The 55,563-nt window shown below is 69.8% G+C and carries 55 protein-coding genes and 1 tRNA gene (1 of these 56 only partly in view); 25 read left to right on the top strand and 31 right to left on the bottom strand.

The window, feature by feature from the left end:
* Positions 1-139 precede the first annotated feature (139 nt).
* The 4 genes from ACFYZR_RS06730 to ACFYZR_RS06745 all read right to left on the bottom strand — a co-directional run bounded on the left by ACFYZR_RS06730 (position 140) and on the right by ACFYZR_RS06745 (position 2,591).
* Positions 140-970, bottom strand: a complete 831-nt coding sequence (locus tag ACFYZR_RS06730; protein ID WP_391906079.1) for an MBL fold metallo-hydrolase — start codon at positions 968-970, stop codon at positions 140-142.
* A complete protein-coding gene (locus tag ACFYZR_RS06735) occupies positions 967-1,872 on the bottom strand; it encodes an NUDIX hydrolase (RefSeq protein ID WP_391906082.1) in 906 nt (301 codons plus the stop codon). The genes ACFYZR_RS06730 and ACFYZR_RS06735 overlap by 4 nt, the downstream gene beginning before the upstream one ends.
* A gap of 96 nt (positions 1,873-1,968) precedes the next feature.
* Positions 1,969-2,433 carry a RidA family protein gene (locus ACFYZR_RS06740; protein ID WP_391906084.1) on the bottom strand — a complete coding sequence of 155 codons (465 nt, stop codon included), beginning with the start codon at positions 2,431-2,433 and terminating at the stop codon, positions 1,969-1,971.
* Positions 2,430-2,591: a DUF4177 domain-containing protein gene (locus ACFYZR_RS06745; protein ID WP_232031662.1), complete on the bottom strand. Its 162-nt coding sequence runs from the start codon at positions 2,589-2,591 to the stop codon at positions 2,430-2,432. The genes ACFYZR_RS06740 and ACFYZR_RS06745 overlap by 4 nt, the downstream gene beginning before the upstream one ends.
* A 72-nt stretch (positions 2,592-2,663) precedes the next feature.
* Between ACFYZR_RS06745 and ACFYZR_RS06750 the strand changes: the two genes are divergently transcribed.
* Together ACFYZR_RS06750 and ACFYZR_RS06755 are read left to right on the top strand one after the other, a co-directional pair.
* Positions 2,664-3,686, top strand: a complete 1,023-nt coding sequence (locus ACFYZR_RS06750) for an ArsA family ATPase (RefSeq protein ID WP_391906087.1) — start codon at positions 2,664-2,666, stop codon at positions 3,684-3,686.
* A complete protein-coding gene (locus ACFYZR_RS06755) occupies positions 3,683-5,347 on the top strand; it encodes an ArsA family ATPase (protein WP_391906090.1) in 1,665 nt (554 codons plus the stop codon). The genes ACFYZR_RS06750 and ACFYZR_RS06755 overlap by 4 nt, the downstream gene beginning before the upstream one ends.
* A gap of 214 nt (positions 5,348-5,561) precedes the next feature.
* On the opposite strand, the gene ACFYZR_RS06760 is transcribed toward ACFYZR_RS06755, so the two are convergent.
* Positions 5,562-5,897, bottom strand: a complete 336-nt coding sequence (locus tag ACFYZR_RS06760) for a WhiB family transcriptional regulator (RefSeq protein ID WP_189455966.1) — start codon at positions 5,895-5,897, stop codon at positions 5,562-5,564.
* Between the two features lie 385 nt (positions 5,898-6,282).
* Here ACFYZR_RS06760 and ACFYZR_RS06765 point away from each other — a divergent pair, with 385 nt between their 5' ends.
* The gene (locus tag ACFYZR_RS06765; protein WP_391906093.1) at positions 6,283-8,604 is read left to right on the top strand and encodes a transglycosylase domain-containing protein; all 2,322 of its coding nucleotides are present in this window, start codon (positions 6,283-6,285) and stop codon (positions 8,602-8,604) included.
* Between the two features lie 92 nt (positions 8,605-8,696).
* Here the strand turns inward: ACFYZR_RS06765 and ACFYZR_RS06770 are convergent, their stop codons facing one another.
* Positions 8,697-9,161 carry a GatB/YqeY domain-containing protein gene (locus tag ACFYZR_RS06770; protein WP_391906096.1) on the bottom strand — a complete coding sequence of 155 codons (465 nt, stop codon included), beginning with the start codon at positions 9,159-9,161 and terminating at the stop codon, positions 8,697-8,699.
* Between the two features lie 256 nt (positions 9,162-9,417).
* Between ACFYZR_RS06770 and ACFYZR_RS06775 the strand changes: the two genes are divergently transcribed.
* From ACFYZR_RS06775 to ACFYZR_RS06785, 3 genes are all read left to right on the top strand, one after another.
* The gene (locus tag ACFYZR_RS06775) at positions 9,418-10,344 is read left to right on the top strand and encodes a metallophosphoesterase (protein ID WP_391906099.1); all 927 of its coding nucleotides are present in this window, start codon (positions 9,418-9,420) and stop codon (positions 10,342-10,344) included.
* A 37-nt stretch (positions 10,345-10,381) separates the two neighbouring features.
* Positions 10,382-11,143: a Pr6Pr family membrane protein gene (locus ACFYZR_RS06780; RefSeq protein ID WP_391906102.1), complete on the top strand. Its 762-nt coding sequence runs from the start codon at positions 10,382-10,384 to the stop codon at positions 11,141-11,143.
* A gap of 46 nt (positions 11,144-11,189) precedes the next feature.
* Positions 11,190-11,263 (top strand) — tRNA-Pro (locus tag ACFYZR_RS06785).
* A 143-nt stretch (positions 11,264-11,406) separates the two neighbouring features.
* Here ACFYZR_RS06785 and ACFYZR_RS06790 read toward each other — a convergent pair.
* The 8 genes from ACFYZR_RS06790 to ACFYZR_RS06825 form a co-directional block, all read right to left on the bottom strand.
* Positions 11,407-12,969 (bottom strand): LacI family DNA-binding transcriptional regulator, encoded by a 1,563-nt coding sequence (locus ACFYZR_RS06790; RefSeq protein ID WP_391906105.1) that lies wholly within the window; start codon positions 12,967-12,969, stop codon positions 11,407-11,409.
* A gap of 17 nt (positions 12,970-12,986) precedes the next feature.
* The gene (locus ACFYZR_RS06795; RefSeq protein ID WP_391906108.1) at positions 12,987-13,487 is read right to left on the bottom strand and encodes a helix-turn-helix domain-containing protein; all 501 of its coding nucleotides are present in this window, start codon (positions 13,485-13,487) and stop codon (positions 12,987-12,989) included.
* Entirely contained in the window at positions 13,463-13,828 is a 366-nt protein-coding gene (locus ACFYZR_RS06800) for a hypothetical protein (RefSeq protein WP_391906111.1), read from the bottom strand. The genes ACFYZR_RS06795 and ACFYZR_RS06800 overlap by 25 nt, the downstream gene beginning before the upstream one ends.
* Before the next feature lie 54 nt (positions 13,829-13,882).
* The gene (locus ACFYZR_RS06805; protein WP_391906114.1) at positions 13,883-14,128 is read right to left on the bottom strand and encodes a hypothetical protein; all 246 of its coding nucleotides are present in this window, start codon (positions 14,126-14,128) and stop codon (positions 13,883-13,885) included.
* 76 nt (positions 14,129-14,204) lie between these two features.
* A complete protein-coding gene (locus ACFYZR_RS06810; protein WP_229348337.1) occupies positions 14,205-14,399 on the bottom strand; it encodes a hypothetical protein in 195 nt (64 codons plus the stop codon).
* Between the two features lie 20 nt (positions 14,400-14,419).
* Positions 14,420-14,650 carry a hypothetical protein gene (locus ACFYZR_RS06815; RefSeq protein ID WP_391906118.1) on the bottom strand — a complete coding sequence of 77 codons (231 nt, stop codon included), beginning with the start codon at positions 14,648-14,650 and terminating at the stop codon, positions 14,420-14,422.
* Positions 14,651-14,812: 162 nt separating this feature from the next.
* Positions 14,813-16,864: a cell division protein FtsK gene (locus ACFYZR_RS06820; RefSeq protein WP_391906121.1), complete on the bottom strand. Its 2,052-nt coding sequence runs from the start codon at positions 16,862-16,864 to the stop codon at positions 14,813-14,815.
* A 91-nt stretch (positions 16,865-16,955) separates the two neighbouring features.
* The gene (locus ACFYZR_RS06825) at positions 16,956-17,330 is read right to left on the bottom strand and encodes a hypothetical protein (RefSeq protein WP_391906123.1); all 375 of its coding nucleotides are present in this window, start codon (positions 17,328-17,330) and stop codon (positions 16,956-16,958) included.
* A gap of 357 nt (positions 17,331-17,687) precedes the next feature.
* Between ACFYZR_RS06825 and ACFYZR_RS06830 the strand changes: the two genes are divergently transcribed.
* Together ACFYZR_RS06830 and ACFYZR_RS06835 are read left to right on the top strand one after the other, a co-directional pair.
* Positions 17,688-18,476, top strand: coding sequence for a GntR family transcriptional regulator (locus ACFYZR_RS06830; protein ID WP_391906127.1), 789 nt, complete (start codon positions 17,688-17,690; stop codon positions 18,474-18,476).
* Positions 18,477-18,481: 5 nt separating this feature from the next.
* A complete protein-coding gene (locus ACFYZR_RS06835) occupies positions 18,482-19,240 on the top strand; it encodes a glycosyltransferase family 2 protein (protein WP_391906129.1) in 759 nt (252 codons plus the stop codon).
* Here ACFYZR_RS06835 and ACFYZR_RS06840 read toward each other — a convergent pair.
* Positions 19,230-19,988: a GntR family transcriptional regulator gene (locus ACFYZR_RS06840; protein ID WP_391906132.1), complete on the bottom strand. Its 759-nt coding sequence runs from the start codon at positions 19,986-19,988 to the stop codon at positions 19,230-19,232. The two genes, ACFYZR_RS06835 and ACFYZR_RS06840, sit on opposite strands and share 11 nt — an antisense overlap.
* Before the next feature lie 672 nt (positions 19,989-20,660).
* On the opposite strand from ACFYZR_RS06840, the gene ACFYZR_RS06845 reads away from it, so the two are divergent.
* On the top strand, positions 20,661-21,728 hold the full coding sequence (locus ACFYZR_RS06845; protein ID WP_391906135.1) for a GntR family transcriptional regulator: 1,068 nt from the start codon (positions 20,661-20,663) through the stop codon (positions 21,726-21,728).
* Positions 21,729-21,993: 265 nt separating this feature from the next.
* Here ACFYZR_RS06845 and ACFYZR_RS06850 read toward each other — a convergent pair whose 3' ends face one another.
* On the bottom strand, positions 21,994-22,917 hold the full coding sequence (locus ACFYZR_RS06850) for an FkbM family methyltransferase (RefSeq protein WP_391906138.1): 924 nt from the start codon (positions 22,915-22,917) through the stop codon (positions 21,994-21,996).
* A gap of 223 nt (positions 22,918-23,140) precedes the next feature.
* Between ACFYZR_RS06850 and ACFYZR_RS06855 the strand changes: the two genes are divergently transcribed.
* Complete coding sequence (locus ACFYZR_RS06855) at positions 23,141-23,785, top strand: GIY-YIG nuclease family protein (RefSeq protein WP_391906141.1); 645 nt, start codon at positions 23,141-23,143, stop codon at positions 23,783-23,785.
* A gap of 296 nt (positions 23,786-24,081) precedes the next feature.
* On the opposite strand, the gene ACFYZR_RS06860 is transcribed toward ACFYZR_RS06855, so the two are convergent.
* The 3 genes from ACFYZR_RS06860 to ACFYZR_RS06870 all read right to left on the bottom strand — a co-directional run bounded on the left by ACFYZR_RS06860 (position 24,082) and on the right by ACFYZR_RS06870 (position 27,118).
* Positions 24,082-25,569, bottom strand: a complete 1,488-nt coding sequence (locus tag ACFYZR_RS06860) for a caspase domain-containing protein (protein WP_391906144.1) — start codon at positions 25,567-25,569, stop codon at positions 24,082-24,084.
* Positions 25,569-25,952, bottom strand: coding sequence for a hypothetical protein (locus ACFYZR_RS06865; RefSeq protein WP_391906147.1), 384 nt, complete (start codon positions 25,950-25,952; stop codon positions 25,569-25,571). The genes ACFYZR_RS06860 and ACFYZR_RS06865 overlap by 1 nt, the downstream gene beginning before the upstream one ends.
* 710 nt (positions 25,953-26,662) lie before the next feature.
* On the bottom strand, positions 26,663-27,118 hold the full coding sequence (locus tag ACFYZR_RS06870; RefSeq protein WP_391906149.1) for a hypothetical protein: 456 nt from the start codon (positions 27,116-27,118) through the stop codon (positions 26,663-26,665).
* A gap of 143 nt (positions 27,119-27,261) precedes the next feature.
* Between ACFYZR_RS06870 and ACFYZR_RS06875 the strand changes: the two genes are divergently transcribed.
* Entirely contained in the window at positions 27,262-28,830 is a 1,569-nt protein-coding gene (locus ACFYZR_RS06875) for a hypothetical protein (RefSeq protein ID WP_391906151.1), read from the top strand.
* Positions 28,831-28,881: 51 nt separating this feature from the next.
* Here the strand turns inward: ACFYZR_RS06875 and ACFYZR_RS06880 are convergent, their stop codons facing one another.
* The 3 genes from ACFYZR_RS06880 to ACFYZR_RS06890 are packed head-to-tail and all read right to left on the bottom strand — an operon-like array spanning position 28,882 to position 31,624.
* A complete protein-coding gene (locus ACFYZR_RS06880; RefSeq protein ID WP_391906154.1) occupies positions 28,882-29,880 on the bottom strand; it encodes an acyl-CoA thioesterase in 999 nt (332 codons plus the stop codon).
* Between the two features lie 5 nt (positions 29,881-29,885).
* On the bottom strand, positions 29,886-30,278 hold the full coding sequence (locus tag ACFYZR_RS06885; RefSeq protein ID WP_391906156.1) for a PPOX class F420-dependent oxidoreductase: 393 nt from the start codon (positions 30,276-30,278) through the stop codon (positions 29,886-29,888).
* 53 nt (positions 30,279-30,331) lie between these two features.
* The gene (locus ACFYZR_RS06890) at positions 30,332-31,624 is read right to left on the bottom strand and encodes an alpha/beta hydrolase (protein ID WP_391906159.1); all 1,293 of its coding nucleotides are present in this window, start codon (positions 31,622-31,624) and stop codon (positions 30,332-30,334) included.
* A gap of 338 nt (positions 31,625-31,962) precedes the next feature.
* Between ACFYZR_RS06890 and ACFYZR_RS06895 the strand changes: the two genes are divergently transcribed.
* Entirely contained in the window at positions 31,963-33,558 is a 1,596-nt protein-coding gene (locus ACFYZR_RS06895) for an FAD-dependent monooxygenase (RefSeq protein WP_391906162.1), read from the top strand.
* Positions 33,559-33,597: 39 nt separating this feature from the next.
* Here the strand turns inward: ACFYZR_RS06895 and ACFYZR_RS06900 are convergent, their stop codons facing one another.
* On the bottom strand, positions 33,598-34,542 hold the full coding sequence (locus ACFYZR_RS06900; RefSeq protein ID WP_391906165.1) for an NAD-dependent epimerase/dehydratase family protein: 945 nt from the start codon (positions 34,540-34,542) through the stop codon (positions 33,598-33,600).
* A gap of 6 nt (positions 34,543-34,548) precedes the next feature.
* Entirely contained in the window at positions 34,549-35,532 is a 984-nt protein-coding gene (locus tag ACFYZR_RS06905; protein WP_391906167.1) for a ScbA/BarX family gamma-butyrolactone biosynthesis protein, read from the bottom strand.
* A gap of 129 nt (positions 35,533-35,661) precedes the next feature.
* On the opposite strand from ACFYZR_RS06905, the gene ACFYZR_RS06910 reads away from it, so the two are divergent.
* Positions 35,662-36,291 carry a ScbR family autoregulator-binding transcription factor gene (locus tag ACFYZR_RS06910; protein WP_391906169.1) on the top strand — a complete coding sequence of 210 codons (630 nt, stop codon included), beginning with the start codon at positions 35,662-35,664 and terminating at the stop codon, positions 36,289-36,291.
* Positions 36,292-36,307: 16 nt separating this feature from the next.
* Here ACFYZR_RS06910 and ACFYZR_RS06915 read toward each other — a convergent pair whose 3' ends face one another.
* Positions 36,308-36,922 carry a TetR family transcriptional regulator gene (locus ACFYZR_RS06915; protein ID WP_391906172.1) on the bottom strand — a complete coding sequence of 205 codons (615 nt, stop codon included), beginning with the start codon at positions 36,920-36,922 and terminating at the stop codon, positions 36,308-36,310.
* 415 nt (positions 36,923-37,337) lie between these two features.
* On the opposite strand from ACFYZR_RS06915, the gene ACFYZR_RS06920 reads away from it, so the two are divergent.
* Positions 37,338-38,483 carry a sensor histidine kinase gene (locus tag ACFYZR_RS06920; protein ID WP_391906175.1) on the top strand — a complete coding sequence of 382 codons (1,146 nt, stop codon included), beginning with the start codon at positions 37,338-37,340 and terminating at the stop codon, positions 38,481-38,483.
* 20 nt (positions 38,484-38,503) lie between these two features.
* Positions 38,504-39,238, top strand: a complete 735-nt coding sequence (locus ACFYZR_RS06925; RefSeq protein WP_391906177.1) for a response regulator — start codon at positions 38,504-38,506, stop codon at positions 39,236-39,238.
* On the opposite strand, the gene ACFYZR_RS06930 is transcribed toward ACFYZR_RS06925, so the two are convergent.
* Genes ACFYZR_RS06930 through ACFYZR_RS06940 form a run of 3 tightly spaced genes read right to left on the bottom strand, consistent with a single transcriptional unit; the run spans position 39,224 to position 41,833 of the window.
* The gene (locus tag ACFYZR_RS06930) at positions 39,224-40,342 is read right to left on the bottom strand and encodes a beta-ketoacyl synthase N-terminal-like domain-containing protein (protein WP_391906180.1); all 1,119 of its coding nucleotides are present in this window, start codon (positions 40,340-40,342) and stop codon (positions 39,224-39,226) included. The genes ACFYZR_RS06925 and ACFYZR_RS06930 overlap by 15 nt on opposite strands.
* Positions 40,339-41,562 carry a beta-ketoacyl-[acyl-carrier-protein] synthase family protein gene (locus ACFYZR_RS06935; protein ID WP_391906183.1) on the bottom strand — a complete coding sequence of 408 codons (1,224 nt, stop codon included), beginning with the start codon at positions 41,560-41,562 and terminating at the stop codon, positions 40,339-40,341. Before ACFYZR_RS06935 ends, ACFYZR_RS06930 begins: the two co-directional genes overlap by 4 nt.
* Positions 41,555-41,833, bottom strand: coding sequence for an acyl carrier protein (locus ACFYZR_RS06940; protein ID WP_391906186.1), 279 nt, complete (start codon positions 41,831-41,833; stop codon positions 41,555-41,557). The genes ACFYZR_RS06935 and ACFYZR_RS06940 overlap by 8 nt, the downstream gene beginning before the upstream one ends.
* A 333-nt stretch (positions 41,834-42,166) precedes the next feature.
* On the opposite strand from ACFYZR_RS06940, the gene ACFYZR_RS06945 reads away from it, so the two are divergent.
* On the top strand, positions 42,167-43,192 hold the full coding sequence (locus ACFYZR_RS06945) for a ketoacyl-ACP synthase III family protein (RefSeq protein WP_391906189.1): 1,026 nt from the start codon (positions 42,167-42,169) through the stop codon (positions 43,190-43,192).
* A 72-nt stretch (positions 43,193-43,264) separates the two neighbouring features.
* Here ACFYZR_RS06945 and ACFYZR_RS06950 read toward each other — a convergent pair whose 3' ends face one another.
* On the bottom strand, positions 43,265-43,483 hold the full coding sequence (locus ACFYZR_RS06950; protein ID WP_391906191.1) for an acyl-CoA carboxylase epsilon subunit: 219 nt from the start codon (positions 43,481-43,483) through the stop codon (positions 43,265-43,267).
* Positions 43,484-43,509: 26 nt separating this feature from the next.
* A complete protein-coding gene (locus ACFYZR_RS06955; protein WP_391906194.1) occupies positions 43,510-45,120 on the bottom strand; it encodes an acyl-CoA carboxylase subunit beta in 1,611 nt (536 codons plus the stop codon).
* Between the two features lie 237 nt (positions 45,121-45,357).
* Here ACFYZR_RS06955 and ACFYZR_RS06960 point away from each other — a divergent pair, with 237 nt between their 5' ends.
* The 4 genes from ACFYZR_RS06960 (at position 45,358) to ACFYZR_RS06975 (ending at position 48,408) form a co-directional block, all read left to right on the top strand.
* Positions 45,358-46,389, top strand: a complete 1,032-nt coding sequence (locus tag ACFYZR_RS06960; RefSeq protein WP_391906197.1) for a ScbA/BarX family gamma-butyrolactone biosynthesis protein — start codon at positions 45,358-45,360, stop codon at positions 46,387-46,389.
* Entirely contained in the window at positions 46,386-47,057 is a 672-nt protein-coding gene (locus ACFYZR_RS06965; protein ID WP_391906200.1) for an HAD-IA family hydrolase, read from the top strand. The genes ACFYZR_RS06960 and ACFYZR_RS06965 overlap by 4 nt, the downstream gene beginning before the upstream one ends.
* Positions 47,058-47,069: 12 nt before the next feature.
* Complete coding sequence (gene fabG, locus ACFYZR_RS06970) at positions 47,070-47,774, top strand: 3-oxoacyl-ACP reductase FabG (RefSeq protein ID WP_391906203.1); 705 nt, start codon at positions 47,070-47,072, stop codon at positions 47,772-47,774.
* A gap of 184 nt (positions 47,775-47,958) precedes the next feature.
* The gene (locus tag ACFYZR_RS06975; RefSeq protein ID WP_391906205.1) at positions 47,959-48,408 is read left to right on the top strand and encodes an ester cyclase; all 450 of its coding nucleotides are present in this window, start codon (positions 47,959-47,961) and stop codon (positions 48,406-48,408) included.
* Between the two features lie 90 nt (positions 48,409-48,498).
* On the opposite strand, the gene ACFYZR_RS06980 is transcribed toward ACFYZR_RS06975, so the two are convergent.
* Positions 48,499-49,080: a TetR/AcrR family transcriptional regulator gene (locus ACFYZR_RS06980; protein WP_391906208.1), complete on the bottom strand. Its 582-nt coding sequence runs from the start codon at positions 49,078-49,080 to the stop codon at positions 48,499-48,501.
* 169 nt (positions 49,081-49,249) lie between these two features.
* On the opposite strand from ACFYZR_RS06980, the gene ACFYZR_RS06985 reads away from it, so the two are divergent.
* The 5 genes from ACFYZR_RS06985 to ACFYZR_RS07005 form a co-directional block, all read left to right on the top strand.
* On the top strand, positions 49,250-50,533 hold the full coding sequence (locus ACFYZR_RS06985; protein WP_391906211.1) for an alpha/beta hydrolase: 1,284 nt from the start codon (positions 49,250-49,252) through the stop codon (positions 50,531-50,533).
* Between the two features lie 86 nt (positions 50,534-50,619).
* Positions 50,620-52,212, top strand: a complete 1,593-nt coding sequence (locus ACFYZR_RS06990; RefSeq protein WP_391906213.1) for an MFS transporter — start codon at positions 50,620-50,622, stop codon at positions 52,210-52,212.
* Positions 52,213-52,334: 122 nt separating this feature from the next.
* Positions 52,335-53,099, top strand: a complete 765-nt coding sequence (locus ACFYZR_RS06995; protein WP_391906216.1) for a 4'-phosphopantetheinyl transferase — start codon at positions 52,335-52,337, stop codon at positions 53,097-53,099.
* Between the two features lie 103 nt (positions 53,100-53,202).
* Positions 53,203-54,048: a BTAD domain-containing putative transcriptional regulator gene (locus tag ACFYZR_RS07000; protein ID WP_391906218.1), complete on the top strand. Its 846-nt coding sequence runs from the start codon at positions 53,203-53,205 to the stop codon at positions 54,046-54,048.
* A 64-nt stretch (positions 54,049-54,112) separates the two neighbouring features.
* Positions 54,113-55,563, top strand: the 5' portion of a protein-coding gene (locus ACFYZR_RS07005) for an acetyl/propionyl/methylcrotonyl-CoA carboxylase subunit alpha (protein ID WP_391906221.1). Its footprint extends 307 nt past the window's final position; 1,451 of the gene's 1,758 nt are visible here — the first part of the coding sequence; it begins with the start codon at positions 54,113-54,115; its stop codon lies off the right edge, out of view.

The raw sequence follows: 55,563 nt of genomic DNA on the forward strand, positions 1-55,563 counted from the left end.
GGGGGCCCGCGCGCGGTTAGCGGGCGGGCGGGGGGGCCCCCCCCCGGGCGCCCGGCGGCCGGGGGGGGGGGGGGGGGGGGGTGGGGGGCGCCCCGCGCCCCCCCCCCGGCCCCCCGCCTCGCTGTTTTCCGGACCCCCGTCAGATCAGCCCGTGCTCGTCCAGGTAGTCCAGCTGCGCCCGCACCGAGAGCTCGGCCGCCGGCCACAGCGCACGGTCGACGTCCGCGTAGACGGCCGCGACGACCTCCTCCGCCGTGCGGTGACCGTTCTCGACGGCCGTCTCCACCTGAGCCAGCCGCTTGGCCCGGTGCGCGAGGTAGTACTCGACGACGCCCTGGGTGTCGTCCAGGACCGGGCCGTGCCCCGGCAGCGCCGTCCGCACACCCTCGTCGACCGCGAGCGAGCGCAGCCGCCGCAGCGAGTCGAGGTAGTCGCCGAGCCGGCCGTCGGGGTGCGCCACGATCGTCGTGCCCCGGCCCAGCACCGTGTCACCCGTGAGGACGGCGTCGTCCGCCGGCAGATGGAAGCAGAGGGAGTCGGCCGTGTGGCCGGGCGTGGAGATCACATGCAGCTCCAGCCCGCCCGTCGTGATGACGTCGCCCACGCCGAGCCCCTCGCCGCCCAGCCGCAGCGCCGGGTCCAGGGCCCGCACCTTGGTGCCCGTCAGCTCCGCGAACCGGGCCGCGCCGCCGGAGTGGTCGGCGTGGCCGTGCGTCAGCAGCGTCAGGGCGACGCGCAGCCCCGCCGCCCCGGCCACCTCGACGACCCTCCGCAGATGGGCCTCGTCCGCCGGACCCGGGTCGACCACGACGGCCAGGTCCGAACCGGGCTCGGCCAGGATCCATGTGTTGGTGCCGTCCAGCGTCATCGCGGACGGGTTGGGCGCGAGCACGCAGGTCGCCCGGGCGGTCGCGGGGCCGCCGATGGCGCCGGGGCGCGGCCGTCCGGGCAGATCGGTCGTGTGCGTCATGCGTCGGCTCCCGAAGATCCAGGGACGATGTGCCCGGTGTCATGTTTGGCGGCGACGTGTTTGGTGAACTCGTCGTGGCCCGGCCAGCTCAGCACGATCTCTTCCCCGACGAGCCGCGCCCGCGCCAGTACGGGCGTGAGATCCCGGTCACCCGAGGCCGCCAGCACCTCGTCGACGGTGCCGTAGGGGCCCAGCGAGCGCAGCGTGGAAATGGTCGGCGGCATCATCATCAGCTCGCCCCGGTCGTAGCCCGCCGCCGCATCGGCGGGGGCGGTCCAGACGACGCGGTCGGCCTCCGTGGAGGCGTTGCGGGTGCGCTGCCCTTCGGGGAGCGCGGCGACGAAGAACCACGTGTCGTAGCGGCGCCGCTCGAACTCCGGGGTGATCCAGCGCGCCCACGCCCCGAGCAGATCGCTGCGCAGGACCAGGCCACGCCGTTCGAGGAACTCGGCGAACGACAACTCACGGCTGACCAGCGCCGCCCGTTCGGCCTCCCAGTCCTCCCCCGTGGTGTCCGCGACGACCGTGTCCGGGGCGGGGCCGGCCAGCAGCACGCCCGCCTCCTCGAAGGTCTCCCGGACGGCGGCGCAGACGATCGCCTGTGCCCCGGCGGCGTCGGTCCCCAGCCGCCGGGCCCACTCCTCGGGGGCCGGACCGGCCCAGGGCACGTCGCGCTCGTCACGCGGGTCGACGGAGCCCCCCGGATACGCGTACGCGCCTCCGGCGAAAGCCATGGAGGCGCGTCGGCGCAGCATGTGAACGGCGAGCCCGCCCTCCCGGGCGCGCAGCAACAGGACGGTGGCGGCACGGCGCGGCGCCACGGGCCGGAGCTCGCCCCGGGTGAGCGCTCTGATCCGGTCCGGCCACTCCGGCGGGTACCACTGGCCGTTCGAAGTCGACATGGCCGGATGCTATGCGCTCACGCCCGGATGTTCGAGAGGGGCGATCAGCCCCGGACCTCGACCCAGTCCCGGACTCGGCTCAGCCCCGGACTCGGCTCAGCCCCGGACCTCGACGAGGAACTCGACCTCGACGGGGGCGTCCAGCGGCAGCACCGCCACGCCCACGGCCGAACGGGCGTGCACGCCCTTCTCGCCCAGGATCTCGCCCAGCAGCTCGCTGGCGCCGTTGAGGACGCCCGGCTGGCCGGTGAAGTCCGGCGCGGAGGCCACGAAGCCGACCACCTTGACCACGCGGACGATCTTGTCCAGGTCGCCGATGACGGACTTCACGGCGGCCAGGCCGTTGAGCGCGCAGCGCGCCGCCAGCTCCTTGGCCTGCTCGGGGCTGACCTCGGCACCGACCTTGCCGGTCACGGGGATGGCCCCGTCGACCATCGGCAGCTGGCCGGCGGTGTGGACGTAGGAGCCGCTGCGCACGGCCGGCTGGTACGTGGCCAGCGGCGGCACGACGTCGGGCAGGGTCAGCCCGAGCTCGGCGATCCGGGCCTCGACCGTGCTCACGCCTTCTCCCGCTTGAGGTAGGCCACGAGCTGCTCGGGGTTGTTCGGCCCCGGCACGACCTGGACCAGCTCCCAGCCGTCCTCGCCCCAGGTGTCCAGAATCTGCTTGGTCGCGTGCACGAGCAGCGGCACGGTGGCGTATTCCCACTTCTTGGTCATGGGCCCGACTGTAATGCCTGATACCGACGGCCTCGTGCGTAGCCCGCGCGGCGACTGGTTAGGCTCCGCATCATGAGCAGGCTCCATGTCGTCAGCGGCAAGGGCGGTACCGGGAAGACCACGGTGGCCGCGGCCCTCGCACTCGCCCTCGCGGCCGAGGGGAAGCGGGCGCTGCTGGTAGAGGTCGAAGGCAGACAGGGCATCGCACAGCTCTTCGAGGCGGAGGCGCTGCCCTACGAGGAACGGAAGATCGCCGTCGCGCCGGGCGGGGGCGAGGTGTACGCGCTCGCCATCGACGCCGAACGGGCGCTCCTGGACTACCTCCAGATGTTCTACAAGCTCGGCAGCGCCGGCCGGGCACTGAAGAAGATCGGCGCGATCGACTTCGCGACGACCATCGCTCCGGGCCTGCGGGACGTCCTGCTCACCGGCAAGGCGTGCGAGGCGGTGCGCCGGAAGGACCGCACGGGCCGGTTCGTCTACGACTACGTGGTCATGGACGCGCCGCCCACCGGGCGGGTCACGCGCTTCCTCAACGTCAACGACGAGGTCGCCGGGCTGGCCCGGATCGGGCCGATCCACAATCAGGCGCAGGCCGTGATGCGCGTCCTCAAGTCCCCGGAGACGGCGGTGCACTTCGTGACACTGCTGGAGGAGATGCCGGTCCAGGAGACCGCGGACGGCATCGCGGAGCTGCGGGCGGCTGGGCTGCCGGTCGGCGGCGTGGTGATCAACATGGTGCGGCCCGAGATCCTCGACGAGGCGGCCGTGGAGGCCGCCGCCAACGGCAGGCGCCCGGAGGTCGCACGCGCCCTCGCGCACGCCTTGGAGCGCACGGGCTCCGGTGGCGCACGGCGCGCGGGGCTCGCCGAACCGCTCGTCGACCCGCTGTTGCGGCAGGCGCGCGAGCACACCGAGCGGCTGGCCCTCGAGCACCGGGGGCGTGCGGACGTGGCGCGGCTGGGCCTGCCCACGTACGAACTCGAGCTGCTCGGCGACGGGGTGGACCTGGCGGGGCTGTACCGCATGGCGCGCGAGCTGAGGAAGCAGTTCGCGCGGGGAGAGGCGAGCGAGCGACAGGGAGTCAGCGGGTGAGTGTGGAACCGGCGGCGGAGCCGCTCGGCATAGACCCGATCCTGGACGACCCGCGCACCCGCATCGTGGTGTGCTGCGGCTCCGGGGGCGTCGGCAAGACCACGACCGCGGCGGCCCTGGGCCTGCGCGCGGCCGAGCGCGGCCGGAGGGTCGTCGTCCTCACCATCGACCCGGCCCGCCGGCTGGCGCAGTCGATGGGGATCGACGCGCTCGACAACGTCCCCCGCCGGGTGGCCGGGATCGACGGCTCCGCCGGCGGTGAACTGCACGCCATGATGCTCGACATGAAGCGGACCTTCGACGAGATAGTCGAGGCGCACGCCGACGGGGAGCGCGCGCGGGCGATCCTGGAGAACCCCTTCTACCAGTCCCTGTCGGCCGGTTTCGCGGGCACGCAGGAGTACATGGCCATGGAGAAGCTCGGCCAGCTCCGCGCCCGGGACGAGTGGGACCTCATCGTCGTCGACACCCCGCCGAGCCGTTCGGCGCTGGACTTCCTGGACGCGCCGGGCCGGCTGGGCTCGTTCCTGGACGGCAAGTTCATCAAGGTGCTGATGGCACCGGCGAAGATCGGCGGCCGGGCCGGGATGAAGTTCCTGGGCGTGGGCATGTCGGTGATGAGCGGACCCCTGAACAAACTGATGGGTGCCCAACTCCTGCGGGACGTACAGACCTTCGTCGCCGCGATGGACACCATGTTCGGCGGATTCCGTACCCGTGCCGATGCCACCTACCGGCTGCTCCAGGCTCCGGGTACGGCCTTCCTGGTCGTCGCCGCGCCCGAACGGGACGCGCTGCGGGAGGCCGCCTACTTCGTCGAGCGGCTGGCGGCGGAGCGGATGCCGCTGGCCGGGCTGGTGCTGAACCGGGTGCACGGCAGCGGTGCGGCGGGGCTCTCGGCGGAGCGCGCCCTCGCCGCGGCGGAGGCCCTCGCGAACGGAACGGCGGACGGGACGACGGGCGGGACGACGGCCGGAGCGGCGGACGCCACCGGCGGCCAGGCGGGAGGACCCTCGGGAGGGGCTCCGGAATACGCAGAAAATCTTGACGGCGACGGCATTGTGGATCGTGGCAGCGGGCAGGCTGGCTCACGTAACGCCGGCGACCCTGGCACCCTCACTCCCACGGACACGTCCTCTCCCGAGAGCGGCTTCCCCCAGCCCGCCGCGTCCGCAGGAGCGACCGCCTCGGTGGCCGCCTCAGCGCCGACGACCTCCGCGTCGGAGGCGCGACCCGCTGGGGAAGCCGACCCCGCCGCGGATGCCGACGCGGCCACGGCTTCCTCCACGGATCCGGATGCCTCTACGGGCACGGGTTCCGTCATGTCGTCCATGTCGTCGGCGTCGTCCGTGGCATCCCCGGCGCGGATCGCCGCCGGGCTGCTGCGGCTGCACGCCGAGCGGATGCAGGTGCTCGCGCGCGAGCGGCGTACCCGCGACCGCTTCACCGCGCTGCACCCGGAGGTCCCGGTGGCGGAGGTCGCCGCGCTGCCCGGCGATGTGCACGACCTGGCGGGGCTACGGGCGATCGGCGACCGCCTCGCGAACCAGACGGACGATCAGACGAGCGATCAGACGGACGGCGGCGCGGAGGATGCCGGTGCCGTGGAGAACGCCGAGGGCGTCGAGGGCGCCGAAGAGGGCGCGTCCGTATCGCGCTGAGGCAGCAGCTGAGGCAGTAGCCGAGGCAATGCAAACGCGGGGGCGCGGGCGCGTCGAAGGCCGTACCGCACACGGGCGGCCGCGCCCACCCGGGCGTCGTACCGCCACCGTCGTACGCGGTGGGCATGGGGGCACCCGCCAGGCATCCTGGCCGGCCCGTGGGCTGCTGGCCTACCGGCTACCGGCCTACAGCGGTGCGTCCGCCCGCCGCCCGCTAGCCGACAGCCGCGTACTCGTCGTACTCCGGCTCGCCCAGCGGCAGGATGCCGGCGCCCCGCTCGTACTCCGTGCGAGCGGTCTCCAGGAGCCTGCGCCACGACGTGACCGTGGGGCGGCGCCGCAGCAGGGCCCGCCGCTCGCGCTCCGTCATGCCTCCCCAGACGCCGAACTCGACGCGGTTGTCCAGCGCGTCGGCCAGGCACTCGGTGCGCACCGGGCAGCCGGTGCAGACCGCCTTCGCCCTGTTCTGCGCTGCGCCCTGAACGAATAGTTCATCCGGATCGGTCGTGCGGCAGGCGGCCTGCGCACTCCAGTCGGTTACCCAGCCCATGCTGGCGCCGTCCTCTCCCGAATCGAGGCTCCCCCACGGCGGCAGCGGCATATTCACCGTTGCCAGTTGAGGACGTTACGGAAGGCGGACAGGGGGCAACACCCCCTTCGGGCCCAATCTTGAATGGCCCGAACGGACTATGCGTATGCGGCAGATCACCCAACGGAGTGACCCGACGACATCACGGACCATTCCCTCCATAGAGGGGCGATCCACCCACCCCTCGACGGACAACGAGGGACGTAGGCGGCAATACAGACACCTCTCATCACTCACAAGAGTGAGAGTGCAGGTGATGCGGGGGAGCATCGCCGTGACTGGCGTGAAACAGCGTAGGCGAACACACCTGCGTCTGTCCGCCGAATGAGAACGTAGGCTTCCCCCCATGGCTATGAAGCGCTCGGACGAGGGCCCCTCCAGGGCCCGACAGGCCGCGAAGTTCCTCAGTGTCAGCGTCCTTTCGGGAGTGGTGCTGGCAGGTCTGGCCCTACCGGGCATCGGCGCTTTCGGCCTGGTGGCCAAGGGCACGGTCGAGGGGTTCGACGAGATCCCCGCCAACCTCAAGACGCCGCCGCTCAGCCAGCGCACCACCATCCTCGACGCCGAGGGCGGCGAGATAGCCAAGGTCTACTCCCGCGACCGCACGGTGGTGCCGCTGAACGACATCTCGCCCTACATGCGCCAGGCGCTCGTCGACATCGAGGACGCGCGCTACTACCAGCACGGCGCGATCGACCTCAAGGGCGTGCTCCGGGCGGCCAACAAGAACGCCCAGTCCGGCGGCGTCTCCGAGGGTGCCTCGACCCTCACCCAGCAGTACGTCAAGAACGTCTTCGTCGAGGAGGCGGGCGACGACCCCGAGAAGGTCGCCGTGGCCACGCAGCAGACGATCGGCCGCAAGGTCAAGGAGCTGAAGTTCGCCATCCAGGTCGAGAAGGAACTCGGCAAGGACCGCATCCTCAACAACTATCTGAACATCACTTTCTTCGGTCAGCAGGCCTACGGGGTCGAGGCCGCCTCCCAGCGCTACTTCAGCAAGCACGCCAAGGACCTCACCCTGGGCGAGTCCGCGCTGCTGGCCGGCGTCGTCCAGTCGCCCAGCCGCTACGACCCGGTCTACGCCCCCAAGGAGGCGACCAAGCGGCGGAACACCGTGCTGGCGCGCATGGCCGAGCTGAAGCACATCACCCCGGCCCAGGCGGCCGCCGAGCAGGCCAAGCCGCTCGAACTGAAGGTCAGCCGGCCCAAGAGCGGCTGCATCACCGCCGTCAACGGCGCGGGCTTCTTCTGCGACTACGTCCGCGAGACCTTCCTCAACGACCCGGTCTTCGGCAAGACGAAGGAGGCCCGGGCCAAGCGCTGGAACGAGGGCGGTCTGGTCATCCGCACCACCCTCGACCCGCAGACGCAGAAGTCCGTGCAGAAGTCGATCACCGATCACGTCTACCAGAGCGACTCGGTGGCCACCGCCGTGTCGATCGTCCAGCCCGGCACGGGCAAGATCCTCGGCATGGGCCAGTCGCGTCCTTACGGCTTCGGCGACCACATGACGCAGATCAACCTCTCCGCCGACAAGGCCATGGGCGGCTCGAACTACGGCTTCCAGGTCGGCTCGACGTTCAAGCCGATCCTCGCGGCGGCCGCGCTCGAGCAGGGCGTGTCGCCGTACAAGACGTACTCCTCGCCGTTCCGGATGCCGTATCCGGACGAGGTGGAGACGTGCGGCAAGACGTGGAAGAACAGCGGCGGCGAGATGGTCCAGAACGAGAACCGCAGCGAGGTCGGCCCGTACGGGATGAAGGAGGCGACCGCTAAATCGGTCAACACCTACTTCATCCAGATGATCGAGGACACCGGCGTCTGCCCGGTGATCAAGATGGCGGACAAGCTGGGCATCAAGCCCGCCGGCGGCGGCAAGTTCGAGCAGGTGCCGTCGATCGCGCTCGGCACCGAGGGCCTCTCCCCCCTCACCATGGCCTCCGCCTACGCGACGTTCGCCAACCACGGCACGTACTGCACCCCCGTCATCGTCGAGTCGGCCACCGGCCCCGACGGCAAGAACCTGCGGGTCCCCAAGACGAAGTGCTCGCGGGCGATGTCCGAGCAGACCGCCGACACCGTCAACACCCTGCTCCAGGGAGTGGTCGAGGACGGCACCGGCAAGGAGGCCGGCCTCAGCGGCCGGGACAGCGCGGGCAAGACGGGTACGACGGACGAGCGCCGGGCGGCCTGGTTCGTCGGCTACACCCCGAACATGGCCGGCGCCGTGTGGGTCGGCGGCCCCGGCGCCAAGGGCGTCGAGATGGAGAACATCACCATCGGCGGCGTCTACCACGACAAGGTCTACGGCGCCGACACCCCCGGCCCCATCTGGCGCGACGCCATGACGGGCGCGCTCGAGGGCAAGGACGCGCCGACCTTCGGCACCGTCCCGATGCCGGGCACCGACAAGGGCACCGGCACCGGCACCGGCTCCGGCGGTGACGACAAGCGCGGCAACGGCCACGGCGGCCGCAAGCCGGGCACGAACGGCAAGCCCGGTGGCGGGAAGCCGGGCGCGGGCGGCAAGCCCGGCACCGAGCCGGGTGCCCAGCCGGGCGGTCAGCCCGGCGACACCACCGGCGGCGGCAAGCCGGACACGCCGACGGCACCCGGTGGGGTGGTCCAGGGCGTGATCGGCGGCCCGGGGGACGAGCAGCAGCGGTAGAGAGAGCTGTAGAGAGCTAGAGAGACGGACGCGACAAGGGGGCGCCCCGACCGTGACGGTCGGGGCGCCCCCTTGTACGTACGCGGCCCGGATCAGCCGACGAGCAGGCTCTTCACCGCGGCGGCCACGCGGCCGCCCTCGGCGCGGTCCCCCACCTTCGGCTTCACGATCTTCATCACGGCGCCCATGGCCTTCGGCCCCTCGGCGCCGGCCGCCTTCGCCTCGGCCACGGCGTCCGCGACGATCGCGGTGAGCTCCTCGTCCGACAGCTGCTGCGGCAGGTAGCCGGCGAGCACCTCGCCCTCGGCGCGCTCACGCTCGGCGGAGTCGGCCCGTCCGCCCTTGTCGAAGGCCTCGGCGGCCTCGCGGCGCTTCTTCGCCTCGCGCACGATGACCTTCAGCACCTCGTCGTCGGAGAGCTCACGGGCCACCTTGCCGGAGGTCTCCTCGTAGGCGACGGCGGACAGGGTGAGACGGAGCGTGGAGGCGGTCAGCTCGTCGCGCGCCTTGATGGCGGCCGTGAGGTCGTCGTGGAGCTTGGACTTCAGCGTGGTCATGCCGCAATCTTCGCATCCCACCCGCTCAGGCGCCCCGCATTAACCGCCGGACGGCCTCCGGCTCGGACGACACGCCACCACCGGACCGACCGGACCGACCGACTGTGCGACGTTAACTCCCTTTTGAGTTCTCTCATGAACTCCCTTATGGCCCCCTTATAGGCCCCCTTATGAACTCCCACGAACTCCCATGAACTCCCTTGCCCGCCCGGGACCGTGGCGGGCACACCCCCGGCCGTCTGCGACGATGGACGACATGCGTGCGCGATACGGAGTACCCCTGGGAATCACGGCGATCGGCGCGGCGGGCCTCGCCTACGCCGCCGGCTTCGAAGTCCGTTCCTTCCGGCTGCGACGGGTCACCGTCCCCGTCCTGCCGCAGGGCATGCGGCCGCTGCGGGTGCTCCAGGTGTCCGACATCCACATGGTCGGCGGCCAGCGCAAGAAGCAGCGCTGGCTCCAGTCGCTCGCCGGGCTGCGCCCCGACTTCGTGATCAACACCGGGGACAACCTCTCCGACCCGCAGGGCGTGCCCGAGACCCTCGACGCGCTCGGCCCGCTGATGAGCTTCCCCGGCGCGTACGTCTTCGGCTCCAACGACTACTACGGCCCGAAGCTGCGCAACCCCGCCCGCTACCTCCTCGAGCGGACCACCGGGCGGCACGGCCTCAACGGCAACGCCCCGGTCGTCGGCGCGATCCACAACCCCTGGGAGGAGCTGCGCGACGCCTTCGACGCGGCGGGCTGGCTCAACCTCACCAACACCCGGGGCTCCCTCAAGATCGACGGGATGGAGATCGCCCTCACCGGCCTCGACGACCCGCACATCAAGCGCGACCGCTACGACCGGGTGGCCGGCGGCCCGGAGGAGGGCGCCGACTTCTCGATGGGCGTCGTCCACGCCCCGTACCTGCGCGTCCTGGACGCCTTCACGGCCGACCGCTACCCGCTGATCCTCGCCGGGCACACCCACGGCGGCCAGCTGTGCATCCCCTTCTACGGCGCGCTGGTCACCAACTGCGACATCGACCCCGAGCGGGTGAAGGGCCTGTCCACCCACCGCGCGGGCGGCCACCAGTCGTACCTCCACGTCTCCGCGGGCTGCGGCACCAACCGCTACACCCCGGTCCGCTTCGCCTGCCCGCCCGAGGCCACGCTGCTCACCCTCGTCCCCCGCGACTGACCGGGGGGCGTTCCGGGCCCACACGTACGGTGGGGGGATGACCGACCCGACATCCCCCACCACCGCGCGGACCGGCCTGCCCGATACGGAGGCCGTTCCGGCGTCCGCGGCGGCCCCGGCGGACCGCCGCCCCGTCGCGGCGGCCTTCCGCGCGCTCACCGCCCTGGCGGCACTCACCGGCATCGCCCTGGACACGATCGAGTCCGACGACCTCAGCCGGCTCTTCAGCTACTTCACGATCCAGTCCAACATCCTGCTGGCGATCGTCTGCGCCTGGTCCGCCCACCGCGCCTGGACCGGACGCCCGGCCCTCTCCCCGCGGATCACGGGCGGCGCGCTGCTCTACATCTCCATCACGGGTCTCGTCTTCCACTTCGTGCTGTCGAACGACTCCAGCGGCTTCGCCATGACCAGCGAGCGCACGCCCCTGGAATCGATCGCCAACCACCTCCTCCACACCGCGACCCCCCTCGCGGCCGCCCTCGACTGGCTCGTCCTCACCGCCCCCGGCGGCTTCCTCCTCCGCCACGCCGGCCAGTGGCTGGTCTACCCCTTCCTCTACCTCCCCTTCGCCCTGATCCGCGGCGCCCTCCTCGACCCGGGCACGGACGGCCGCTACCCGTACCCCTTCCTGGACGTCGATCTCCACGGCTACACCGGCATCCTCGGCAACACCGTCGTCTTCGGTCTGGCCTTCTACGGCCTGGCCCTCGCCCTCGTCCTCCTCGACCGCGTACGCCCCCACGTGCGGGTCCTCGGGAACCGGATTTCACCTACAGGCTCCAGTCGGCTAAAGTAGTCCTCGTTGCTCCGGAGCCCGGGAAAAACGGGAAACGGTCGCACATCGGGGTGTAGCGCAGCTTGGCAGCGCGCTTCGTTCGGGACGAAGAGGTCGTGGGTTCAAATCCCGCCACCCCGACAGGTGAATAACCAGCTCAGGCCCGGTCTTCTCGCAGAGAAGACCGGGCCTGAGTCGTTTGCTGGAACGCCGCAAGGACTGCGAGGAGCAGACGAGGAGCAAACGAGGAGTGGATCTTGGAAAGCGGAATCCCCGGGATCCCGCTACCGGCGACCCCTCAGCAGCGCATCGAGGGCCCGGACAGGTGACGTAGGACACATCGCCCGCCGCATCTCCAGCGCCGCTTCCCAGATCCCGGTGAGCCCCACCATCAGCTCCCGTCGCATCGCCGGATCGATGTGGTCGTACCGAGCCTGTACCGAACCGTCCAGGTGACCGAGACGCTCGTCCATCAACTTCGGAGGCGTCCGGAGAAGCCTCATGATCTTCTTGTTGGTGTGCCGGAGCCCATGCGGGGTCAGCCCCTTCGCGATCGGCACCCAGCACGCCTCAGCCCGGTCGGAGGTGTTCCTCCCCCGCGCCGGCACCCCCGGCCACGGCTCCGCCAGCAGCGGCACCGGACGCGCCTCCTGCGGGGCCTTCTTCGGATACCAGCCGGTGACAGCCGGCTGAAACAGCCAGGTGGCGAACCCCGACCTCCGCCAGTGAGCCGCGTGATCCGCAGGCACGCCAGCGCGGACGTAGCCGAGCTCCGCGATGGCTGCCTGGACTCTGAGCCGCGTCTCCTCCTTCACGGCTCCGGGACGGTTCAGCACGTTCGACACCGTGCCGGTGGAGACGTCGGCGCGACGAGCGACGTCGACCAGCTTCACGCCGCATCGGCGGGACGCGCCGTTGGGCGCCCCGTAGCCGCGGAAGATGTAGGTGCGTCCGTGGCACTCGCAGGGCTTCGGGTCCGTGCGAATGATGTGGTCGTTCACCAAGGACGACAGGAACCGCGGATTATCGATGGTTCGGTACGAGTCATCCTTGGGCGGGCAGCGGTCCAGCTCTCCCGTGTCCAGCTCGTACAACTGCCATTCAATCCGGACGCTGTTCGTCCGCCAGTATTCCTTCTCCAGGCCGACGAGCTCGCCCCACCGCACTCCCGTGTAGCCCTTGGTGACCGTCCCGACGAACTCGTCATCCCGACCGGACAGGATGGATGCTCGTTCGCCGATGAGCAGAATGCCGAGGGCGTCGGTCGTCACCTTCTCTGGAGCACGATCACGCGACCGCCCCGCACGCCTGCCACGACCGCGGCGTCGCGCGGCCGGGTTGGATCCGATGAGCTCTTCATCGACGGCGTCGCCAAGGATGAGGTGCAGCGTCCCACGCCACGTCTTCACGCTGCTGGCCGCGTACAGCGACCGCTCTTTCCGCGCCCATGCCTCGACGTTCTGTCGGCTGATCTCGTCGAACGTCTTGTCCCCGAACTCAGGAAGAAGGTGTTCCTCGATGTGCCGCCTGTAGTTCTGCATCGTCGACGGGGCGAGGTCCTGCTCGCTGTACCACTGGTTCACGTACTCGCCGAAGGTCAATGGTGCAGTCTCAGCAACCGTGGACACCTCGACTGCGGGCTGAGTCGGCGGCGGAGCCGCGATGGCAGCGACAGCGTCCTGCTCCCTGACGCGGGCCTCCATGTCGTTCGCGGCTTTCTCAGCCTCGCGCTTCGTCCTGAAGCGGATTGTTCGACCATTTCCGTTCTGCACGGTGGCCAGATCACCAGAGCCGGTCCTGTATCGGCCGCGGTAATAGCCCCTCTTCGCCTTCTCCGCATACCCCACTGCAGTTGCCCCCCTTCTTACGCAGCGGCTTGCGCGGAGCGAGAGCGGTTGGCCCTACGCGGGGGCTTGGACCGGAGCTGGACTTTGGGCACCGTCTCGTCCTGACGGACGGGGAGCGTGGCCGACACCTGCGGCAGCCCTTCGAGCCCCCGGAGCGGACGCTCTTCGAAGGCGGCGACCAGCTCGACAAAGTGCGCCGCCGTAAACCGGTACGACCCGCCCACGCGCGTGAACGGGATCCGGCGACGCCTGGCCTGCTCCTTGACCCACCACTCGGAGCAGCCGAGAGCCTCGGCGATCTCCGCAGGGCGGTAGAGGTGAGGCAACGCCACAGCCTCAGTGCTCCGAGCGCCTTCAACCGCGCTCAGGGCACCCCGGGGCAGCGGGCGTTGGGGGTTGTAGGGCATCCTGGTGGGACCTCCTGCTTCCTGGAAGGGATGGGGAGGCCGGGGCAGCGGGCGTCTTTGACCGGAGGGCCGCTGCCCCGGACACTTCAAACGCGCTGGGCACGCCGCCATTTGCGGTACTCCTGGCGGACGTACTCGCGGCAGTCGTCGTCGGTGATGAGCTCCGATCCTCGGAGGCTCAGCCCGTTGTATTCCACGTCGAACGACACGAGCTGCCGTGCGACGAGGGCGGCGGCTTCGACCACGTCAGCGGCGACCTCGGGCACGTACATGGCCGCCTCCTTGATCGCGATGCGGTCGAAGAGGGCGGCCTTGCGGACCCAGAAGGCACGGCTTCGCATGACCTTGCCAGGGCCGTCGGCGCCCTGCTTCGCCACCCAGCAGATCTCCTGGATGATGCTCGGGGCGTCTACGTATGCGGCGGCGTCGACGCTGCGGGCGTGGTTCGTCATTGCTTCTCCTCGATGCTTTGGCGGTGGCGGGACTCGAACAGAGCGAGGGAAGCGTCAGTCGACGAACGCGGCCTGCCGGTCGCACTCGCCGGCCGTCTTCAAGAGCAGCGAGCGGAGGTCGCTGCCCACGAGGACGGCGAGGCGCTCCTCGATCGCCTCCCACGAGACGGGATCGATGGCCATGAGCGCGGCGACGGCCGCGGGGCCCTTGCCTTCTTCGATGGCGGTGAGCGCGTCCCTGAGCTCGCCGGAGGCCATCAGGGAGATGTGCTGGCGCGTGGACGTGGTCTGTCCGGACATGGGAGGGGTCCCTTCGGGGCGGGAGTCGGAGAGGACGGACGTGCGTTGGCGCTCGTGATCCGGCATTCGGGCCGGATCAGTTGTTGAGGCTCGGGATGGCCCCGGCGATGGCGGACATGACCGCGTCGACGGGCTGGGACGCTCCGGTCTTGCTGAGGTAGTAGCCGAAGAGCACGGCGACGAGCGCGGCTCCGATACCGACCGACTTCGAGCGGATGAGCATGGCCAGGAGGAGCCCGAAGAGGGCAAGCGCGGAGATCGAGAAGGACATGAGGGTCTCCTTCGGAGAGGTCAGCGGTTGCCGTCGCGGTGGAGGTGGACGACCGCGTTGTAGAGGCGGCGGCCGAGGCGGAGACGCATCCCGTGTCCCTCGCAGCGGCGGCACTCACGGCCGCGTACGATCCGGCCCTTCCGGCCCTGCCAGACGGCGAAGCCCCAGCCGTCGCACTTGCGGCAGGCCCCGAACGGGCTCACGGCGCAGAGAACGGCGTAGCAGAGGGTGACGAATATCAGTCCGGGCATAGCGTTGAGCAGGGAATGCACGAGAACCCCTCTCAGGGCAGCGTCAGGGAGATGCCGACGAAGCGGCGCTAGGCGCTAGCAGGCAGGTCAGATGGGCTTTGGCCTGCTAGCGGGGGTGCTAGGCCTAGCGGGGCGTCCCGCTAGGCCTAGCTGCGATGGGAGCTATGCGGCGGCGGAAGGCTCGTCACGTTCCGCGATCGCTCTGAGGACGTCGTCGCGTTTGATGCCGCGCCGGTTGGCGCCCTTGCCGTCCTCGGTCTTGCCCCACATCTGCGTGGTGCGGATGCCGTACGGCTTCAGTGCGGACGTCAGTTGTTCGGGGGCCCAGCCGGCGTACGCGTCCGGCCGGAGCTCCGCCAGCCGGGCGACAACGGTCTCGCTCCAGGCTTTCGGCTCGGCGGCTGGGATGACGGTGGCGACATCCCGCAGAAGATCGAACGACTGCGTCTCGGTATCCGGCTCTTCTCCGAGGGCGTGTCCCGAGAGGGTGCCGGCCGCCTTCCGCAGCTTGTAGGCCCGGAGCGAGATCACGTCGGCTGTGGGGGCGTCAATGTACGTGGCGACGACGATGCGGGCATCGGCGCCTTCGCCGACGAAGTAGTGGATGCCCTTGTCGCGCCAGGCGAACATGGTCGCCCGCACCCCGCGTTTGTACGCGGACGTGCCAAGGACCATGTCGTTCTCCGTCTGCCCCATGACCTTGAGGCACCAGCGGTTGGACGCGTTCGCGCTGATACCGGTCGGCAGGGACTTGGCGTCCGGACGCTGCGTGGCGAGCAGCAGCGTGATTCCGAGGGCAGGTCCGCGCTTCGTCAGGTCGGTGCAGATCTCTTCGAACTCTTTGCCGTGCTCGGGGTGCTCGAACCAGACCTGGCACTCGTCCGCACCGACGACGATCGGGTGCAGGCCAAGGTTCTTCTTGTCGGCCAGTTCGCTGGTGACCTTGGACTCCGGGCATATGTCCCGGGGCAGGTTGCGGACGACCTTGGCCCGGCGGCGCAGCTCTGCCCGCAGGGCGCGGAGGTCGCGCAGGGCGTACTGGATGTCCTCCTCGTCGTCGCCGGCCCGGTAGCTGTGTGCCACCCGCTCCAGCGGGCCGAGGTCGCCGGTGCCCTTGAGGTCGTAGACGTGCAGTTCTGCGCGCGCGTCCAGGGCCGCGGTCAGCAGGAGCAGGCGGAGTAGAAACGTCTTGCCCATGCGCGGGATGGCGCCGATGATCCCCGAGATGTACATCAGGGTCACGTGCACCCAGCGGCCGCGCTGATCGGTGCCGTACGGTGCCGGCTTGAACAGGTCGACGGACCCGTCCTTGAACAGCGGCCAAGCAGGCTTCTTGGACTTCGACATGTCGTGATCGCCGACCCACAGCACCAGCCGTCCGGTGTGCTCGTCCGGCACCGCCTCCGGCCAGACGCACCCCAGTGGCCGCCGCAGTCCGGAGGCGAGCTTGTCCCGCTTGTCGATCACATCCGTGACGGTCACGCCGTACGGAAGATCCCCCTCGGCCCGCCAGCCGGCGCCGTCTCGCGTGATGGGCGCCGTGAACGTGAAACCCGGCCCACCTTTGCTCTGCGCCTGGCTGATGGCGGCGATGCCCAGTGCGCCGAGGGCGCGCAGGACGATGTCACTGGTGAGCCGTTGCGCCTTCGGGATCTCGACAGCCCGGTGAATGACCGGAGCGTCGGCCGGCTGGCCCAGCCAGCCCAGACCCAGGGCGACCGTGAACCCGGCCAACGTGAGGAACCACGTCGACGCGAGGACGTACAAGCTCAGAGCCGAAGCAAGCCCTCCGACCAGAGCCACGACACCGACAGCCGAACGCCACCGGACACGACGATCTCGCTGCCGGGACAACTTCAGGTACTCGCCCACATCCTCATGGGCCGCAGCGGCCCGCCGGAAAGGCTCGCCTTCGGCATCGACGGCCCACCGCAGTGTTCCGCCGACGACACGGGCGGCGCCCTGCGGCGCTTGGAGTGTGAGACGGAGGGCGTACCAGGGTGTTCGAACGGCGTGATACGCGGCAACATGCCACGCGTAGACAGCAACGCCCTTGCCGGCAGCTCGCAGTTCTTGACGGGACTTCGCCCACGCCGGGAGTACCGGTCGGCGCTTCGCTCTCTGTGCCCGGTCTCTCAGACCGGGTTCCGGCGGTCCGCCGGGTTGGTCAACCAGGGTGATTTCGTCCGCGGGTTCCGCCGGACTCAACGACACCTCCTTCGGATTAGCGGGTGTTCGGGGCCGTTCCGCCACACGCGGCGGGGTCAGGCCCGCGAGAGCCGTCTTCTGCTGGCCGAAGGCCGACTCAGACGCGGAAGCGTCGCGGCCCGGTGAGGCGGAACCACCACTGGTACGCGGTCATCACCGCTCCATACCCGCCGAACCCGGCCAGAAAGCTGAGCAGCCAACTGGCCCCGAGGTCACGGGCCGAGTGGCAACCGATGTACGCGGCGAACAGGGCGAGCCCGAGGGCGATGAGGGCCACGGCCTGGCGCCCCGTCGTCATCGGCGCGGTGTGCCGAGCGACGAGCTCAAGCCCGCCGGGCTCGGTGAAGCGGCGCATGCCGCCGTATCCGTGAATCATGACGAGCTTCTCGCGGCCGCGGCCGACGACCCCGGCCACGGTTCCAAGGGCCTTGTCGTCACAGGCTCGGACGACGTCGCCGATGGCGAGTTTCATGTTCCCCCCTCTGGGATCGAGGCATGAGCGGCAGCGGGCACCCGCTGCCGAGTGAGGTTCGGCAAGACCTCTCGTTCATGGACGAGTGGTCGTCACCTCCGACGTCGCTGCCCACCGGGCCGGCGACGCCGGAGATCAAAAGCACTCGTTCTCAAGGCGCTCTCTTCAGTTCTCAAGGAACCGACGCTTCCTTCGTGCTCCTCGCGGAGCTCTCCGGGCGCCAGAACTCCTAAAGAGGTCTTGTCTTCAAGTCCTCTTTAGGAGTTGCGAAGACTATGGCGGGCGCCACACCAACTCGTCAAGTCCTCTTTAGGAGTCGTATGCTGAGGGCCGTCGGGCAACAGGACGGTGAGCACCATGGCTAAGGCGTACGAGCGGATCGCCGACGACATCCGGGAACAGATCCGCGCAGGTCAGCTTCCCCCTGGCGAACGTCTCCCCGCAGAGACGTCCCTCGCCGACCAGTACGGCCGCAGCGTCCCGACCATCCGAGAGGCCCTACGCCTCCTGCGGGACGAGGGGCTCATCGAGAAGCAGCACGGCCGCGGCACGTTCGTCCGCCAGGCCCGTACCGCGGTGCTGCGCACGAACCTGCGGCACCAGTGGGAGAAGGACCGTGCACGCGAGCCGGAGCAACGGCGCGCCGCGACCGGTGCCACCGAACACGACACCGGCCTGACGGTGAACGACCTCGTCTTCCACGCCGCGTACCAGGAGACCAAGGCGTCCAAGGACATCGCGGAAGCCTTCGGGGTACCGGAAGGTACGGCAATGGTCGAGCGCACCTACCGGACGCGATACGCCGCCGAGCGCGCCCCGTTCGCCCTGGTGACCTCCTACCTCGTCCGCGACATGGTCGCGGAGAACCCGGCGCTCCTGGACGCTGCCAATGAGCCGTGGCCAGGGGGCACGCAGAACCAGCTCTTCACCCTCGGGATCGAGCTGGACCGGATCGAGGAGCGGGTCACGGCCCGCCCGCCGACGCCGGAGGAAGCGGAGGAGCTGGAGCTGCCGCACGGCACTGCGTTGATCCTCTTGCGGAAGACCTCGTACGACACCAATGGCCGCGTTGTGGAGCTCTCCGACATCGCCCTGCCCGGCGATCGCACGGAAATGACCTTCACCACTTCCCTGGAAAGGTGGTGAGTGCCGTGCAGCGGCGCATCATCATCGTCACCGCAGTGCACGGACCGTCCGCTCACCACCTGCCCGATGCCTATCGGTCGCTCTGCGCGCAGAAACTCCCTGATGGCTGGGAGTGGCACTGGGTGATCCAGGAAGACGGGAAAAGCGAGGACGTGGCACCGCACGTCCCCGACGACGAGCGGGTGACGTTCCTGCAGGGCCGGCCCGGTGGCCCCGGTGTCGCCAGGACCATGGCGCTCGCTCACGCAGACGGCCAGTACGTGAAGATCCTGGACGCCGATGACCAGCTCCCCGAGGGCGCCCTTGCCCGGGACCTCGCGGTTCTGGAGCAGGACAGCAGCCTCGGGTGGACCACTTCCCGGGTTCTTGACCTGATGCCGGACGGCTCGCTCGTCGGCTTCGACCAGGACCCGGAGGACGGCCCCGTCGAGCGCGGAGCCGTCCTCGAACACTGGCGGGCGCACAGCTACCGCGCTCAGGTCCACCCGGCGACCCTCTTCGTCCGCCGCGACCTGCTGCTCGCCCTGGGCGGCTGGATGGCGCTCCCCGCGTCGGAGGACACGGGACTCCTGCTCGCCCTCGACGCAGTCAGCCGCGGGTACTTCACCCGCGAGGTGGGTCTCCTCTACCGCAAGTGGCCCGGACAGGCGACCGGGCAGGCGGCTCACACGGACTCGGCCGAGCGCGACGCGCGCATGGCCGTCGTCGAAGCCCGGGCCCAGGCCCTGGCCGACTCCGGCTGGCGGTACCCGGCTACGAGCTGACGGGCACTTCGTAGACGATCGCGCAGCGGGCGGCGGACACGACGATGTCCGCCGTCTCGACCGGACGCCCGTCGTCGCTGTAGTACGTCCGTTCAATGCGCATGACCAGCGCGCCTCGCTGTACGCCGAGGAGGTTCGCCTCCTCGGCGGTCGCATGTCCGGGCTCGGGCTGCTCCACCGCGTGAGTCACGGTGATGCCAATCTCGGCCATGCGGCCCACAACGCCCTTGCCCGCGTGAGGTCCACCCTCGGGGAGCACCACCAGCGTGCCGCTCGTGAGAGCGTAGGGCTCCCAACTGGTTGAGATCTGCACCGGCTTACCGTCAGCCAAGAACTCGTACGCGGTCCGTACGCACAGATCCCCTTCTGAAATGCCAAGGCGCGCGGCGATGGGGCCCGGAGCGGGGACCTTCGCCTCGGTACTGCTCTCCCACGTCCCACGCTTGCCGAGCGCGGACATGTCCGCGCGGAACGGCGGCTCCCCGCGGTCCTCGCGCGCCTGAGAGCGGACCACGCGCAGGCGTTCACGCGGCTCCGCCACATACGTCCCGGAGCCGGCGCGCCCCTCCAGGATCCCCTGAGAGATCAAGAGTTCCTGCGCCCGGCGGACCACGTTCTCGCCCACGCCACCACTCTCCCGAGCGAGTTGCGTACGCGACGGCAGCCGATCACCCGGTCGCCATTCCTGGCTGACGATGCGCTGTCTCAGCAGGTCAGCGACGCGGAGGTAGGGCGGCTGCTCAGGCATATGGAAAATCTAGTCCACTAGCCTCTATCCTAGTTAACTAGCTTTACGCGCTGTGATCCCGTGGCGACGGAGGACGCCTTGTGCCCACACGCAATGCCCGAACCGAGCGCATGGCGGCTCGCCTCTCAGCCGCAGGGTTCACCCCGCGCGTGACGTACCGAAACGACCACGCCCACATCGAGACAGAGGTCCCGAGCCCGGTCTCCGCCGAGTCGTGGCGGGAGCTTCTCGCGGTGATGGAGACCGCTGACTGGTTCGGGCTGGTCGTGAAGGAGAGCGGCAGCACCGCTTGGGCCGCCATCAACAGAGAAACCCCCGCGACAGAGCACTGTCCGGGGGCGTGGCCATCAGCTTTAGGGAGCTGACGAGCATGGTCGAGACTATCCGCCGCGTCATGGCTTGGGCCAGACGGCAATTCGTTCCCCCGCCCGGGCGTCATCGCCGAGGCGCACCGTTACAGAGCCCCGTCGAGATGCCTGCGGCCGCGCCCGCGGCGTCCACTTGGCGCCTCCCCCGCCAGAACGCGCACGACCCCGAGGTACTCCGCGCCGAGGAGAACGCCCTCGTCCGCCCGTACGTACTGACCGACGAGGAACGAGTCGTCCAATGGCGCCAGTTGGCGCAACGGCGAGAGGCCTCCTGCCCGCACCTGATCGTTAGGGAGGCCCACTGATGGCCAACTCGTTCGTGAAAATCGCTGACGATCTGCGGAAGCTGATCGAGGCCGGTGAGTTCCAGCAGGGCCAGCGGCTACCGGCCGAGGCGAGCCTGGCTGATCTCTACCAAGTCAGCACCCCTACGCTCAGGAGCGCGCTCATCCTGCTTGAGGCTGACGGGTTGGTGGAGAAGCGCCACGGCAAGGGCAACTACGTCCGCCGGCTTTCTCGACGGCTCTCGTACGTTCAAGGACAGACCGGCCACTCGGCCGTCGAGGAGTCCTTGCAAGTCCACGTCCAAGCGCGCGAGGTGAAGGCACCCAAGCCCCTCGCAGAACTCCTGGACGTACGCCCGGGCGCGGCTCTGGCCGAGTACGTCTACCTGAGCGTTCGGGAGGCTTCACCACAGGCGCTGACCCGCGTGTACGTGCCCCACGCTGTAGCACGGCTCAACGCCCCGGCGGACAGTCCGTCGCCCTGGGGCAATGACGTCCCGGCCCTGCTTTCGGAGGCCGGCGTGGAGGTGGCGACGACGGCTGACCGTCTCGTCGCCCGACTCCCGAACGCCGATGAAGCAGCAATCCTCCGCATCGCGCGAACGGTACCTGTGACCGCTATCGAGCGCACTTTGCTCGATCGAAAGGCGCGCGTCGTGGCTGTGGCGCTGCTGACTCTCCGCGGTCACGACACTGAGGCCGTCTTCTTCCACGAAACCCCCGCCGCGATTCCCGGAGACTCGCCACTTCGCCGACTGCCCTGGAACACGCCCGAGGGAAACCCGTGCTTCCTCAGCGCGGCCGAGCCCGCCGCCGGCAAGGTCGCTCAAATCGCTGACTCCGTCGAAGCGGAGCAAGTCAAGGCGGGCGTCGAGGTATTGGCAGGCGCACGAGCGGTGCTGGACGAACCTGCTTCGGACCGTCTCGCGCTGATGTTCGCACTGACACGCGCGGTCGAATCCCTGGAAGAAGTTCTGAGGGTCGCGGAAGGCCGGGGAGCACCCATGCCCCCGACGGGCGGCGACGAGCCGAGCGATGGAAACGAGGCCACAGTCAGGGGTGACGAGACCGCCAAGGCGCCAGAATGACCGGCCGAACCGGAGGTCGGATACGGCCCTCGCGGACACCGGACCAGTGTTGCGGCTACTGCGCCGGGCACACCGTGATCTGGTGCCCGGACTGCTGCGGATTCGAGGGGTGCAAGACGTGCCGCTGGACGTACCAGGTCCCGTGTCCTGCGTGTGCCGGCGGCAAACTCGAAAAGATCCGCTGGTGAAGACGCCCTGAAGGAAGGGAGGCCCTCCTCGCACGCTTCGGCCCGGCTCCCCCTGGAGGAGCCGGGCCGAGCCACGTTCAGGGGAGCGTCTCGGCATCCACCCGGGAGAAGATCAGGTCACTCTCACCTACGACCGGCCCTCGTAAGCGAACGGGGACCTTGACCGGCCCGCTCAGGGCTGCCACGTAGCTCTCGGGCGAGTAGTCGTTGGCAAGTCGATAGGCGTGGAACCCGTGCCTGGCCATGGTCGCCAGCAGCTCGTCTGAGGAATCGCCCAGCTTCGCCATACGCTCAGGCGTGACTTCGACGGTGATCTCCACATCGTCTCGGAGCCTGTCGAGCATGGGCTCCATGCCCCGAACGACCTTCCCCTCAGCGCCTTCGACATCGACCTTGATCACCCGGGCGGAACTGATCTCCGAGGGGAGCAACACCTCTGGAAGCGGCCGGGCCTCAATGGCAAACGTCGACGCGGTCGGCCCGTCATACGGCACGACGCTGTTCGCCCCCAGGTTGCGAGCGCTGGCGAGGGTGAACGTCAGCTCCTCTCGCCTGTCGGAGATGGCGGTGTTGACCGCACGCACAGCCGTGAAACCGTTGAGCTGTGCCTGTCGCAGAAGGGCGCGGTGAAAGGCTGGCGAGGCCTCAATCGCTACCACGCGCCCCTGATCACCAACCAAGCTCGCAGCAAGAAGTGCGAAGTACCCGATGTTGGCGCCGGCGTCGACGAAGGTGTCCCCGGGCTGGAGGCGACGACGGAGCCAGCACGTCATGTGGGGCTCCCACACGCCGAACATGTAGACATAGCGCTGGATGAGGTCTCGGGTGTCGACCGCGAACCTCACGCCGACTCGCGAGCGGGTGACGATCCGGCGAGGGTGATCACGCAGCAGCGGATTCAGCCACTGCACCGAGAGGGCCGCGACGCCAGGTGCACCAGGGGCGTAGCGAACGTACCACCGACCAAAACTGACCACGTGCTCCACAGCACCGGCTCTCATTCCTCTGCACTGTTGTGCGGGATCGATGCCGGGTCAAGCCTCGCCGTACTCGGCTGGTCGAATTCGGCCGTCGCCCCGCGCCCGATCACAGTGTGACCCGAGGACGGCCCCTAGTGCAGCCAAGGGGCAGACGCGCGGACTCTCGGGCATCACACGGCAAGGCCGATTGTCAGTGGGGCCGCGTACCCTATCCGAGATCATCAGCAAGTCCCCCGAGGTACATGTGCCCCCGCTCGACATACCCAAGACAGACCCTGCCTGGGAATCCATCGAAACCTACCTGAACGGATTCCAGAATTACCCGGGCAAGTCGAAACAAGGGTACGTATACGTCGTAGAAGTCGAGGGCGCACGTCGCCGCCTCAAGATCGGCTGTACAACCGGCCCCCGACGACGAATATCGGACTTCCGGAGGGATGCCCGGAACATCGGCGACCGCCTAACCAGAGTATGGATCTCTCCCGTCCACCTCGACTACGGGGTCACGGAGACACTAAGCCTCCAGGAGGCACGAGCGATCAGCCCATCGTTCACCGAGACAAGCGAATGGTTCCCCTCTCTACCCTTCGACACCGCCCAGGCCATCGTGGCGCGTCATGCAGAATCGATCAGCGCATCGACACTGCTGACCGAAAAACGAGAAGAGCGTGAACGCGAACAGGCTGCAGCCAAAAGGGAGGCACTCAAAACCCGATATACCCCCCGTCCCCCACAGCGCAGCGACGAGCCCGATGGCAAGCTCGTCGGCACACTCCAGCCTCTCGCCGCCGGCGACTTCGTCCCGATCCCCTCCTATCTACGCGAACGCCTCTACCCGCAAAATGAAAAAGAGAGGAACAATCGGCGGTATCCAATGGCGATCCTGTGAGACACAGAGTAATCCGAGGCAAGCCAAACCATTCGGGCGTCACTGCCACCATAACGGCCACAGCACGCCGAGGGAGCTCTTGGGAGAAGCACACCCATGTTTCAACCCCTCTCCAGCACCACAGCTCTCGGCGAGCGAAACGGAGCGAGCGAGGACTGAATTTTGCAATCCGTCCCTCGATGCACCAACCCAGACCAATACAGACCGACGCCCTGACCTGCAGCGTTGCCGTGCGCCCAGGTCGCAGCCTTCCCTGCATCTCATTTGACCTGGGAAGGCCACAAATCAAAGCAGGCTTACTCCTCGGACTCACCTTTCAACCTGTAGTAGCGTCGGATGCTGGCCGCCAGCCGAATAGATTCGGCCTTCTTCATTCGGAATTCAGCAGCCTCGACACGCTCCAGACGTAACTTCTCCTTGATGTCCGGATGAAGCTCCGGAAAGTAAACATCCATAACCGTTCCGCGGAAGAGATACGGCGCGAGGGCGACAGGCAATCCCATAATACAGACACCGAAACTCTTATCTAGGAGACCGCGACCACTCATCGTATTCAAGATATAGCCTACCGGGCCGGCAGATACAACTAGCGAGACAAACAGGTACGGATACCGAGGGAGATCGATACCGTAAATCCGATAATGGGCATCGAATCCTGCTATCGAGAGGAACACCAAGGGGGGCATAGCGGTCACCAATGCCCGGTCAAACCACCCATCGACGCTCCCCACTGACAGCCATGTGAGCCAGCAGGACCACAGGATGATGCCAACCGTAAAGACGGAACCAAACCAGGCTACGGCTTTATTGCCTTTGCTTGACTCGCTTTTCCCAAACCTCTCTTCAACGACTCTGGCGTAATCCTTCAGCTTCCCATCGTGGGTTCTTTCCCAGGTCTGCGGATCGGCCAGTTGCGCCAGAGATGGGGGTGTCCGCTGCATGGCCGATGCGGAGGCCGAGGCAGTCACAGGGGACCTGCCAGCGGGCGGCGACTTCTGAGGGGATGAACCAGTGCTTGGTGTGCTAGGTGGCTCAGTCACCCTCGGCCGTGTGGGTCGGTACGAGGCCGGACGGCGGGCGATGGCCACGTCGCCTTCCCCCGCGAACTTCAGTTGTGGAGCGATGACAGCATCTGCAGTTACCCAATGATGCACCTGTCGATAGACCTCAAGAACGGTCAGGTGCCCTGCATCCTTGCCGGGTTGGGCGCTCCGCAAGGCGCGAACGAGTTGGCCAGTGAACAGGCTGGTCTGGCCGTGATGGGAGGCCGCTCGGGCGAGTTGGGTGGATCTGCTGCTGGTGAGGACGTAGCGGCCTTTGCCTGCGGCAGGAGCTGAAGGAGTGAGCCCCTTGAAGGCGCCGCTGTAGCAGCAGTCGAGAATAATGACCGTGGTGGCCGCCGGTGAGCCGTCGACGATGTTGTTGATCTCGATAGCGCTCAGAGCAGTGGCGCGCAAGCCAGCGGTTCTGGTGTCCGTGGCGCAGAGGTAGAGAGTGCCACGTTCATCGAGTTGGCCATGGCCGCTGTAGTAGAGCAGCAACACGTCCCCGCGGGCTGCGGTGGTAAAGAACTCGTCGACCTTTTCCCTCAAGTCCTGGATACCGTAGTCGGGCAGGGTTTCGACGTCAGGAGAGTTAAACAGCCCTACTTGTGGGTCAGTTAACACCTGCTTCAACTGCGTGATGTCGGCGAGAGGACCGTTAAGGGCCGGGAGGCTGTGTGGGTCGCGGAGGTAAGTTGCGTTGCCGATCAGCAGCCCCCGGTAGCGCCGGCCGTCCGTCATCAGTCATCCCCCAATCGACTCCCGAGACCCTCGGTGAGCGCCTGGAAAGACGTCTGGTCGATGTTGTCGCCAACGACCCGGATGCTCCGTTCCACTCCCGCGGCATCGGTCCAGACCACAGTCAAGGTTCTGGTCTTGTCTCGGGCCAACCAGGCCCGAAAGCACGTCACGGCGGCGGTCAGCCCGCCGGAAGACCCCAATACGAGAACCGTTGCCTCGACGGCACCCTTGTGGCCCGGCCTGGGCACACCGCGGTGGACGATCGATCCTGCCTCTTCGCGCAACGCCGCATGCAAAGCCGCGACCTGGTCGCGCCAGGGTTGATCATCCGGATCGAATCTGCTGGTCTCCGGACGGATCACTACTTCGGCCTCTGTGGTCATGCCCTCCCCCTCATGCACCTACAGTGGGCAGCATATTGCTCGGGCCCCGCGGAACGAGTCCGCCGCCGCACCGATCCACCGCTGAAGCTTCCGGGCCGTCACTGCCGTCAGACGTCTACTTGGCCATGCCCCCCTCCCATGTTTCAGCCATGTCTATGGGGCTACAGGTGGTGCTTGGGGGATCGGAGTGGAGTAAGCGGGGAGTGGATCTTGTAGGTCGTCCCTCGCCGCACCAACCCGGACCAATGCAGACCGACGCCCTGACCTGCGACGTAGCCATACCCCCAGGCCACAGCCACGCTCGTACTTCGTTCGGGACGAAGAGGTCGTGGGTTCAAATCCCGCCACCCCGACAGGTGAATAACCAGCTCAGGCCCGGTCTTCTCACAGAGAAGACCGGGCCTGAGTCGTTTCTCGGAGCGTCCGGGGAGCGAGCGGGGAGTGGATCTCGGAAAGCGGAATCTCCGGGATCCCGCTAACGGCGACCCCTCAGCAGCACATCGAGGGCCCGGGCAGGTGATGTAGGACACATCGCCCGCCGGATCGATGTGGTCGTACCGAGCCTGCACCGAGCCGTCCAGGTGACCGAGGCGCTCGTCCATCTCGCCTGAGGAATCGCCCAGCTTCGCCATGTGGTCGGCCTCACCCGGCCTGGGGTGCTCGCCGGACCGGGCGGTCCGGCGAGCAGGGGGTGTGAGGCCGGCCGGGCCTCACGCGTGATCCGTCTCCTTCGACGGCGTCGTCTGCGGCTTGCGGTGCAGGCCGCTCGCCTTCTTCCAGGCCCACCTGATGGCAGCGGCGATGCCGGTGGCGGCGAGGGTCGCGAGGAGCGAGGGCAAGGCCGTGTGTGCGAGGTCGTACGCCGACGACCAGCCCGCCATGGGACGGACGTCGGTCTGCGGCGGCGTCGCCGCGGTGGCCTCAGCGGTGGAAAAGACGGAAAAGACAGCTTCGGTGGCCAGGAAAGCCAGCAGGACCACACCTGTGGGCCGGGCACGGTAACGCATGCGGCCCTTCCAGTGGCGGTTTCGGCTGGACTCGCGCCCGCACAGGCGCGCCTTCTTAGCCTGGTACATGACACCCTCTCGATGGGTGGGGCCGGGCCGCTGATCCTTGCTTGCCGGCTGGTGCGGCGGCCCGGTCGTCGGAATGCCGGTGTCGATCACGCCGGCTGTATCCAGTCGACACCCCGCTCCGGAGGCCCTGACGGCACTCTTACGGATGAATGGTTGTCATGAAATCTTCGATTGGCCCTCGTAGTCGGGACGATTGAGGCCTCTGACAGCATCTGACACAGGGGGCGTCGGCCGTGCCCGCTCAGAAACCGCGTCCGGGCCGGGCTATGCACCGCCTGCGCGACGCCGTGGCTGCCCTGCACCGAGCCGCGGGGGAACCGTCGGCCCGGAAGGTCTCGCAGCACGTCGAGGCACTGTCGCAGCAGCGGGACGACCGGCTGGCAACCGCCTCGCACACCGTGGTCCGTGAGATTTTCAACGGCTCCCGCCGGACACGCGAGGACACTCTGTACGCCGTGGTCGTGGCCCTGCACGACATGAGCTGTGGCCCGCGCACGGAGACGGAGGGCGACGCCTGGAAGCGGGTCCGATCGCTGTGGGCGGACGCGGCCCGGGAAGACCTCCCCGTCGAGGCCCGCGACTTCGCCGACGTGATGTGTGACGCCCTGGGCCGGCTCGGTGGCGATCTCGATGTCATCAGCCGGCGCGCGGGGGCCTGTCTGCCGGACGGCCACGGCGATGGCGTTTCCGTGAAGGCGCTGCGGGCCATGAAGGAAGGGACCAAGGTGCCGCAGCCCTGCGAGCTCGACGCGCTTTTGCGCCTGCTCGCCGAGGACGGCCGGGTACTGACCGGGCCGGAGCACCAGATGCTGATGCTTTCGTACTGCGCGTTGCTCCGCGCTTGCGCGCCCGAGCTCCACGAGCAGTACCTGTTGTTGCAAGAGCTGGAGGCCCGGCGCGAATACGCCTTCGTTCTGGAGGACCGGGACCGGCGGCGTGCACAGGAGCTCGAAAGGCATCGGGCCGAGGGCGAGAGGCTGCGGTCACAGCTGGAGCAGGCCGGGAACGACGCTGCTCTGGCCCACCATCAGCAGCAGGTCCACCAGGGTCTGCTGCGCTGGCAGCAGAGCGAACTCGGGCGCGCGCGCCGGGAACAGCGTGGGGCCGCGGACGGCGCGCGGCGTCTCCACGCGGCCCAGGCCCGCGTCCAGGAGCTGGAGGAGATGCTCGGCGCCCGCTCGCGGGATTGCGAACGTACCTGTGCCGCCGAGCGCCGTGCTCTCCAAGCCCTCCGAGCGGTGCGCGTCGAGCGTGACAAGCTCCGGGAGCAGATGGCCCTCCAGGAGGCGGAGATCGCGGTGCGGTCCGCCTCCGCGAACTTCCGCGTCCCGCCGCCTCCCGCGACGCCCCCGTACAAGCACGAGGCCGTCGACCTGGGTACCCGGAGGCTCGTGCCGGACTTCGAGAAATCCTTCCACTCCGACCCGTACGCGGGCCGTCCCGCTACCGGTGTGCCGGACCACCTGCACACGGTGCCCCCAACCGGGCTCGACGCGCCCGGCCGACCAGGGGCACCGGCTCCGTGGGAGACGGCTGACTCCGCAGGGCCATGGAGCACACCGTGGCCGGCTTCGCCGACGCCCGCGTACCCGCCGGGGCCAACAGCTGTGTCCTACGGCCGGAGTGCCCTGCCGGTGGAAACCGGCTGCACAGAGCTGTCAGACCGCCCGACTGCCCGGAACCTGACACCGCTTCCGGACGTGAGCACTCCCCCCGCGCTGCCTCCCGCCCCTACGAAAAAGCCCGGGCTCATCCAGTTCATGTTCGGGCCGGGCACCGGCCGACACGCACGGCGTCGCTGACGGCTGCGGCGCTGACGGCTGCGCCGCCCGGTCGCGTTCCTGTGTCAGTTGTCAGTCGGTCTCGGGTCGCGCAACGGCCCAGGAGTACGGATCGATTTCCTGCGGCTGGGTTTCACCGGGGCGGGAGGTGGTCGTGGCGGGCGACCTGCGGAGGCGGATGAGGCCTTCCTGGGCGACGGTGGCCGCCAAGGTGCCGTCGCGGGTGTAGATCCGGGCGTGGACAAGACCGCGGCCGTCCGTGCTCGTATGGCTCTGCTGCTCGTAGAGCAGCCATTCGTCGACGCGCAGCGGACGGTGGAACCACATCGCGTGGTCCAGGCTCACAGCCGTGCCCCGTCCGTCGTTGGGCAGGCCGCTGCGGTGGTACGGGGACGCCGTGTCCAGCAGGGTCAGGTCGGAGAGGTAGGCGACAAGGCACGAGTGTGGGCTGTGCAGGTCGGAAGCGCCGACGGGCACAGGGCCCCGGGCCCGGAACCACAGGCGGGTGGCGGGCGGTCCGGCAGCCGTCTCCGGTGCGGGACGGGGCCCGGGCACGTAGCGCACGTCGACGGCGTGCCGCAGTTCGCGCAGGCGCTGGATGACCGCGGGGTGCACATACGCCGGCGGCAGCTCGGTGGCGTCGGCCAGGGCCTCCGGGGCCGGGACGCCCGGCATCGGGGTCTGGTGCTCCGGTCCGCCCCGGGGAGTCGGGCGTTTGAACGACACCGTGAGGCAGAAGACCGCGTGTTCCCCGCCGTCGTCCTGGACCGCTGTCACCCGGCGGCTGGTGAAGGCGTGGCCGTCGCGGACGCGTTCGACCCTGTACGTGATCGGTGCGGCGGGATCGCCCGGGTAGAGGAAGTACCCGTGCAAGGAGTGCGGTTCACGCCCCGGGGTGACCGTGCGGCTCGCCGCGGCCAGGGACTGGGCGATGATCTGGCCGCCGAACATGACGGGCATGGCGGTGGGCGGGCCCGGTTCCGCCCGGAAGGTGTCGGCGTCCGTTCCCACGAGACCGAGCAGTCCGAGGAGCGGTCGCGGGACCGGCGCGAGCGGAAGCGCGGTCGTCATGGCGGTCACTGGAAGGTGACGCGCACGGGACGGACCGCGACGGCGATCCGGTGCGGCGCGTCGCCGGGCAGCGCTCCGCCGAGCTCGCGGCCGTAGCGGTCGGCGAGCTCGGTGAACAGGTGGCATCGCGGGTCCGGTTCGATCCGTTCGACCGTGCCGCGGAGTTCGAGGTACCGGTACGGCTGCTCCGGGTCGTTGATGGACACGGCGACCCGGGGCTCGCCGCTGAGGTTCCGGAACTTCCGGCGCGTGGTCGTGGTGGTGAACCACAGGAGTTCGCCGTCCCAGCGGACCCACATCGGATTCGACTGCGGCATGCCGTCCGGACGGACGGTCGCCAAATGCGCGAACAGCGGGCGGGTGAGGAGGTCTAGGTGGCTTTCGGGAATGACGGGCATCTGGGGTCGCTCCAGGGGTCAGCACTTGCGAATGCGCGGGCTACCGGAAGGCATCAGGCGCCTGTGGTCACGGAGGCCAGGAACGGAATCGCCGACTGCAGGAAAGAATTCCTTTCCGGCTTGGCGAGGAGAATGTCCTGGTGCAGCATCGAGAAGTCCGAATGAAGACTGAGGCCGGGGATCCTCGTGTTCTGCTCCAGTTTCCTGGCGGCACAGCCCACGGTGCCGCGCGCGAATTGGGACTCGAAAACGTAGAGCGGTACGTCCACTTGCGCCGTGTGCCGCAGTCTCAGCCCGAGGGACCGGGCGATGTCCGAGTCCGTGAATCCGATCGCCGCGTGGTAGTCGAGCATTCCGCGCGCCGGGGAGTACCACTCGCGGGCCGAGCGCTGCGCCGTGCCCGCGTAGACCTCGGCGACGCGGGCGAGCGGGCTGGGGCCCGTGTCGAGCCAGTCCCCCGCATCGGTGAGGCGCCCCGACTGGACCGCGTGGCCCAACTGGGGCGCGAGCGTGTCGACGAGGAGACCGAACAGCCCCGCGTTCGTCAGAGGACGGCCGAGGGCGAAGGGTGCGGGCAAGGCGTGGGCCAGGGCGGCGGGCCCGTGGGGGTCCTCCAGCGCGTGTCTCGCCGCGAGCTGCCACCAGATGGCCCCGGCCTCCGGTGCGTCGCCGAGACCCAGCGCCGCGCTCATGCCTTCCTCGAACACGGCACCGTGTTCGATGGCCTCAAGGGCCGCGCGGGCGGACTCGTGGCTGATTCCGGTGGGAATGCCCGCGCCCTCGTAGGCGTCGTAGGGACCGCCGTCGAGAACCATCAGCGCGGAGAGGTCCGCCGCGCCGGGGCGACCGTCGAAGTCCCAGGCCGCGTAGCACAGTGCGGTCAGGCCGCCCAGTGAGTGCCCGCCGAGGATGACCTGCCGGCCGCCGGCGGCGGCCTCGTCGACGGCGATGCGCACGTCCTCCAGCAGGCGGGCCAGGCCCCACCCTGCCGCCCGGGGAGTGCTGTCACCCGCGGTGCGGTGGTGTCCCCCCAGGTAGTAGTGGCGTGCGGCGGCCAGGTCGCCGGCGAAGCCGCTGAGGTCGGCCAGCTGCCGCTGGCGGCGGTCGAAGGCCCAGACCTGCAGGTCCGGTACGGCGCGGACCAGGTCCCGGGCGACGAGCAGGAACACGCCGGCCCCGTAGCCGCGGGGCGGGACCAGGACGAGCACCCTGCGGGACGCGGCAGGGCCGATCTTGAGCAGGTGTGCTCCCCCGTCGCCGGGCAGCGGCTCGTAGGTCTCAGGAAGGCTGTACGAGGCGGCGCCGTCGGGCGTCACCGGCGCCCTCAGGGCATCTCCGATGGTCACAAGCTTCTCCTGGCGGTCGGATGCGCACGCATCTCACCGTTGATTCCGTCGATTTCGTTGATTCCGTTGGTTCCGCTGGTTCCGTTGGTTCCGTTGGTTCCGTTCATTTCCGGGGAGCTTCGCATACGGACATCGAAGAAAAATAAAAGGTCGATCGAACACGGCGGCCGCCTCCCCCCGGCCGTCGGCATTCGCAAGAAAGGGCTTGCCGGACCGCCGATTCCCCGCATAGCTTCGGGGAAATAGCGATGCCTGCGCCACAGGCGTTTTCCTGCCGGGCAGAGGGAGCGGGGCAGCCGGCGTGGCGCCTTCTCCACCGCAAGAAAAGGAAGCTGCGCGTGAGCCATTCACCTGAGACTCTGGTGGTCGGTGCCGGCCCCACAGGGCTGACCCTGGGAATAGAACTGCTGCGACGGAACGTGCCGGTCCGCGTCATCGACCGGGAAGACCGACCGCATCCGCATTCCAAGGCGATCGTGCTGTGGCCGAAGACCCTGGAGGTCTTCCGGCGGCTCGGGGTGGACGAAGAAATACTCGACCGCGCGCTGCCGCTACCGGCGGCCAACTACTACTCGGACGGCCGCCGCGTCGCGCGGATCGGGTTCGGGCGGCTGCCCGGATCACGCTTCACCACCCCCGTGGCGCTGCCCCAGGAGCAGACCGAAGCGGTGTTGCGGGCGGCGTTCCGCCGGCTCGGCGGACAAGTCGAGTTCGGGCTGGAGCTCACCGGGATCGAGCAGTCGAAGGACGGGGTGCGGGCCGGGCTGAGTTCGGCCGCGGGCACGCGGCAGATGGACGCCGCCCTGGTCGTCGGCTGCGACGGAGCGCACAGCACGGTGCGGAGCCTGGCCGGGATCGGCTTCAGCGGTCTGACGTATCCGCAGACCTTTCTTCTGGCGGACGGCCCGTGCGACACCGAACTCGCCCATGACGAGGCGCACTACTTCATGACCAGCCAGGGCGTCCTGGTCGTGGTCGGACTGCCCGACGGTGGGTACCGGGTGTTCGCCGGAGTGCGGCCCGACGCCCGGATCACCGATCCGCTGGGGATGTTGCGGCGCGCCGCCGAGGAACGCTGCCCGGTTCCCCTGCGGATGGCGGGATCCGCCCGCACCGGCGTCTTCCGCGTGCACGCGCGCCGGGCCGACCGGATCAGGGCGGGGCGTGTTCTCCTCGCCGGTGACGCGGCCCATATCCACAGCCCGGCCGGTGGTCACGGCCTCAACACCGGTGTGGAGGACGCCCACACCCTGGCCTGGCGGCTCGCGCTGCCCCACGCCGCGGAGGTGGAGCGTGAGCTGGGCCGCTGGGAGCGGGAGCGGCAGCAGGTGGCCGCCGGCGTGGTCGCCGACGCCCATCGTCAGACCCGCATGTGGATGCTCACGGGGTGGCGGGGCAGGCTGCGGGACACGGCGCTGCGGGCCGGCCAGCACAGCGGCCTCCTCAACCGGTGGGCGCCGCCGCGCATGGCCCAGCTGCACCACACCCACCCCGGGCACGAGCGCGGCGCGGGGCACGTCGTCCCGGGGCGCCGCGTCCCGGACGTACTCCTCGGCGGCCTGCGGCCGGTCCGCGTCCACGATCTGCTCCGCCCGGGGAGGCCCGTCCTGCTCGTCCTGGCATCGGACGAGTCCTCCCCGGAACGCGCGGCGACGGTGGCACGCCTGCTCGCCCCCGGCGGCCCGGCACACCGGGCGCCGGGGGACGACCGCGACCGGCTGCGGGTCCTGACCGTGGCGGACGCGGCGACGGCGAAGGGCGTCCGGGCAGCCGGGCCCGAAGCGCCGCAGGTCGTCCTGGACCGCCAGGGCACCGCTCACCGCAGCCTGCGGGTCCCCGGGCCGCTGGCCGTGTGGATCCGGCCGGACGGCATCGTCGAGAAGGTCCGGCGACTTGACGACCCGGGCGTGGGTGACCGGAAGCGCCGCGGGTAGGCCGGCCCCCGCAGGCTGGGCAGGCCGGCCCCCGCGGGCTCAGCCCGCGTGCAGCTTCTGCCGGTACCAAGGCGCGTACTGGAGGAAGCGGTCCCGGAAGCCGGGGCCCGGATCGCAGCCGAGGTCGGACCACAGTTCCGTGCTGTCGAACCAGTGGTCCGTCGTCATCATGTCCAGGTCGTGCGACGAGCCGACCCGCGCTGCCCAGAACGCGCTCGCCTGGGCATGGGTGAGGTCGGTCACCGGGTAGGGAATGCCCGCGGCGGCGGCGATGGCGCGCAACAGTTCGTCGCACTCCACCGGCTCGGGATGGTTGGCGTGGTAGACGGAGGCGGACAGGCTCGTGCCGGGTGCCAGGCCGACGGCCAGTAAGGCCCGGGCCAGGTCCTCCACGGCGATGACCGACATGCGTGTCCGCCACCGGTCCACGGTGCCCGGCAGCGTGCGCAGCATCTGCGCCAGCCTGGGGACCACCCAGGTGTCGGCCTCGCCGTACACCAGGTGGGGACGCAGCACGATGCCGCCGGCGGCCAGGACGGCGTCCTCCGCCCACGCCCGGCTTCGTGAGGTGGCCGAGGCGGGAGCGCGGGTGAGCTCGCCGGCCCGCATCCGTTTGAACGGACCACGGCCGTAAACGGAAGCGGTGCTGAGGTAGACGATGCGCCGCACGCCGGCCCGCTGGGCTTCGGCGACCAGTGCCGCGCTGCCCCGGGCGTTGACGGTCTCGCAGAGCTCGCTCGGGACACCGATGTGCGAGGCGCAGTGCACCAGGACGTCCACGCCGTCGCACACGCCGTGCAGGGAGGCTGGATCGGACAGGTCCGCGGTGACGAACCGGCCGACGGAGGCGGCGCTGTGGACGGGGCGGCGGTGCACCATCAGACGTACGGGCAGCCGCTGTTGTGCGGCGCGACGGACGACGTGCCGTCCGATGAAACCGCTGGCGCCGGTGATGAGGACGGTCGGTGGCTGGGAAGTGGTCACAGCCGCTCAGCCCCGGGGACGCAGGGTGACGAGGGCGGTGAAGGCGGTCTCGCCCCGCTGCGTCCCGGTGATGACGACGGGGATGTCCCCCACGGCGTCGGGCCGGCCCGGATGCGCCTCGATCCAGCACGGGGCGTCGAGTTCCGAGTAACGGACGAACTCGCTCTCCAGTTCGACCAGCACGGCGTCGGGGATGCGGGCGGCGGCGAGTGCGGCCTGCCGGGCCGCTTCGAGCAGAACCATGCCCGGGACGTGGTCGACGGGGTGGTCGAAGAGGACCGGGTGCGTCGTGTCGACCCGGATCTGCCATCGCCGCGGGGTGGCCGATGTGGTGGCGGCCAGTACGACGTCGCGGGCGGCGGCCCTGCCGACTGACGCGGGCATGACACCCAAGGGCACGGCCAGCGGGCTGGTGACGCGACGTTCGCCGCGCAGCCGCCGGTAGACGGCGGGACTCATACAGCTGAAGCTCGCCTGGGCCGTGGCCAATTGCCGCCCGTCGCGCCAGACGTGGGCGTGGTAGCGCATGCCCGCCAGGAGCCGGCCGTGCCGGACGACGTCGTGGCAACTGATCCGGAGTTCGACCTCCGTGGGCTCCGGGCTCACGGCGAAGAGCCCGGGAAGGGCCGAGAAGGACATCCGCCGCATCAGGAACTGGTGGGTGAGCGGCACCTCGTACGCGGCGTGAGCGAGCAGCGCACCGGCCTGCCGGACCGATTCGACGAGCAGCAGAGGATCCTGGTAGCCGCCGGACGGCGCGAACAGGGCATGACCCCTGGGCCACTGCGCCCCGACCGAGAAACATTCAGACCTGTCTGTTTTCCAGCTGGTGAGCAGAACCTCGGACACCGCGGCCCGATGGACATACTCGCGCGGGACGGTGGTGGTGAGCTGTGGAAGCGGAGCGTCCGCCAAGTCGACGCGGATCGATCGGTAGTCGCCTGATGCCGTGAACGGGCCGGCTATGGACGTGGTTGTACCGCTGTACATGCGCCATTACCTGTTTTCTCGCAGGCAGAGAGGCCATGACTGCATTGTCGTGTCCCCCTGTCACAAACAATGATCACGTGCGCCAGCTAAGATACAGACAGGTCCGTACGAATTTAAAGTGGGTTTCAGATGAGTCAGCAGGAGCGCAGCGCGCGGTCGAGACAAGCCATCCTGGAGGCTGCCGCGAGCGTCTTCGACGAGCGTGGGTACGACGCGGCGAGCACGACCGAGATCCTTGCGCGCACCGGCTTCACCCGCGGCGCCCTGTACCACCACTTCCCTTCGAAGGAAGCGATCGCCCTCGCTCTCGTGGCGGCTCAGACGGAGGCACTGGCCGTGCCGACCCAGACCGTGAAGCTGCAGGAAGTCATCGATCTCACACAGGAGTTCGCCCGCCGACTGCAGAGCGACACGGTGCTCCGGGCCAGCGTGCGGCTGTCCGTCGAGCAGACGTCGCTGCCGCAGCCGTCGCGCACTCCCTACGAGTGGTCCGTCGAAGCGATCTCGGTGCTGCTGCAGCAGGCGGGCGAGCAAGGAGAGACGCAGCCGGGGCTGAACATCGACGAGATCGCCCACTACATCGTGGGAGCCTTCACGGGGCTCCAGATCGTCTCGCAGGTCTACACGGGGCGGCAGGACCTGCCGGAGAGGGTCTCACTGATGTGGCGGCTGCTGCTCCCGTCCATCGCCGTGCCCAGCCTCGCCCTGCGCCTGCGCACGACGCCGCCGGCCGCACCGTCCGGCGACATCGCCGAGTAGCCGACTTCCCTCCTGATCAAGGGAGTTGCGCCGGTCCGGACGACTCGTCCGGACCGGCGCTCCCACCGCGGGCCGGATCGAAGAGGGCGCTTATGCGTCGCCAGACCCGCTCGGAGGTCTTCGGCTCCCACCACGTCCGGTCGACGTGCCCGAGGGACTCCAGGCCGGCCGTGACGGCCACCGCGAGTTCGGCCAAGTCCCGGACGCCCTGGGAGAAGAGCCCCCTCTCGGCGGCCAGCCTGCCGGCGACCGCGAGACGCACCGAGTCCAGCACTTCCTCGCGCAGCCGAGGCGGCTCGGAGGAGCCGTCCGGCCCGAGCTGCATGCCGGCCCGGACGGTGGGATCGTCGCGCAGGGCCGCGCCGAGCGCCGAACTGAACCGGGCGGCGGCGGACTCGGCCGGACCGGCGAAAGCGGTGTCGGCCAGGGCCGCGATCGCCGCCCGGGCCTGGGCGTAGACCTCCGCCGCCAGCTCCTCGGTCGTGGAGAAGTGGTGGTAGAGCGCCCCTCTGCTGACCCCTGCGCGGCGGCAGATGTTCACCAGCCCGGCGTTGCCCGGCCCCCCGGCCGCTATGAGTTCGGCGGTAGCCCGGATGAGAGCCTGACGGGTCACCTCACCGCGCTTCTGCATCGGGGGCACTGTCCTTTCCTTTGCGCGAGGGGAGGAACACAGACCGGCTGCCGGTCGGTCACCGACCGGCGCCACCGCACCACAAACGCCACGGACCTGCGCCTGGGTACCGGTCAGCGTCAGTGAACCACCCGGAACCGATGCATACAACTCTGCCTGTCTTTGCTCGGCAGCACAGCACACAAACGCGCCATCCCGATCAGCCTCCGAGGCGACATCAGCCAGTCTGACCAGTCCATTTTACCGTTACGTAAGAAAGACCCGCCACACATGAACACCTCATCCGAGAGCGCCAAGTGTTTGACAAGCAGACAGGTCTGTTTGTTAAGTTCGAACGTAGCTGCCGACAACATCCCCGCAATTGACAGGCCGACGTACCGCGTCGGCACGGGGAGTTGAGCGTTGAGGAGTCCACATGGATAGCTCGGTCGCCATAGGCCAGCCAGGGGGAAGAAGCCTGGGCACTGTGCTGGGAGGGGTGTTCGCGGAAGCACTGCAGGAGGGGCTCGCGCGTGCCATCAGGGCATCCGACCAGCGCACGCTACGCCGACCCCGCTCACCCAGCGCCACGACAGCGACCCGGGACCCGATCCCCGCGGTCCTGCCGAAGGACTCGGCCGACGCGATCCTGGACCGCTTCTCCCGTTCCCTGCCCTCCGCGCTACTCCCGGACGACAGCGAAGTCCCCGCCCTGCACAGGGGTTTGACGACCTTCGCGCGTCACATCCTCACCCGTGCGGCCACTCCCGGTCCTCACACGCCGTCATCCGCGCCGCCCGTCATCGACGCCTCGCCGCACCACCTCGCCACCGGCACCGTGCTGCTTCTCGAGTCCGCTCTGCTCCACCTGCTCGAGAGCGCAACCAGCGACAGCAGGACGGGACTTGCCCAAGGGGTGGCACTCGTCCGTACGCTGGGCAAGGCGATGTGCGCCACCGCCGGGGACGCGTGGGCCGGAGACCACGGCTGGAACGAACGCCGCCGGCTGGCCCGCCAACTCCACGACGGACTCGGCAGCACACTCGCCATCGCTCTGCACCGCATCGAGCTCAGCGAGGAGGACCCCGGCTCCGCCGCCGCCCACCTCGCCGCCGCGAAGACAGCACTCGACGACGCCGTCCACGAGAATCACGCGCTCATCAGCGGGCTGCGCCGGCACGCCGAAGTGCCGCCACTGCGCGAGGCACTCGAGGCATTCGTGAACGCCGCACGGCCGGCCGCCCGGGTCACGATCATCGAGACCGGCAACGAGACGCTCGCTTCCGACCGTTGCCGCCGCGAGCTCTTCCTCGTCCTGCGCGAAGCCCTGCGCAACAGCCTCAAGCACGCTCAGGCCGAGCACATCGAGGTCACCCTCCGTACGACGCGACGCTGGTTGTTCGCATGCGTCGCCGACAACGGTGTCGGTTTCCGGACCGACGCGGTCCCGGGCCGCAGCCGCACCGCGCACGGGCTGAGCTCCATGGCCGAGCGGATCGAAGAGCTCGGCGGCCGCCTGCGCATCGACAGCAGTCCGGGCGGCGGGACCCGCCTGCAAATCCACTTGCCGCTGCAACCCTGATGGCGACGAGGAGACCCCCCATGCCCCTGACCCGCATCGTTCTGGCCGACGACCATGCCCTCTTCCGCGAAGCCCTCGGCGACCTGCTGAACGCCCAGCCCACGCTGAGGGTCGTCGGACATGCCTCCGACGGAGTCGAAGCGATCCGGCTCACCGCTGTCCATCAGCCGGATCTGCTGCTGCTCGACCTGCAGATGCCCGGCAGCCACGGACCGCTCACCATCAGGACCGTCCTGGAGACGGCGCCACGGACCCGGATCCTGCTCCTGTCCGCCTTCGCCGAACCCTACGAGGCGGACGAACTGCTGGCCGCCGGCGCCCGGGAATTCCTGCACAAAGGCATCCGCCGGGAGCTCCTGCTCGCGGCGATCGCGCGCACCGTCGACGGAGACCGCCACGGCATGCTCTCACCGCCGCCCGTCGCGACGGCACCGCACGGACACGCCGTCGAGCCCCTCTCGCGCCGGGAACACGAGGTGCTCGTGGGAGCGGCGGCGGCGATGAGCAACCGCCAGATAGCCGAGCGGCTCGCCGTCACCGAGGGGACCATCAAGCGCCACCTGCACAACGTCTTCCGGAAACTGGGGGCGGTGTCACGGATCGACGCGGTCAACAAGGCCGTGCAAGCGGCCCTGATCCCCGCACCGACCGTCTCGGTACGGACGGTCCCGGCGCCGACGCCGGAGCGGCCGTGGCACCAGGGGAAGGGCACCACGGCCGGCTACGGTCCGGCTGGATCCTCACGCGGCGGGTGAGCAGCACCGTACGAGCGCCGCGGCGACCGACCCGTCGTTCCCGACGGAGGTCACCAGGCCCCAGGCGGCGTCCTTGCCCGCCTGCTCGTTCTCCCAGCGCGCCAGGAGCGCGGCGAGCTGCAGGGCACCGCTGGCACTGTACGTCTCGCCCAGCACGTCCTGCACCCGCACGACATCCGGGCGATGCCCTGCCAGGGCCGTGCGCAGCGCGCGGGTCTCCACGGCCTGCCAGCCGCGGCCGCCGCTCGCCCCGGCCGAGACGACGCCGATGTCCCGCGCGGACACACCGCCGGCACGCAGGGCGTCCTCGACGCACCGCGTCAGGGCCGAAGCCACGGCCAGGGGGCCGTCGGCGACCGGGCTGAAGGCCACCTCACAGGCGACCAGCTCGGCCAAGGCCGCTCCGGTGCCGGATTCGAGGACGAAGACGGCGCTTCCCTCGCCCACCGCGGCTCCGTCCGGCAGCGCGCCGCTGCGCTGCCACGCCCATGCGGACTGGGCGCTGAGCTCCTCCACGCCCCCGGTCAGCAGTCGCGTCGCCCGCCCGTTGACCAGCATGGTCCGTGCGTAGCGCAGAGCCGAGAGGCTGGAGACCTGCCCGCCGGCCAGACTGGCGTTGACACCGGTGAGCGAGTGCCGCATGGCCACCTGGCTCGCGGAGTGGTTGAGCAGGAGGCCCGGGAACAGCGCCGGACTGACGAGGTACGGGCGCTCCTGCTCGTAGGTGTCCCGGAAGAACTCCGAGAACGCCCGGGCACTGCCGGTGCTCGTACCGAGCACGACCCCGGTGTGCGGCCGCTCGGCCTCACCGACGGGCTCGGGCAAGCCGTCCAGGGCCAGTTCGGCCGCCGACATGCCCAGCGTCGTGGTGCGGCTGAGACTGCTCAGCCTCTTGCGCCCCAGGAATTCCTGGGGGTCGTAATCGGGGACGGGCAACAGGCGCAGCGGCGGAACGCTCTCCCCCGCCAGCGCCCCCGCACCGCCGTCGGCCGGCGGGACCGAGCCCGAACGGACCGCCTCGTGCAAGGCCTTGCCGCCGACTCCGGCCGCGCTCAGCACCCCGTAGCCGGTGATCCGCACCGCCGTGGGCACACTGCCGTTCATTGCGGCCTCCCGAGCATCACAATGGCGTTGTTGCCGCCGAAGGCGAAGCCGTGGTTCTCCACGACCCGCGGCTGTGCCTCCCGGGCCCGGCCGGGGACGCAGTCCAGTCCCGGGCCCAGGGCCGGATCCACCGACCGCACGGTCGACGTGGGCGGAAGGAAGCCCTCGTGCAGGGCCATGCAGCAGGCCAGCGCGCCGAATCCGCTGGCCGCGCCCATCGTGTGGCCCAGCATCGACTTGATGGAGCTCACGGGGGGCAGTTGGGCGCCGAACACCTCGCGCATCGCCGCGACTTCGGTCGAGTCGTTGGCGGCCGTGCCGGTGCCGTGCGCACACACGTAGTCCACCGCCTCCGGCTGCACACCGGCGCTCGCGTGGGCACGGCGGATGCATTCGGCGATGCCGCTCCGGTCCGGCTGCGTCGGGTGCTTGGCGTCACAGGTGATGCCGTAGCCCAACACCTCGGCGTAGATCCGGGCGCCCCTGGCCTGTGCGCTCTCCCACGACTCCAGCAGCAGGGCGGCTCCGCCCTCCGCCGTCATGATGCCGCCGCGGAACTCGTCGAAGGGCCGGCACTCGTCCGCGGCGATGGCACCGAGACGGTGGAAACCCGCGTGGGTGGCGCGGTTCACCGCATCGGCACCGCCGACGATCATCACGTCGGCATCGCCGCCGCGGATGACGTCGAATCCGTATCCGATCGCGTAGTTACTGGCGGAGCAGGCGGTGCCGAACGTCTGCGCCTCGCCGCGCAGGCGGAGTTCGGTGTTCACCGCCGCCGCGATCCGGTGTGCCGGGGCCTGTGCGGCGAGATCGCCGTTGATCTCCGCCAGGCCCTCCGCCAGCCACTGTTCGGTGAGCTCCTGGAAGACCCGCGCCTCGCCATTGGTGGTGCCCATGGCGGAGCCCGCACGCGCGGCCGACAGCTCGTCCTCGTCCCAGCCGGCGTCCCGCACGGCCATTTTTGCCGCTGCGGCGGCGAACTGGCTGCTGCGGCCCCACTGGTCCAACGGCAGCCGCTCCAGATGGTCCTGCGGGCGGAAGTCCAGGACCTCACCGGCCTGCGTGTGCTCGAAGCCCGTGCTGTCGAACGACTGAATGGGAGATATTCCGCTGCGCCCCGCGCGGATGGCCTCGGCGAACGCCCCGGCTCCGATGCCGAGGCTGCTCACGGCGCCGAGGCCCGTGACCGCCACCCGGCGCGGCCGGCGCTCAGACACCTGCGGGCGCGGTGACGTGACGCGCGATCAGGGCGTAGGCCGACTCGAGGTTGTCGAGGTCGACCAGCTCCTCCTGCGGGATCTTGAAGCCGAGCTGGCGCTCGAAGCGCGAGAACATCTCGATGATCAGCAGCGAGTCGGCGTCGAAGTCCTCGGCGAAGCTGTGCTCCTCGCGCACCTCCTCGGGCGTCACCTCGAGAACGTCCGCCACGATCTCCCGGACCTTGTCGCGCAGTTCGGCGGACAGACCAGTGGCCAGGTTTTCCGACATGGGTATTCCCTTCACCAGGGCAGCTCCGAGAGCTGCCTGTACCGTGTGGTTCCGCTACGCCGTCCGTGGAATACGGAAGCGCCATGGAAGATGCCGCATCGTGCGGGATTCAACGGGGATCCGCGGCGCATCAGCTTTCCGCCGCCCGGGCCCCTCTCGCCATGAATGCTGCCATAGCAAGCCTCCCGGCAGAACCCTCCGCCAGGTTTTCCCCGCGAACTTTCATGCGCATTTGACGCGCATTCCATTCACCCTGGAAAGAATCACGGCACTGCGACGGGATCGTCCCGCTGTCAAAGGTGAGGGGGCTCCTTTATGAGACCGCCTGTGCGAGTGGGTATTGCCTCAACGGCCGTCTGGCTGCCGGAAAAGCGCGACGGCGCGGCCGAAGCCGTGGCCGAGGACCGAGTGGAGGCGCGTGCGGCCCGGGACCTGGGGCACCCCCGGCTCCCTGTCGCCGACGCCATATCGGCGCCGGAGATGGCCGTGCACGCGGCGCAGCAGGCGCTGTACAGCGGCGGCGTACGGGCCGCCGACCTGGGGCTGCTGTGCCACGCCTGGATGCACTATCAAGGTCACGACCTGTGGTCGCCGGCACACTACATCGCGCACCAGATCGGCGCGCACCACTCCGTTCCGGTGGGCATTCAGCAGATCTGCAACGGCGGCGCGGCCGCCCTGGAACTCGCCGTCGCCCGCCTGTCCCTGGAGTCCTCCTCGCCCCGGCACGCCCTGGTGACGACGGCGGACCGCTTCGTCCCGCCGTGGTTCGACCGCTGGCGCAGCGACTACGGGGCGGCGTACGGAGACGCGGCGACGGCCGTTCTGCTGCGGCAGCCCGCCGAGCCGGACGACGCCCTGCTGCTGCGCGCGCTGAACACCGCGGCCGCCCCGCACCTCGAGGCGATGCACCGGGGAGAGGACCCCTTCGCCCGGCTTCCCCGGGACAACTCCCCCGTCGTCGACATGCGCCGGACCAAGCGCGTCTATCTGCGCGACCACGGGGTCGAGGAGTTCAGCAAGATCAACCGGGAGATGATCCGGTACGTGGTCACCGGTGCCCTGCGCGACGCGGTGCTCACCGCCGACGACCCCCGCCTCCGCTTCCTGCTGCTTCCCCGGCTCGGACGCAAGATCTTGGAGGACGCCTGGTACCCGACCCTGCGAGAGATCACTCCGGCGCCGGTCGTCGACTGGGGTCACGACACCGGGCACCTCGGCACCGGCGATCTGCCGGCGGGGCTGAACGAAGTGCTGCGCCGGGACGCGCTGGCTCCCGGGGAGTTCGGGCTGGTGCTCAACGCCGGGGCGGGCTTCACCTGGTCGTGCGCGGTGGTGGAAGCCCCCGGCCGGCACTGAGGGCACCACCCGGCGAGCGGCCGTGGGGGTGTCGGCACCATCCCGGTGCCGGCACCCCCACGGCCGTTGTGATCACTGCGGAACCGTGCGCCAGGCACCGGCCGGGCGGTGCGGCCCGGAGCGCAGCCAGCCCGGCACGGCCTTTGGCCGGGCCGGGCCCGGCCCGGCGGCGGGACCGGCGGCGGGACCGGCCAGCACGGCCAGCGTCAGCGCGGCGATCTCCTCTGCCGTCGGGTTCCCGCGCAGCACGCGCAAGGCCGCGGGCCGCCGGTCAGCGGGTGTGGTCTCCAAGGGGCCTCATCCTTTCGGGGGGACGGCTACATGGGCGGGTTGCCGTGCTTGCGGGGGACGAGCTGTTCCTGCTTGGTGCGCAGCACCCGCAGGGCCTCGGCCAGCACGGCACGGGTGGTGCGGGGGTCGATCACGTCGTCGACCAGGCCGCGTTCGGCCGCGTAATAGGGGTGCATCAGCGCCTCGCGGTACCGCTCGGTCAGGGTCCGGCGCGCGGCCTCCGGGTCGTCGGCCGCGGCGACCTCGCGACGGTGGATGACGTTGACGGCGCCCTCGGCGCCCATCACGGCGATCTCGTTGGTCGGCCAGGCGAAGGACAGGTCGCAGCCGATGGAGCGCGAGTCCATGACGATGTACGCCCCGCCGTAGGCCTTGCGCAGGATCACCTGGACACGGGGCACGGTGGCGTTGCAGTACGCGTAGAGCAGCTTCGCGCCGTGGCGGATGATGCCGCCGTGCTCCTGAGTGGTGCCGGGCAGGAAACCCGGGACGTCCACGAGCGTGACGAGCGGGATGTTGAACGCGTCGCACGTCTGGATGAAGGACGCCCCTTTCTGCGACGCTTCGATGTCGAGAACACCGGCCAGATGCCGCGGCTGGTTGGCGACCAGCCCGACGGTCTGTCCGTCGATGCGCGCCAGCACACACAGCAGGTTCGGCGCCCACTGTTCGTGGACCTCCAGGAACTCCGCGCCGTCGACCAGCCGTGCGATCACCTCCCGCATGTCGTAGGGCTGGTTGGGGTCCGCCGGTACGAGCTGAAGGATTTCGTCGTCCGGGACGTCCAGCCGGACGGCGGGGTCGCCCGGCGGCGGGAGCTCCTTGTTGTTCGCCGGCAGCAGGGACAGCAGATAGCGCACGTCCTCCAGGCACGACTCCTCGTCGTCGTAGGCGAAGGCCGCCGCCCCCGAGACCGCCGCGTGCAGGTCGGCACCGCCGAGCTCCTCGTGGCTCACCTTCTCCCCGGTGACCGCCTCCACGACCTCGGGCCCCGTGATGAACATCTGGGAGATGCCGCGCACCATGAAGACGAAGTCCGTCAGCGCGGGCGAGTAGGTGGCACCGCCCGCGCAGGGCCCGAGCATGACGCTGATCTGCGGGATCACACCTGAGGCGCGCACGTTTCGGCGGAAGATCCCGCCGTAGCCCGCCAGGGCGGACACGCCCTCCTGGATGCGGGCACCGGCACCGTCGTTGAGGCTCACCAGCGGGGCGCCCGCGGCCTCGGCCATGTCCATGATCTTGTGGATCTTCTCCGCGTGGGACTCCCCGAGCGACCCGCCGAAGATACGGAAATCATGGCCGTAGGCGAACACCGTCCGCCCGTGCACCCGGCCCCAGCCGGTCACCACACCGTCGGTGTGCGGACGGCGCTCCTCCAGTCCGAAACCACTGGCACGGTGCCGGCGCAGCCCTTCGATCTCCACGAACGTGCCCTCGTCGAAGAGCTTCTCCAGCCGCTCGTACACGGTCATCTTGCCGCGTGCGTGCTGCGCCTGGGTGGCGCGCGGGCCGGGGCCGCCGCGCACTGCCTGCCGCAGCCGCAGCAGTTCGGCGGTCCGCTCCCGCATGCCGGAACCCGGTGCGAGCGGAATCGGCGGCGCGGCGGCGAGAGGGCGGTCGTCCAGAGCAGTCATCGAAGTGCACTCCCAAGCGTTGAAAGGCGAAGCGGCCGTAACGGCGCTCCCGGTAATTCCTGCGAACTGAACAATCGGCTGTCGCTGTGAAAGCTGCCTAAAAGGACAAGGCCCGGACCGCCGTCCGCACTGCTTTCCATGCAGTTTTCACGGCGCTTCTATGCCCCGTGGGAAACATGGGCCGCACCCGATATTCACGGACCCGCCGCTGGCGGCGCCGGACATAGGAGTCCCTGCATGACAACGCCGAGCGGTATCGCTCCACCGGCCCCCGATCCCGTACCGACCTTCAGCCGCACCATCGAGCGCTCATTGGTACACCGGGCGGCCGTGTCGGAAGTGCTCGTCACGGATCTCGTGCCGACCGGGAAAGAGGACTTCGTCGCAGGCGCGCAGCTCCCCCTGGGACACGGCTACTTCAGCGACCACCTGCGTTCCCCTGTCTCCTACGACTTCCTGCTGCTGCTGGAGGCCGCCCGCCAGGCCGGCACCGCGGCCTCGCACCGGCAGCTGGACATCCCGCAGGGCACCGTCTTCCTCGTCCACAACTGGTCGATCGAGATCGACGACCCGGCGGCCCTCGACCCGGGGCCGCGGCCGGGCGAACTCGAGATGACCGGTTCGGTGCACCGCCTGGCCGGCCGTAACGGCCGTCTGCGGGGCGTCGACTCACCGGTCTCGCTGCGCATCGGCGGACGCGAGATCGGCCGCGCGCGGATCACGGTGGGCGCGGCGAGCGGCGACGACTACACCAAACTGCGCTTCCTGCAGCGGAAGTCGACACCTCCGCTCACCTCGGACCTCGGCGGCGTGGTGCGCAGCCGCCCGGCGGACGCGAACGCGGTCGGCCGCCGGAATCCGTCCAATGTGGTGCTCGGCGAGCCCCGCCGGGCGGACGGCGCCATCTCCGCTCAGGTCGAGCCGCGCTTCGAGAACGCCAGCCTCTTCGACCACACCTACGACCACATCCCGGCCATGGTGCTGACCGAGGCGGCACGCCAGCTCGCCCACCTCGCCGGCGTCCCGGTCTCGGCGGCCGTCACAGGCTGTACGGCCGACTTCACCCGGTTCGTGGAGCTCGACGCGCCGCTCGTCGCCACGGCCGCACTGCCCGGGAGCGGCTCCCTCCCCGGCTCCTTCCCCGGCTCCTTCCCCGGCTCCCTCTCGGTGGACTTCCTGCAGGACGGCGCCTCGGCCGGCCGGATCACCCTGTCCTTCGCGCCGTCCCCGGCGGGAGCCGCCGGCTCCGGCGAGGTGGAGGCGTCATGAGCACCGCACGCCGTCCCGTCCGTGCCGTGTGGACGGACTTCGGTGGAGTGCTGACTCCTCCGATCAGCCAGGACCTGGAGGACTTCAGCCGCCGGACGGGGATTCCCGCGGAAGCCCTCCGGGCGGCGATGACCGCGGTGGCCGCGCCGTTCGGTCCCGACCTCATGGCTCCGCTGGACACCCCGCTCCTCACCGAGGACGAGTGGGCCGCCCGGATGAACGCGGAGCTGCGGACGCTCGGCGTGGAGACCGATCTCACCGGTTTCGGGGAGCGCTGGTTCGCGGGCCGCGCCACCAACGACGCGTGGCTGCGGCATCTCCACGCGATCCGCCGCACCGGTGTGTTCGTCGGCATGCTGTCCAACATGCCGCCGGCCTGGGACCGGCTGTGGCGCCGCATGGTCGAGCCGGAGGGTCTCTTCGACGGTCTCGTCCTGTCCTTCGAGGTGGGCGTCCGCAAACCGGACCCCGCGATCTTCGAGGCGGCCGCCGCCATGGCGGGGGTGGCGCCCGAGGAGTGCCTCCTCGTCGACGACATCGCCACCAACTGCGCCGGAGCCGAGGCGGCGGGCTGGCAGGCCGTCCACTTCACCGACGCCGACGCGGCGGCGGACCGGCTCGCCGGCCTGCTGCCCCGACCGCTCATCGCCGGTTCGCCGGCCGCCTGAACTGGAGAACCCATGTCACGCACCGTTCTGATCACCGGCGGCAACCGGGGGATCGGCCTGAGCATCGCCCGCGCCTTCGAGGAGGCCGGTGACAAGGTCGCCGTCACCCACCGCGGTGGCGAACCACCCGCCGGGCTGTTCGGCGTCCGTTGCGACGTCACCGACCCGGAGTCCGCCCGCCGGGCCGTCGAGGAGGTGGAGGCCCAGTACGGGCCGGTCGAAGTGCTCGTCGCCAACGCCGGCATCACCCGGGACGGGCCGGCCCCCACCATGCGGGAGGAGGACTTCGAGGACGTCCTGCAGACCAACCTCATCGGGTCGTTCCGGATGGCCCGCCTGGTGTCCCGCGGCATGATCGGCGCCAAGTGGGGCCGCATCGTCTTCGTCTCGTCCATCATGGGCTTCCTGGGCTCCCCGGGGCAGTCGAACTACGCCGCGTCCAAGTCGGGGATGCTGGGCCTGACCCGGTCCCTGGCCTGGGAGCTCGGCTCTCGCAACATCACCGTCAACATGGTCACCCCGGGCCTGATCGAGACCGAGATGATCCAGGCGGTCACGGACAAGCGCCGCACCCAGCTGCTCAGCCAGACGCCGCTGCGGCGCACCGGCACTCCGCAGGAAGTCGCCGAGGTCGTGAAGTTCCTCGCCGGCGACGGTGCGGCCTACGTCACCGGTGCCGCCGTCCCCATCGGCGGCGGCATCGGCATGGGCCAGTGACCCCTTGACCCTCCGCGTTCCACCGCTCCGGCGCGGGAACGCGCCCCCCTGCGGCGTCCGACGCCGCACGCGAGCCGCGCGCTCGCACCCCTTTTCCCACCCCTTTTCCCACCCCTTTTCCCACCCCTTTTCCCACCCCGGCGCTCCGCTCCGGGCCGTACTACGAGAAGCGAAGGAGTCCGCCGTGACGGACGAGGAAGTACTGGCGATCGCCCTGGAGATGGGCAAGGTCTTCAACGACGGCGACGAGGAGGTCGCGCACCGCTTGGTGGCGGAGGACTTCGTCGACTACGAGGCGCCCGAGGGCTCCCCGCGCGGGCCGCAGGCCTACGTGAACACCGCCCGCTGGATGCGCACCGTCTGGGAGGACGCGCGCTGGGAGCCCGTCGACGCCTTCGCCAAGGGTGACAAGGCCTGCATCCGGCTGATCTTCACGGGCCGCCAGGTGACCGACTTCATGGGCGTCCCCGCGAGCGGCAAGGAGGTGCGCGTCCAGCACCTCCACGTCTACCGGATCGCGGACGGCAAGGTCGTGGAGCACTGGGCGGTCCGGGACGACCTGGAGCTCTTCCGCCAGCTCGGCGCCTGGGACAAGCCTCTCCAGGGCGCGCCCAAGCCCGCGCCGACGTCCTGACCCGCCGGCCTCGGCCGGCAACACCTGAAGGGGGCATCCGCCTGCGGATGCCCCCTTCACCGTTTTCCCGGCGTGCCGGACGGTCCTACGTCAGCGTGCGGGGCCGAGTCCGTGCAGCAGTGCGTCGACCACGGCGGCCGCCAGCGTGTCCGGGTCGGTGCCGCTCTCCGACTGCTCCAGGATGGCCTGTTCGAGCAGGGCGTGGTAGACGCGGCGCGCCCACCCGAGGTCGGCGTCGGGACGCAGCAGGCCGGCCTGCTGGGCCCGTTCGAGCAACAGATGCCCCTTGGCGAAGATGCGTGCGTGCGCGGCGACGGCGTCCGGGTCGCGGAGCTGGGGCTGGCCGACGGTGTAGCGCCAGCCGCTCTTGACCTGGATCACGTTCGCGGTGATCTGGTGCAGCGCCACCAGGGGGGGCGCCGTCTCCGGGCGGCCGACGTCGATGGCCTCCTCGACCTGCCGGAAGGCATGGGCGGCCATGGCGTCGAGCAGCGCCTCGCGTGAGGCGAACCGCCGGTGCACCGTCGTACGGGCGACACCCGCCGCGGCGGCGATCTGGGCGAGGCTCGCGGTCGGGTCCTCGCTGAGCACTCGTTCGGCCACTTCCAGGATCGTCCGCACGGTGCGTTCCGCGTCGGCGCGCAGTGGCCGTTCTTTCGTCGTCTCGGTCACGTCCTGCCCTGCCTCTCCCTCGCTGGTACTCCTCTTGCCCCCAGTCTAAGCATCACTGAAGTCGCAACAAAGCAGTTACTTGCATCTTCGGTGTTGCAACTCCCAGAGTTTGCGATACATTACTGATGCAGATCACGGGCAACTTGCAACTCTCAAGGAGTGAATACCCATGTCCCAGGACCAGCAGGGCTGGATCGAGACGTACGACTTCGTGCAGGGCGTCCAGGCCGCCGGCCCCGCCCATCTGCAGCAGGTCGGCGTGCTCAAGACCGGGCCCGCGGACGCCCGGCGCGTCCTCGTCCTGCTCGGCGGCCGCGAGGGCGGCTCCGGCGTCTTCCGTCACACGGCGCGCAGCCTCGCCCAGGCGGCCGACGACCTGCAGGTGTGGGCCGTCGACCGGCGCGAGCAGAACCTCGCCGACCTCTCCGCGTTCGCCGACACCCCGGACCAGGCCACCGAGTACTACCTCGGGGGCCACTACGAAGTACGGGAGCCGGCCGACCACCCCTACGCCGCCCAGTGGGGCCTGGAGGTCCTCCTGGAGGACCTGCGCCGGGTGGTCGCCGCGGCCTCGGACGGCGGACGGCGCGACGTCGTGCTCGGCGGCGTCTCGGTCGGGGCCAGCGAGGCCCTCCTGTACGCCGCATGGGACTTCGACGGCACCCCGGGCTACCGGGACCTGGCCGGCCTGGCCATGGTCGACGGCGGCGTCCTGAACGCCTACTCCGGCGCGGGCATGGAGTTCGACCTGCCGCTCGAGGCCGCCAAGGGCTGGCTCGCCCAGATCGAGGGCGGCGCCGTCTTCGAGAACTTCACCAGCACCACCATCGGCCTGGGCGACCGCCCCGAGTCGGCGGCCGTATGGCTGCAGCTCGCCGCCAAGCACGCACTGGCCGACCCGGACGGCGCCGCGCCGCTCGCCGACCGGCTCCCCGAAGCCCTCCGCCCGGACCGCGCGCTCACCAACGCCGGACTCTTCGGCTGGCTCGTCGGCGCCGAGCGCGCCCACCCGTCGTACTCCGTCACCGCGGGCCGGCTGAAGGACGACGGCGCCTGGATCGAGGACGGCCCCACCGCGCTCGGCACCGTGGCCGAAGCCTTCGCGGGCCCGCGCCCGGGCGCCTGGCTCTGGTACACGCTCAACCGCGTGATGCTCGACCTGGTCGCGGCCATCGACTTCACGGAGACCGACCTCACCCGGCTGCTCGGCCTGCGGCTGTTCCACACCCGCGACATCGACACCCCGCTGTACGTGTTCCAGTCCGGCCTGACCAACGGCACCACGGGACAGGCCGCCGCGACGGTCACGGCCGGCAGCCGCATCCCCGAGCTGTCGCTGCACTCCGACGCCGCCCTGACCCACCAGGACGTCGTCTACGCCCGCTGGGACGACAACCGCTTCCTGCAGACCCTTTCGCAGTTCCTGCGCGGTCTGCCCCGCCGAAGCCACTGACCGGGCGCACGCCCCCAAGACCGGGGCGGCAGGGAGAGCCCCCGTATCCCTGCCGCCCCTCCCCGACCACCTGACAAGGAGCTCCGATGGCTGCCGCCGCCACCCCGCAGGCACCGCCCCGCACCGGTTTAACCATCTTCGCCCTCTGCCTGGCCGTGTTCATCGTGCCGCTCGGCCTGAGCAGCGCGCCGGTCGCGCTCCCCGCGATCGGTGACGACCTGCACGCGGGCGTCGTGCCGCTGCAGTGGGTCGTCAACGCCTACAACGTCACCGCCGCCAGCTTCATGATGGCCGCCGGGTCGATCGCCGACCGCATCGGCCGCAAGCGCGTCTTCGCCTTCGGCCTCGGCCTCTACGGCGTCTCCGCGCTCGTCGGCGCACTCGCCACCGACGTCATCATGCTGGACATCGCCAGGGGCATCGCCGGCGTCGCGGCCGCCGCCATGATGACCGCGGGCGTGTCGGTGATGGCCAACATGTTCCAAGGGGCCGCCCGCACCAAGGCGTTCGCCTTCGTCGGCGTCACCATCGGGGCCGGCCTCGCCCTCGGCCCGACCACTTCGGGCCTGCTCGTCTCCGGCCTCGGCTGGCGCTCGATCTTCTGGGTCCAGTTCGCCATCGTCGCCGTCGCCATGCTCGGCCTCGGCCTCCTGCAGGAGTCGAAGAACCCCGACGCCAACGCCGTCGACTGGGCCGGCACCGTCACCTTCACCCTGGCCCTCTTCTGCTTCACCCTCGCGATCATCGAAGGCCCGCAGTGGGGCTGGGGCGGCCCGCAGGTCCTCGGGCTCCTCGCCGCGTGCGTACTGCTCCTGATCGCCTTCGTCATCGTCGAACGGCGCCAGCAGCACCCGATGTTCGACCTCTCGCTCTTCACCGAGCCGCGGTTCATGGCCGTCAACCTGCTGGCCACCGCCGTCTCCTTCGGCTTCGTCGGCCTCATGGTCCTGCTGCCCTCCTACCTGGTCGGCGCCAACGGGCTCAGTAACAGCGCGGCCGGCCTGACCATGCTGCTGCTCACCGCCCCGGTGCTCGCCTTCCCGCTGGTCGCCGGGCGTCTCGTCCAGGCCGGGGTGTCCATGCGCCCCATCCTCAGCGGCAGCCTCCTGCTGGTCGCGGCCGGACTGGCCTGGCTGACCGTCATCCACCCCGACATCAGCCTGCTCGGCCTGGCCGGACCGCTCCTGCTCATCGGCACCGGCATCGGCCTCATCTACGGCCTGATGGACGGCGCCGCGGTCAGCACCGTCCCCCCGTCCAAGGTCGGCATGGCCAGCGGCATGTTCAACACCATCCGTCTCGCCAGCGAGGCAGTGGCCGTCGCCGGCATGGTCGCCGCCCTGGTCTCCCTCGTCCAGAACCGCGTCTCCAACGGCCTCGACCGCTTCACCCAGGGCACCTCCCTCGACGCACGCGCCGTGACCGACAGCGTCACCAGCGGCAACCTCGGCGAGCCGGTGTCCAAGACGGCCCCGGCGGCACGCGACGCCTTCACCGACTTCCTCGGCCAGGGCTACACCCACGGCTTCCAGGTCGTCCTGTGGGCCACCGCCGCCATCTGCGTCGTCAGCGCCGTCGTCCTCCACCTCATCCTCACCGACCGGCCGGCCGAGGACACCGCCGCCGGCGAGCACGAGCACCAGGACGCCGAGCGCACCCCGGCCGAGGTGTCCGCCTGACCGCGGCCCCGACACCGCACAGTCCACCCCCTACCCCTTGCGCGCAACCGGCCGCGGCCGCCCGGGAGTCCCGGGCGGCCGGCCGCCACATCCGCAGCGCGTGCCGCCGGCAGGAGATCCTCATGTCGCGCCCACCGTTTCCCACACCCCGTGCTCTCGAACTCGACGCGGCAGGGCCGGGCCCCCTGCCCCATACCGCCCTCGCCCTGCACCAGTTGGCACCGGACACCGCCGTTCAGCTGCACGACGACGAGATGCGACTGCTGCGCGGCCTGCCTGCCCGGCGGCGCGCCGATTTCGCGGCCGGCCGCTTGGCGGCCCGCCGCGCACTGGCCGTCCTGGGAGTCCCCGGGCCCGTCCTGCGCGACGGGCGCCGGCCCCTCTTCCCCGCGGGCACCACCGGCTCCATCAGTCACTGCACCGGGCACATCGGGGTCAGCTTCGTCAGCACGCATCCCGGCGTCGCCGCCACCGGCATCGACCTGGAGCGCACCGACCGCCTCACGCGGGCCACCGCCCGGCTCGTCTGCACCCGTCACGAACGCGCGTGGGTGAGCAGGGCACGCCGCCCGGAGAGCCGACTCTCCGTCCTCTTCTCGGCGAAGGAAGCGCTCTACAAGGCGCTGTCGGGACTCAGCCCGCGGACCCCGGTCTTTCACGACGTGGAACTCCACGTGGAGCGCGGACTGCTGGAGATCCGGATCGGCCGTGGCCTCCTCCCGGCCGGCCACCACCTGACCGGCTGGGTCCGGCTCCTCGCCGGCAACCACGTCCTCACCACCGTTGCCGTGCTGACCGGCGCCCCCACCGGACGGGAGGACAACCGGACGGGCACACTACGTTTCGAAGGAGATCAGACCGTGTTCTGCACTCATCCTTCTGCGTAGGCCGACTCAACCTTAGAATCATTTCCTTGCAGTCGGCCCCCGGCCGTGGAAACGTCGATCCCGCACGGTTTCTGAGAATCGGCTCGACTCCACGGGGGAGACAGTGCTTCAGTTCAAAGTTCTGGGGCCTCTGCAAATCAAACACAACGGTAGAGAGCTACCGGCGCCGCGCGGGCCAAAAGTACGGCAATTGCTGTCGCTGCTGGTCCTGCAGCCCGGATCGGTCGTCTCCCACGGCCCGCTCGTCGACGAGCTGTGGGGAAAGGAACCGCCCAAGACCGCACTGTCAACCGTCCGTACGCACATCTATCACCTGCGCCGGATACTCAAGCAGGAAATCGGCAGCGGTCTTCCCACCGAACTCATCGACACCTGGCCGGCCGGATACGTGCTGCGGGCCAGACCGGAGCAGGTCGACGCGGAGATCTTCCACCGCCTCGCCCGCCAGGGCGAGGCCCTGATGAACACCGGCGACCTGCCCGAAGGCACGCGTGTGTTGTCCCGGGCACTGGATCTGTGGAGCGGGGACGTGCTCACGGACGTCGGGTGCGGTCCGGTCCTCACCCAGCACGTGCAACATCTCCAAGAGGTGTACATGCGCGTTCTGCAACGCCGCATCGGAGCCGACATGCAGCTCGGTCAGCACGGGCAGCTGGCCGCGGAACTCAAGAGCCTGGTCACTCGCCACCCACTGAACGAATGGCTGCACGGCCAGCTCATCACCGCCCTCTACCGGTGCGGCCGCAGAGGAGACGCCCTCCGCGCCTATCAGGAACTCCGGGGAATACTGCAGGAAGAACTCGGGCTCGATCCCTCGCCGACGCTCCAGAAAATGCAGCGGCTCATCCTCGCCGGAGCCGACATCGACAATCCGGGATCTCCGGCGGCTCACACCGCCAGTACTCCCCGCCTTCTGCCGAGGATCAGCAGACTTCCCCACGCCTCGTAAAACAAGGACGTCCGGGGTTTTGTACTTCCGGCAGGTGCTGCCCTGCCTTCTTCTAGGAGAGTTCGTGCGCAAGGTGCTTATCGCCAATCGTGGTGAAATCGCTGTCCGTGTCGCTCGTGCGTGCCGGGACGCGGGGATCGCGAGTGTGGCGGTCTATGCCGATCCGGATCGTGACGCGTTGCATGTCCGGGCGGCCGACGAGGCGTACGCGCTGGGTGGTGAGACCCCGGCCACCAGTTACCTGGACATGGGCAAGGTGCTGGCCGCGGCGGCGGAGTCGGGCGCGGACGCGGTCCATCCCGGGTACGGGTTCCTTTCCGAGAACGCGGAGTTCGCGCAGGCGGTGCTGGACGCTGGGCTGACGTGGATCGGCCCGCCGCCGCAGGCGATCCGGGATCTGGGTGACAAGGTCGCGGCCCGTCACATCGCCCAGCGCGCCGGCGCGCCCCTGGTCGCAGGGACTCCCGATCCGGTCTCCGGGGCGGAGGAGGTGGTGGCTTTCGCCCGGGAGCATGGTCTGCCGATCGCGATCAAGGCGGCGTTCGGTGGCGGTGGCCGTGGCCTGAAGGTCGCCCGGACGCTGGAGGAAGTGCCGGAGCTGTTCGAGTCGGCGGTGCGGGAGGCGGTGGCGGCGTTCGGCCGGGGCGAGTGCTTCGTCGAGCGTTACCTCGACAAGCCCCGCCACGTCGAGACCCAGTGCCTGGCCGACACCCACGGCAACGTCGTCGTCGTCTCGACGCGCGACTGCTCGCTCCAGCGCCGGCACCAGAAGCTCGTCGAGGAGGCCCCGGCGCCGTTCCTGTCGGATGAGCAGAACGCGCAGTTGTACGCGGCGTCGAAGGCGATCTTGAAGGAAGCCGGCTACGTCGGCGCGGGCACCGTCGAATTCCTCGTCGGCAACGACGGCACGATCTCCTTCCTGGAGGTCAACACGCGTCTGCAGGTCGAGCACCCCGTCACCGAAGAGGTCACCGGCATCGACCTGGTCCGGGAGATGTTCCGGATCGCCGACGGCGAGGAGCTCGGGTACGACGACCCGGCCGTGCGGGGGCATTCGTTCGAGTTCCGGATCAACGGTGAGGACCCGGGCCGTAACTTCCTGCCCGCTCCCGGCACCGTCACCACCTTCACCCCGCCGACAGGTCCGGGCGTGCGCCTGGACGCGGGTGTGGAGTCGGGCTCGGTGATCGGCCCGGCGTGGGATTCGTTGCTGGCGAAGCTGATCGTGACGGGTGCGTCGCGTGAGCAGGCCCTTCAGCGGGCGGCCCGTGCTCTGGCGGAGTTCCGGGTCGAGGGCATGGCCACCGCCATCCCCTTCCACCATGCGGTCGTCACCGACCCGGCGTTCACCAGTGACCCGTTCCGCGTCCACACCCGCTGGATCGAAACCGAATTCGCCAACACGATAGAGCCGTTCGCCGCACCGGCCGGCGCCGAGGAGGACGAGCCGCAGGGCCGTGAGACGGTCGTGGTCGAGGTCGGTGGCAAGCGGCTGGAGGTCACGCTCCCGTCTTC

This window comes from Streptomyces sp. NPDC001678 (genome assembly GCF_042892945.1).
In the GTDB taxonomy this organism is placed as follows: domain Bacteria; phylum Actinomycetota; class Actinomycetes; order Streptomycetales; family Streptomycetaceae; genus Streptomyces.

Bases quoted from the DNA above. Each gene is read 5' to 3' on its own strand.
- ACFYZR_RS06795 (WP_391906108.1), bottom strand. From the start codon at position 13,487: ATGGCGGCGTGCCCAGCGCGTTTGAAGTGTCCGGGGCAGCGGCCCTCC.
- ACFYZR_RS06810 (WP_229348337.1), bottom strand. From the start codon at position 14,399: ATGTCCTTCTCGATCTCCGCGCTTGCCCTCTTCGGGCTCCTCCTGGCC.
- ACFYZR_RS06735 (WP_391906082.1), bottom strand. From the start codon at position 1,872: ATGTCGACTTCGAACGGCCAGTGGTACCCGCCGGAGTGGCCGGACCGG.
- ACFYZR_RS06865 (WP_391906147.1), bottom strand. From the start codon at position 25,952: ATGACCACAGAGGCCGAAGTAGTGATCCGTCCGGAGACCAGCAGATTC.
- ACFYZR_RS06780 (WP_391906102.1), top strand. From the start codon at position 10,382: ATGACCGACCCGACATCCCCCACCACCGCGCGGACCGGCCTGCCCGAT.
- ACFYZR_RS06765 (WP_391906093.1), top strand. From the start codon at position 6,283: ATGGCTATGAAGCGCTCGGACGAGGGCCCCTCCAGGGCCCGACAGGCC.
- ACFYZR_RS06990 (WP_391906213.1), top strand. From the start codon at position 50,620: ATGGCTGCCGCCGCCACCCCGCAGGCACCGCCCCGCACCGGTTTAACC.
- ACFYZR_RS06815 (WP_391906118.1), bottom strand. From the start codon at position 14,650: ATGCCCGGACTGATATTCGTCACCCTCTGCTACGCCGTTCTCTGCGCC.
- ACFYZR_RS06840 (WP_391906132.1), bottom strand. From the start codon at position 19,988: ATGCCTGAGCAGCCGCCCTACCTCCGCGTCGCTGACCTGCTGAGACAG.
- ACFYZR_RS06760 (WP_189455966.1), bottom strand. From the start codon at position 5,897: ATGGGCTGGGTAACCGACTGGAGTGCGCAGGCCGCCTGCCGCACGACC.
- ACFYZR_RS06860 (WP_391906144.1), bottom strand. From the start codon at position 25,569: ATGACGGACGGCCGGCGCTACCGGGGGCTGCTGATCGGCAACGCAACT.
- ACFYZR_RS06830 (WP_391906127.1), top strand. From the start codon at position 17,688: ATGGCTAAGGCGTACGAGCGGATCGCCGACGACATCCGGGAACAGATC.
- ACFYZR_RS06925 (WP_391906177.1), top strand. From the start codon at position 38,504: ATGCCCCTGACCCGCATCGTTCTGGCCGACGACCATGCCCTCTTCCGC.
- ACFYZR_RS06885 (WP_391906156.1), bottom strand. From the start codon at position 30,278: ATGCCCGTCATTCCCGAAAGCCACCTAGACCTCCTCACCCGCCCGCTG.
- ACFYZR_RS06775 (WP_391906099.1), top strand. From the start codon at position 9,418: ATGCGTGCGCGATACGGAGTACCCCTGGGAATCACGGCGATCGGCGCG.
- ACFYZR_RS06850 (WP_391906138.1), bottom strand. From the start codon at position 22,917: ATGAGAGCCGGTGCTGTGGAGCACGTGGTCAGTTTTGGTCGGTGGTAC.
- ACFYZR_RS06920 (WP_391906175.1), top strand. From the start codon at position 37,338: ATGGATAGCTCGGTCGCCATAGGCCAGCCAGGGGGAAGAAGCCTGGGC.
- fabG (WP_391906203.1), top strand. From the start codon at position 47,070: ATGTCACGCACCGTTCTGATCACCGGCGGCAACCGGGGGATCGGCCTG.
- ACFYZR_RS06940 (WP_391906186.1), bottom strand. From the start codon at position 41,833: ATGTCGGAAAACCTGGCCACTGGTCTGTCCGCCGAACTGCGCGACAAG.
- ACFYZR_RS06845 (WP_391906135.1), top strand. From the start codon at position 20,661: ATGGCCAACTCGTTCGTGAAAATCGCTGACGATCTGCGGAAGCTGATC.
- ACFYZR_RS06955 (WP_391906194.1), bottom strand. From the start codon at position 45,120: ATGACTGCTCTGGACGACCGCCCTCTCGCCGCCGCGCCGCCGATTCCG.
- ACFYZR_RS06930 (WP_391906180.1), bottom strand. From the start codon at position 40,342: ATGAACGGCAGTGTGCCCACGGCGGTGCGGATCACCGGCTACGGGGTG.
- ACFYZR_RS06800 (WP_391906111.1), bottom strand. From the start codon at position 13,828: ATGACGAACCACGCCCGCAGCGTCGACGCCGCCGCATACGTAGACGCC.
- ACFYZR_RS06960 (WP_391906197.1), top strand. From the start codon at position 45,358: ATGACAACGCCGAGCGGTATCGCTCCACCGGCCCCCGATCCCGTACCG.
- ACFYZR_RS06915 (WP_391906172.1), bottom strand. From the start codon at position 36,922: ATGCAGAAGCGCGGTGAGGTGACCCGTCAGGCTCTCATCCGGGCTACC.
- ACFYZR_RS06985 (WP_391906211.1), top strand. From the start codon at position 49,250: ATGTCCCAGGACCAGCAGGGCTGGATCGAGACGTACGACTTCGTGCAG.
- ACFYZR_RS06825 (WP_391906123.1), bottom strand. From the start codon at position 17,330: ATGAAACTCGCCATCGGCGACGTCGTCCGAGCCTGTGACGACAAGGCC.
- ACFYZR_RS06750 (WP_391906087.1), top strand. From the start codon at position 2,664: ATGAGCAGGCTCCATGTCGTCAGCGGCAAGGGCGGTACCGGGAAGACC.
- ACFYZR_RS06730 (WP_391906079.1), bottom strand. From the start codon at position 970: ATGACGCACACGACCGATCTGCCCGGACGGCCGCGCCCCGGCGCCATC.
- ACFYZR_RS06880 (WP_391906154.1), bottom strand. From the start codon at position 29,880: ATGACGACCGCGCTTCCGCTCGCGCCGGTCCCGCGACCGCTCCTCGGA.
- ACFYZR_RS06995 (WP_391906216.1), top strand. From the start codon at position 52,335: ATGTCGCGCCCACCGTTTCCCACACCCCGTGCTCTCGAACTCGACGCG.
- ACFYZR_RS06745 (WP_232031662.1), bottom strand. From the start codon at position 2,591: ATGACCAAGAAGTGGGAATACGCCACCGTGCCGCTGCTCGTGCACGCG.
- ACFYZR_RS06905 (WP_391906167.1), bottom strand. From the start codon at position 35,532: ATGTACAGCGGTACAACCACGTCCATAGCCGGCCCGTTCACGGCATCA.
- ACFYZR_RS06770 (WP_391906096.1), bottom strand. From the start codon at position 9,161: ATGACCACGCTGAAGTCCAAGCTCCACGACGACCTCACGGCCGCCATC.
- ACFYZR_RS06910 (WP_391906169.1), top strand. From the start codon at position 35,662: ATGAGTCAGCAGGAGCGCAGCGCGCGGTCGAGACAAGCCATCCTGGAG.
- ACFYZR_RS06965 (WP_391906200.1), top strand. From the start codon at position 46,386: ATGAGCACCGCACGCCGTCCCGTCCGTGCCGTGTGGACGGACTTCGGT.
- ACFYZR_RS06805 (WP_391906114.1), bottom strand. From the start codon at position 14,128: ATGTCCGGACAGACCACGTCCACGCGCCAGCACATCTCCCTGATGGCC.